This is a genomic window from Novipirellula herctigrandis, from assembly GCA_007859835.1.
Classification (GTDB): domain Bacteria; phylum Planctomycetota; class Planctomycetia; order Pirellulales; family Pirellulaceae; genus Novipirellula_A; species Novipirellula_A herctigrandis.
In genome coordinates this window covers 4,326,184-4,383,854 of record SJPJ01000001.1, presented here as the reverse complement: position 1 = coordinate 4,383,854, position 57,671 = coordinate 4,326,184, and the positions used below count along the sequence as shown (strand labels likewise).

Annotated in this window: 40 protein-coding genes (1 of these 40 running past the window's edge); 21 read left to right on the top strand and 19 right to left on the bottom strand. The window is 52.6% G+C overall.

The window, feature by feature from the left end; all coding sequences use genetic code 11:
* Positions 1-95: 95 nt before the first annotated feature.
* Entirely contained in the window at positions 96-542 is a 447-nt protein-coding gene (locus tag CA13_RS16270) for a Fur family transcriptional regulator (RefSeq protein ID WP_419194445.1), read from the top strand.
* A 138-nt stretch (positions 543-680) separates the two neighbouring features.
* Here CA13_RS16270 and CA13_RS16265 read toward each other — a convergent pair whose 3' ends face one another.
* A complete protein-coding gene (locus tag CA13_RS16265; RefSeq protein WP_146398343.1) occupies positions 681-2,597 on the bottom strand; it encodes a tetratricopeptide repeat protein in 1,917 nt (638 codons plus the stop codon).
* A gap of 350 nt (positions 2,598-2,947) precedes the next feature.
* Between CA13_RS16265 and lepB the strand changes: the two genes are divergently transcribed.
* Together lepB and lptB are read left to right on the top strand one after the other, a co-directional pair.
* Positions 2,948-4,951, top strand: coding sequence for a signal peptidase I (lepB, locus tag CA13_RS16260; RefSeq protein ID WP_146398341.1), 2,004 nt, complete (start codon positions 2,948-2,950; stop codon positions 4,949-4,951).
* Positions 4,952-4,991: 40 nt separating this feature from the next.
* Positions 4,992-5,858 (top strand): LPS export ABC transporter ATP-binding protein, encoded by an 867-nt coding sequence (gene lptB, locus CA13_RS16255; RefSeq protein WP_146398339.1) that lies wholly within the window; start codon positions 4,992-4,994, stop codon positions 5,856-5,858.
* Positions 5,859-5,898: 40 nt separating this feature from the next.
* Here the strand turns inward: lptB and tsaB are convergent, their stop codons facing one another.
* Entirely contained in the window at positions 5,899-6,663 is a 765-nt protein-coding gene (tsaB, locus tag CA13_RS16250) for a tRNA (adenosine(37)-N6)-threonylcarbamoyltransferase complex dimerization subunit type 1 TsaB (protein ID WP_419194444.1), read from the bottom strand.
* Between the two features lie 208 nt (positions 6,664-6,871).
* Here tsaB and CA13_RS16245 point away from each other — a divergent pair, with 208 nt between their 5' ends.
* Both CA13_RS16245 and CA13_RS16240 read left to right on the top strand, forming a co-directional pair.
* A complete protein-coding gene (locus CA13_RS16245; protein ID WP_146398335.1) occupies positions 6,872-7,630 on the top strand; it encodes a metallophosphoesterase family protein in 759 nt (252 codons plus the stop codon).
* A 111-nt stretch (positions 7,631-7,741) separates the two neighbouring features.
* Positions 7,742-8,500: a metallophosphoesterase family protein gene (locus tag CA13_RS16240; RefSeq protein ID WP_146398333.1), complete on the top strand. Its 759-nt coding sequence runs from the start codon at positions 7,742-7,744 to the stop codon at positions 8,498-8,500.
* 91 nt (positions 8,501-8,591) lie between these two features.
* Here CA13_RS16240 and CA13_RS16235 read toward each other — a convergent pair whose 3' ends face one another.
* The 4 genes from CA13_RS16235 to CA13_RS16220 all read right to left on the bottom strand — a co-directional run bounded on the left by CA13_RS16235 (position 8,592) and on the right by CA13_RS16220 (position 15,139).
* Positions 8,592-11,354 carry a DNA translocase FtsK gene (locus tag CA13_RS16235; protein WP_146398331.1) on the bottom strand — a complete coding sequence of 921 codons (2,763 nt, stop codon included), beginning with the start codon at positions 11,352-11,354 and terminating at the stop codon, positions 8,592-8,594.
* 161 nt (positions 11,355-11,515) lie between these two features.
* Positions 11,516-12,292, bottom strand: a complete 777-nt coding sequence (locus CA13_RS16230) for an SDR family NAD(P)-dependent oxidoreductase (protein WP_146398329.1) — start codon at positions 12,290-12,292, stop codon at positions 11,516-11,518.
* Between the two features lie 238 nt (positions 12,293-12,530).
* Complete coding sequence (gene hflX / locus CA13_RS16225) at positions 12,531-13,853, bottom strand: GTPase HflX (protein ID WP_146398327.1); 1,323 nt, start codon at positions 13,851-13,853, stop codon at positions 12,531-12,533.
* Between the two features lie 287 nt (positions 13,854-14,140).
* Positions 14,141-15,139, bottom strand: a complete 999-nt coding sequence (locus tag CA13_RS16220; RefSeq protein ID WP_146398325.1) for an AAA family ATPase — start codon at positions 15,137-15,139, stop codon at positions 14,141-14,143.
* Positions 15,140-15,468: 329 nt separating this feature from the next.
* Here CA13_RS16220 and CA13_RS16215 point away from each other — a divergent pair, with 329 nt between their 5' ends.
* From CA13_RS16215 to CA13_RS16195, 5 genes are all read left to right on the top strand, one after another.
* On the top strand, positions 15,469-16,482 hold the full coding sequence (locus CA13_RS16215; RefSeq protein WP_146403711.1) for a nucleoside hydrolase: 1,014 nt from the start codon (positions 15,469-15,471) through the stop codon (positions 16,480-16,482).
* Positions 16,483-16,505: 23 nt separating this feature from the next.
* A complete protein-coding gene (locus CA13_RS16210) occupies positions 16,506-17,654 on the top strand; it encodes a hypothetical protein (protein ID WP_146398323.1) in 1,149 nt (382 codons plus the stop codon).
* 576 nt (positions 17,655-18,230) lie between these two features.
* Positions 18,231-19,397, top strand: coding sequence for a poly-gamma-glutamate synthase PgsB (pgsB, locus tag CA13_RS16205; RefSeq protein ID WP_419194443.1), 1,167 nt, complete (start codon positions 18,231-18,233; stop codon positions 19,395-19,397).
* 14 nt (positions 19,398-19,411) lie between these two features.
* A complete protein-coding gene (locus CA13_RS16200; protein WP_146398321.1) occupies positions 19,412-19,690 on the top strand; it encodes a hypothetical protein in 279 nt (92 codons plus the stop codon).
* A gap of 242 nt (positions 19,691-19,932) precedes the next feature.
* Positions 19,933-20,712: a DUF1559 family PulG-like putative transporter gene (locus CA13_RS16195; RefSeq protein WP_146398319.1), complete on the top strand. Its 780-nt coding sequence runs from the start codon at positions 19,933-19,935 to the stop codon at positions 20,710-20,712.
* A 20-nt stretch (positions 20,713-20,732) separates the two neighbouring features.
* On the opposite strand, the gene CA13_RS16190 is transcribed toward CA13_RS16195, so the two are convergent.
* Together CA13_RS16190 and CA13_RS16185 are read right to left on the bottom strand one after the other, a co-directional pair.
* Positions 20,733-22,049: a coproporphyrinogen-III oxidase family protein gene (locus tag CA13_RS16190; protein WP_146398317.1), complete on the bottom strand. Its 1,317-nt coding sequence runs from the start codon at positions 22,047-22,049 to the stop codon at positions 20,733-20,735.
* A 78-nt stretch (positions 22,050-22,127) separates the two neighbouring features.
* Positions 22,128-23,252, bottom strand: coding sequence for an outer membrane protein assembly factor BamB family protein (locus CA13_RS16185; protein ID WP_146398315.1), 1,125 nt, complete (start codon positions 23,250-23,252; stop codon positions 22,128-22,130).
* A 306-nt stretch (positions 23,253-23,558) separates the two neighbouring features.
* Between CA13_RS16185 and aroD the strand changes: the two genes are divergently transcribed.
* The gene (aroD, locus tag CA13_RS16180) at positions 23,559-25,049 is read left to right on the top strand and encodes a type I 3-dehydroquinate dehydratase (protein ID WP_146398313.1); all 1,491 of its coding nucleotides are present in this window, start codon (positions 23,559-23,561) and stop codon (positions 25,047-25,049) included.
* Positions 25,050-25,202: 153 nt separating this feature from the next.
* Here aroD and CA13_RS35275 read toward each other — a convergent pair whose 3' ends face one another.
* Positions 25,203-25,367 carry a hypothetical protein gene (locus CA13_RS35275; RefSeq protein ID WP_419195184.1) on the bottom strand — a complete coding sequence of 55 codons (165 nt, stop codon included), beginning with the start codon at positions 25,365-25,367 and terminating at the stop codon, positions 25,203-25,205.
* Between CA13_RS35275 and CA13_RS35270 the strand changes: the two genes are divergently transcribed.
* A complete protein-coding gene (locus CA13_RS35270; RefSeq protein WP_419195117.1) occupies positions 25,320-25,559 on the top strand; it encodes a GNAT family N-acetyltransferase in 240 nt (79 codons plus the stop codon). The two genes, CA13_RS35275 and CA13_RS35270, sit on opposite strands and share 48 nt — an antisense overlap.
* Here the strand turns inward: CA13_RS35270 and CA13_RS16170 are convergent.
* Complete coding sequence (locus CA13_RS16170) at positions 25,456-26,754, bottom strand: prepilin peptidase (protein ID WP_146398311.1); 1,299 nt, start codon at positions 26,752-26,754, stop codon at positions 25,456-25,458. The two genes, CA13_RS35270 and CA13_RS16170, sit on opposite strands and share 104 nt — an antisense overlap.
* A gap of 264 nt (positions 26,755-27,018) precedes the next feature.
* On the opposite strand from CA13_RS16170, the gene CA13_RS16165 reads away from it, so the two are divergent.
* Both CA13_RS16165 and CA13_RS16160 read left to right on the top strand, forming a co-directional pair.
* Positions 27,019-30,519 carry a mechanosensitive ion channel domain-containing protein gene (locus CA13_RS16165; protein ID WP_419194442.1) on the top strand — a complete coding sequence of 1,167 codons (3,501 nt, stop codon included), beginning with the start codon at positions 27,019-27,021 and terminating at the stop codon, positions 30,517-30,519.
* A gap of 7 nt (positions 30,520-30,526) precedes the next feature.
* Positions 30,527-32,011: a cryptochrome/DNA photolyase family protein gene (locus CA13_RS16160; protein ID WP_419194441.1), complete on the top strand. Its 1,485-nt coding sequence runs from the start codon at positions 30,527-30,529 to the stop codon at positions 32,009-32,011.
* On the opposite strand, the gene CA13_RS16155 is transcribed toward CA13_RS16160, so the two are convergent.
* The 6 genes from CA13_RS16155 to CA13_RS16135 form a co-directional block, all read right to left on the bottom strand.
* Positions 32,008-32,673 (bottom strand): PEP-CTERM sorting domain-containing protein, encoded by a 666-nt coding sequence (locus tag CA13_RS16155; RefSeq protein ID WP_146398307.1) that lies wholly within the window; start codon positions 32,671-32,673, stop codon positions 32,008-32,010. The genes CA13_RS16160 and CA13_RS16155 overlap by 4 nt on opposite strands.
* Positions 32,674-32,694: 21 nt before the next feature.
* A complete protein-coding gene (locus tag CA13_RS16150; RefSeq protein WP_146398305.1) occupies positions 32,695-38,973 on the bottom strand; it encodes a lamin tail domain-containing protein in 6,279 nt (2,092 codons plus the stop codon).
* 524 nt (positions 38,974-39,497) lie between these two features.
* On the bottom strand, positions 39,498-40,016 hold the full coding sequence (locus CA13_RS16145; protein ID WP_146398303.1) for a 3-hydroxyacyl-ACP dehydratase FabZ family protein: 519 nt from the start codon (positions 40,014-40,016) through the stop codon (positions 39,498-39,500).
* 18 nt (positions 40,017-40,034) lie between these two features.
* Positions 40,035-40,133 (bottom strand): 50S ribosomal protein bL37, encoded by a 99-nt coding sequence (locus CA13_RS35265; RefSeq protein WP_390621450.1) that lies wholly within the window; start codon positions 40,131-40,133, stop codon positions 40,035-40,037.
* 170 nt (positions 40,134-40,303) lie between these two features.
* Positions 40,304-41,614 (bottom strand): hypothetical protein, encoded by a 1,311-nt coding sequence (locus CA13_RS16140; protein ID WP_419194440.1) that lies wholly within the window; start codon positions 41,612-41,614, stop codon positions 40,304-40,306.
* Positions 41,615-41,987: 373 nt separating this feature from the next.
* A complete protein-coding gene (locus tag CA13_RS16135; protein ID WP_146393859.1) occupies positions 41,988-43,454 on the bottom strand; it encodes an ISNCY family transposase in 1,467 nt (488 codons plus the stop codon).
* Positions 43,455-43,603: 149 nt separating this feature from the next.
* Between CA13_RS16135 and CA13_RS16130 the strand changes: the two genes are divergently transcribed.
* The 3 genes from CA13_RS16130 (at position 43,604) to CA13_RS16125 (ending at position 45,721) form a co-directional block, all read left to right on the top strand.
* A complete protein-coding gene (locus tag CA13_RS16130) occupies positions 43,604-44,812 on the top strand; it encodes a sulfatase-like hydrolase/transferase (RefSeq protein ID WP_419194439.1) in 1,209 nt (402 codons plus the stop codon).
* 3 nt (positions 44,813-44,815) lie between these two features.
* Entirely contained in the window at positions 44,816-45,058 is a 243-nt protein-coding gene (locus CA13_RS35260; protein WP_419194438.1) for a hypothetical protein, read from the top strand.
* Positions 45,059-45,187: 129 nt separating this feature from the next.
* A complete protein-coding gene (locus CA13_RS16125) occupies positions 45,188-45,721 on the top strand; it encodes a gamma carbonic anhydrase family protein (RefSeq protein ID WP_146398301.1) in 534 nt (177 codons plus the stop codon).
* Here the strand turns inward: CA13_RS16125 and CA13_RS16120 are convergent.
* On the bottom strand, positions 45,700-47,862 hold the full coding sequence (locus CA13_RS16120; protein ID WP_419194437.1) for a preprotein translocase subunit SecA: 2,163 nt from the start codon (positions 47,860-47,862) through the stop codon (positions 45,700-45,702). The genes CA13_RS16125 and CA13_RS16120 overlap by 22 nt on opposite strands.
* Positions 47,863-48,084: 222 nt before the next feature.
* Here CA13_RS16120 and CA13_RS16115 point away from each other — a divergent pair, with 222 nt between their 5' ends.
* Positions 48,085-49,542 (top strand): BBP7 family outer membrane beta-barrel protein, encoded by a 1,458-nt coding sequence (locus CA13_RS16115; protein ID WP_146398299.1) that lies wholly within the window; start codon positions 48,085-48,087, stop codon positions 49,540-49,542.
* Between the two features lie 217 nt (positions 49,543-49,759).
* Positions 49,760-50,671, top strand: coding sequence for an aldo/keto reductase (locus CA13_RS16110; protein ID WP_146398296.1), 912 nt, complete (start codon positions 49,760-49,762; stop codon positions 50,669-50,671).
* Positions 50,672-50,677: 6 nt separating this feature from the next.
* On the opposite strand, the gene CA13_RS16105 is transcribed toward CA13_RS16110, so the two are convergent.
* Positions 50,678-51,772 (bottom strand): Mrp/NBP35 family ATP-binding protein, encoded by a 1,095-nt coding sequence (locus CA13_RS16105; protein ID WP_146398294.1) that lies wholly within the window; start codon positions 51,770-51,772, stop codon positions 50,678-50,680.
* A gap of 34 nt (positions 51,773-51,806) precedes the next feature.
* Positions 51,807-53,066, bottom strand: a complete 1,260-nt coding sequence (gene pepT / locus CA13_RS16100; RefSeq protein WP_146398292.1) for a peptidase T — start codon at positions 53,064-53,066, stop codon at positions 51,807-51,809.
* 148 nt (positions 53,067-53,214) lie between these two features.
* On the opposite strand from pepT, the gene CA13_RS16095 reads away from it, so the two are divergent.
* Both CA13_RS16095 and CA13_RS16090 read left to right on the top strand, forming a co-directional pair.
* The gene (locus CA13_RS16095; protein ID WP_146398290.1) at positions 53,215-54,063 is read left to right on the top strand and encodes a 3'-5' exonuclease; all 849 of its coding nucleotides are present in this window, start codon (positions 53,215-53,217) and stop codon (positions 54,061-54,063) included.
* 153 nt (positions 54,064-54,216) lie between these two features.
* A protein-coding gene (locus CA13_RS16090) for a secretin N-terminal domain-containing protein (protein ID WP_146398288.1) crosses the window boundary here: on the top strand, positions 54,217-57,671 show its 5' portion. The gene runs 313 nt beyond the window's last position; 3,455 of the gene's 3,768 nt are visible here — the first part of the coding sequence; the start codon lies at positions 54,217-54,219; its stop codon lies beyond the right edge, outside the window.

The window sequence follows — 57,671 nt, the reverse complement described above, 5'->3', positions numbered from 1 at the left end:
CAAGTATCCAAAACCAAGGAACTGAATGCACTTGCAATAAATGTGCATCTGCGTAGGATGAAAGCAATCCGTTCTCTCATCTACCCCTCCCAAACATGAACGATCGCGCAAATACGATGCTTTCGACCTTTCCGGAGATTCAACAAGCAATCCGCGATGCGGGACTGCGTGCCACTCCTGCGCGGACCGCAGCATTGAGGATATTGCGTGAATCCTCGTCCCCGTTGACTCACGCTGACGTCGCCCAATCGCTATCGAAAATGGGCGTCGACAAAGCGACTGCGTTTCGCAACCTGAATGACTTGACCGATGCGGGACTGCTACGCCGCACTGAACTTGGTGACCATGTTTGGCGGTTCGAAGCGATCGACCCTGATTCGCAAGACGAAACAAACCACCCTCATTTTCTTTGTGTGGATTGTGGTTCGGTAACCTGCTTGGCAGACGTGCAATTAACTGCCAATAGCCGCCGAAAAAGCGATTCGGTTGGCGAGGTGACGGAAATCCTACTTCGCGGACACTGCAACCAGTGTCGCGAATAAACGCGGCTTATCGCCAATGCGTTATCGGCGTCCTAAAGACCAAGCCCGCATTCAGATTTGGCCCCCATTCAGATTTGGCGATCGAGTAATGCGCGATGCACCAGACACTCAGAAGCAAGGCACTCATTGCGAACCGCTTTAGGGTTGTGGCTCGGCATTTTTCTTTTCGAAAAGGTCAAGTTGGCGGAGCATCTGCGGCGAGTGAGGCATCAGCCGAACCGCTTTCAATTGTGTACTCAGAGCGTTTGGGTAATCGCCTACGGCATAGTGGCACCTCGCCAGCGTATCAAGGAGTTCGGGATCATTCGGAATCAGTTCCAGCGACCGTTGGCTGTAACGCAGCGCCCGCTCGTAGTCGCCTTTGGTGTTGCCGACCAACCAGGCGTAACTATTCAAAGCCCCTGCTAACGCCGAATCGCTGCGAATAATGCGGCCCGGGCGATTCATTAACGTTTCGATGTTGTCAATTGTTTGCTGGGCATTTCGCACGCTTTGCTCGAGTTGAGTTTCGACCATCTTCACCCACTCATCATCGTTCGGATCCAAATGGTACATGGCGATCAAGATATCAATGTTGTCGGGATAGAGCCGAAACGCTTTTTGAATGAGTGGCTTCGCTTCGGCAATTTCGCCTGCGTCGACCTTCGCTAAGGCAGCATGCCACTGGATATCGCTTCGCATACTGTCGTAGGTGAATCGACCGGTATTCAGTTCACTTTTGAATTGGTCGTCGTTTTCGAGTCGCTCAAGCAATGGCGACAAGACATCGACAACCTCTTGATGACGCTGCAACTCGGCTAGCATTCTCGCCAGCAATTCACGAGTTCTTGGCGATGGGGGCATGACGATGTCAAGGTTGTCAATGATCAAGCGGTATTCGCTTTCAGCCCAATCAAACAAGCCTCGCGATTGAAGTTCCTGGGCAATTTCACGATGGGCCTGAGCGGTTTCAGCCAACTCATTGGGAGACATCGCTTCGCGTTCTTTTTCGGAGGATGGGAGTGGGCGGATCGCAAGTGACTTATTGGCCAATTGATTCGCCTGGTCATCGCTGCCGCTGGCCCGATGTGCTTCGGCAGCGGAGTAGAGCAGCATCGGCTGCCCCTCAAAAATCGAAGCGTGCCGTTTTTGAAGTTCCAAGACAATGGAATACAATCCGGTCTTGATCGCCCAGCCACATGCTTCGCTTAAATCACGCGTGGTAGGTTGCACGAGGTCTAAGTTTTCGGAGACCAACTGAAAAGCATCGTCGGCTTGATGTTGCAGCCAAGCATAGTTAGCACAAACACGGACCAATTCGAGGACCGAGGCTCCAGATACGGATAGAACCGATCCAGTGTCGACTTGGCGCCGTTGCTCGTTAACCAGTTTTCGCCATCGCGAGGCATCGTAGGAATGGCTGACAAGGTCATCAGCGTAGGCCGCAAGCCAAGCCACAGGTGCACGCCCCCCCTCACCGAGGCCGCGTTGAATTTCTTCGGCGTTCTGGCGTCGCACAGCATCGTCGTCGCTGGTCGCTTGCCGCATCAGCGATAACGCGGCAACACGATTGAGTGCCAATGAGGGTTCGAATCGAGTCAACCGAACAAGCGCCGCCAACCCAGCTCGCTCAGGCAAATCGGCCAGGATCGAAATCCGACTGCGCCGTTCATCTTCACTTTGTGCGCCATACTCATACAAGACTTCGCGAACTTCTTCGATGTCCGTTTCTTTGGACCAACTGACCGATAAACTGCTGACCAAATGACGCGCGGTCATCGCGATTTCGCTGTCATCGTGATACAGAGCCAAATGCAATTCGTCAAATGCTTCGAGCCCCAGCCTCTGAAGCGACTCACGAGCACGCATGCGCGTCGCATAGCTTTCGCTGCCTAGTCGTTCGATAAGCTGAGAAACCCGCGTTTGCTGATCCGAGACTTCTTTAAGGGGCTCGCTATCAGCATTGCTTTCTTCTCCGAATCCGAAGGACGAGGAAATCGCGATCAAAATCGCGCCGACCAGCGGGGCAACCCATGCAGAAAACCAAGATTGTGAGCAATTTGGACGAAAGGACATGGACATGCATTACGGGAACAGCACAGTGAAAATGCTCGATGAAAACGCTCAGCGAACCGTCAAGACACTCGACAATATTCTAAAGGATGATCGGATTCCGTGCAGTCCGAGTCGAGAGCCGATTTGCTTCCAATTCCTCACTTTGGCGTCTCTGCTTCCAAATTGCCACCTTTCGCTCCGCGAAATCACCGCTGTGGACGCTCTTTTGTGGAGTCGGAGACCTGCTAGAGTGAACGAATGAAATCGAAGTTCCGTAAACCTAGTAAAGTCGCTAGGATGCTTGTTTGAATACCGCCTCTGTTTGCCCCAAACTCCCTCAATCCTCGATTCGCGTTCCCGAAATCCCCCCTATGAGCCGAAAAAACACTACTGAATCCAGCTCGGCAACAGATGCGAAGGACGCCAAGGGGCACCGCAGCCCCGCTCAGGTTCGTGCCGAAACCTTCCGCACGGCCGCGCAACGCGAAACGGTCGAGGCGTTTGTCGTCGCCTTTATATTGGCGCTATTGTTCCGTGCCTTTTTGGCCGAAGCATTCGTGATTCCAACGGGTTCGATGGCCCCAACTTTGATGGGCGCCCATAAAGACATGTTCTGTGACCGTTGTGGAGCCCCGTTCCAAGTCGGTGCCAGTTTAGAACGGCGCGGCCCAGTCACCGAAAATGCCGTGGTTGCCGGGATTTGCCCAAACTGTCGCCACATCAACCCGATGGATCTAGCGAATATTGCGGACCACGGCACCTTCAACGGTGACCGGATTTTAGTCAGCAAGTTTGCCTACACGATTTCGGAACCAAAGCGATGGGACGTGATCGTTTTCAAGTTCCCTGGCAACCCAAAACAAAACTACATCAAACGGCTTGTCGGACTGCCCGGCGAAACATTGACGCTCCATCACGGTGATGCCTTTACACGGCCGACCGGATCAAACGATCCAGACAAAATCTTGCACAAGCCCGCCGAAAAAATCTTGTCGATGCGTCACTTGGTGCATGACACCGATTACCAATCGGAGGTGCTAGTCAAATCAAAGTACCCTAGCCGGTGGCAACCTTGGAGCGAAAACGCGACCAGCGTTCCGCAAGATTCGTGGCAAGTCAACCAATCGACCGATTCGATGACAGCAACGCTTGGGAGCGATGCAGCGGATCGCGTGAATTGGCTTCGGTACTATCACCGATGGCCCAATGAACAACAATGGGAACGTGCGGACAAAGGCTTATCACTCGCCGATGTTGATCCCTACTCAAGCCGATTGATTACCGATTTTTATTCGTACGACTCTTACATTCATGTCCCAGCAGACGTCTTGTATGACGAGAAACCGTCGGCGATCCAACGACGTTCGCTGAGTCGTCCTTGGTCGATGCTGACGAGCTACTCACAGGGCGTTTTGTCGAATTCATTTCAATCGGGAGTCGGCCCGGAGCAATTCAAGCAGCGTGCCATGTTTGGAAACCAAGGATTGTCGCGTGACGGCATCCATTGGGTCGGTGACCTGATCTTTGAAGCGGAAGTCGAAACGTCGACTGACAGCAAAGAACTGCTACTGGAGATCGTGGAAGCGGGCATTCGGCATCAATGTCAAATTGATTTAACAAGCGGAACCGCAGCGTTGACGATTTTGGACGACAAACCTTTGCCGTTCGACAGTGAAACCGAACGGCTGAATTTGCACCCCACCGCCCAAACGATCGTCAAAGCGGGTTCACGGGTCTCGGTGCGAATGAGCAACTGTGATGACCAGATATTGCTTTGGGTCAATGACGAGTTAGTCGCATTCGATGCACCGACGACGTTTGACGCTCGAAAATTCCGATCGGACGACGAGGCCTACCCTCGGTACATCGCTGCGGTGCACCCGATGGACGCTTCACCTTTGGGAATTGGTGTGCGAGGCGGCGACAGCACCATCCATCATTTGCGAGTTGATCGCGACAAATATTACATCGCAACCGCTGACAGTAGCGAAGGAATGTCTGACTATGACATGCGCCAAGTTTGGCAAGCTGCTGGTGGTGCGGTTACGGATTTTGACATCCAAGACATGATGGGCCAACCCGAAACGTGGGCTGAGTCACCAGTTTGGAAAGCGAGACGCGAGGTCACGTTTGAATTGGAAGAAGACCAATTTTTCCCGATGGGTGACAATAGCCCGGAGAGTCTCGACGCTCGATGTTGGGCGGGAACGAAGGTCCGCTTTGGCATGCCCGAAGATGCCGACAAGTGGTCGGACGCTTCGTATGTGCCCCGAGATCTGCTTGTCGGAAAGGCGCTGCTGGTGTTTTGGCCTCACTCGTGGAACTCGCCGGTTCCCTTTACCCCAAATTTTCGCCGAATGAAACTGATCCGCTAGTCACGCATGTAAAAATCGGCAAAACAAAAGAGTACGAAGCATGGATGCGATCACCGAAACGCAAACGATCCTACAAGCGATCGATCTACAAAAAACCTACGGGCGCCGGCGTGTTGTCGATGGCGTGAATTTGCACGTCAATGAGGCGGAAATCGTTGGTTTGCTGGGCCCCAATGGAGCTGGCAAATCGACCTGTTTTCGGATGATTTGTGGAATGATCCAACCGGACCGCGGGCGTGTGTACGTGGAAGGACAAGACGTCACTGATTGGCCGATGTTCCGCCGAGCTCGGGATGGTCATATGGGATACTTGCCACAAGAACCGAGCGTATTCAAGAAGTTGACTGTCGAACAAAATATCTCGGCCCTATTGGAACTTCTCGGCATGGGGCGCAAGGAAAGGAAGGTGCGAACCGAGCAATTGCTTGAAGAGTTCAACATTACCCACATTCGCAAGAGCAAGGCCGCGGGGTTGAGTGGCGGTGAACGAAGGCGACTCGAAATTGCTCGTTGCCTCGTTTCTAATCCGCGGATCGTGATGCTCGACGAACCCTTCGCGGGAATCGACCCGATCACCGTTCAATCGATTCAGGGTGTAATCAAGCAACTCCGCGATAGTGGAATCAGTGTCCTCATTACCGATCACGCCGCTCGTGAAATTCTCGGTACAGTGGATCGGTGCTATGTGATCTATCAGGGCCAAGTGCTGATCGATGGCAGTCCCGAGGAAGTGAAAGAACATCCCAAGGTGCGTGAGGAGTACCTCGGCGATTTGGACGGCGCGGCGCAATCATCTTCACAGCGCACCGAAACATCAACTCGAAGCAGCGGAGTCGTTCCGAGACCTCATTTCCATCCGTCTGATGGATCCCGACGAAAATCCGTTCGCCGCGTGACAGATGTCTAATTAGCCAAAGTGCCGTCGTTGCAGTCGACATGCACAATGATTATTGCTTTGCTGCTTTTTCTTCGGCGGCACTGCCCCGAAGGTAACGTGGGATCAATGCAAACGGGTCACTCCATTGGCCAAGGGTCGCCGCGCGAAACCCCAACAAGCCAACTCCGACTGCATCGGCTTGCGACCGACTTGCCATCGTTACCGATGACTTACTAAACGGCTTCGCATCGCCAGCAAACAAAAGCGCCTCACCTTCGCATTGCCCAAGCTGATCATCCCAATGGTCCATGTCGACCATCGCAATGCCATCGGGATGACTGGACCAACTCTGCGACAATTTTTCCAATGGAGTCAACAATTCCATCCGACGGAGTTGGCCGGAAAATATCTGACTGCGGTATGCATCAAGTGCCACCAACACGGCGTCAGGCGTCTCGATGCTACACGGTTGCTCCGCAAAAACCGTTGCCCCCACCGCAGCGACCGAGTCAACCGCCACTAGAGGGGCCTCAATTGCATAGCTGAGCATTTTTGCAGTCGTGATGCCGATTCTCAGCCCTGTGAAGGAGCCTGGACCATCGGCGACGGAAATAAATCCAATTGAATCCGAAAGAGCACGGGCAATCGAAATCGCTCGTTGGAGTGCCGGCCCAATATCTGCTGCAGCACGCCGATTGAGCCCCAAGGTCTCTTGGTGGATGACTTGTTCGGCACTCAATACGGCGATCGAACCGGTACGTCCGGTCGTCTCGATCGCGATTTGAGTGACATTAGCGAGGGGGAAAGTACTCGCGATTGGGTTTAGGTCTGACATGGCTCTGCTTCTTTTAGCTAAAATAAGGAGCGGAGCAAAGCCACCAGACAAAGCTAAGCTGCCTTTTCCCGCTATGAGCTTGAAATAATGGCTTATCTGTTTGCGGTGGGATTGCCGTGAAAAATTGGTTCCCCTTACAATCCGGTTGCACGCATCTTCCATAAACACTTCGACCCACCATTGACACTTTGACCCACGGGACATTTCAGTGAAACGCGCGTTGATTAGCGACATTCACGGAAATTACGACGCGCTCACTGCAGTGCTGGCGGATATTCGTACCGTAAATGTGGATGACATTTACTGCCTCGGCGACATCATTGGCTATGGGCCGAATCCATGCGAATGTCTCGACTCGGTAATGAAGGAAGCCAAACTTACGATTTTAGGCAACCATGACCAAGCGGCTCTGTTCGATCCGGAAGGATTCAACCCGATGGCCCTGCAAGCGATCTATTGGACGCGGGACCAACTTGATAATGGCCCAGGCTCTCCGGACCAAGTGAATGCACGTTGGGACTTCCTAGGTGAATTGCCGCGCCAGATTGACGAAGGCGAATACCGTTTTGTTCATGGTTCACCACGAGATCCGACGAACGAATACGTCTTTCCCGAGTATGTGTTTGACACCCGAAAAATGGAGATTTTGTTCGGCAAGATCGAGCATGTTTGCTTCATGGGGCATACCCATTTGCCGGGCGTCTTTACGACAGAGTGTGAATTCATTTCCCCCGATGAATGTGATCACGTTTACCAACTCTCTCGCGAGAAAGTGATGATCAATGTCGGCAGCGTGGGCCAACCGCGTGATGAGGATCGCCGGTCCTGCTATGCGATTTTAGATACCGAAGCAAAGACGGTGACGTTTCGTCGTGTTGACTATAACATTGATTCGGTTGCCAATAAGATCTATGCGGTCCCTGATTTAGCCGATGCGTTGGGCGACCGACTCAAACATGGGCGATAAAGAAGCCGGATTGCCGCTTGGTGGTCCGAATTCTTTTTGTTTGAGAGCCCGTATTTCCGAACGCCCGTATTTCCGAACGCCCGTATTTCCGAACGCCCAGAGCAAACCGACGTGACGCGAACTGCGATTCTTAGTGACATTCACGGCAACCTTGCCGCCCTCCGGTCGGTGCTAGACGATGTTGCGACTCAAAAGGTCGACCGAGTCGTCTGTCTCGGCGACGTGGTCGGCTACGGCCCACAGCCGTGTGCCTGTTTGGACCAAGCGATGAAATTCGATTTCTGCGTGTTGGGCAATCACGACAGCAGTGCGTTATTCGACCCCGAAGGCTTCAATGTCGCGGCGGAGCAGGCGATTTTTTGGACAAGAACGCAGCTGGAAAGTGGTGCCGATGGGCCCGAAGCGAGTCGCCAGCGAATGGAATACTTGTGCAAATTGCCACGCACTGTCCGTGAAGGAAGTGTTCTGTTTGTCCACGGATCACCGCGCAGTCCCACCAATGAGTATGTCTTCCCAGAAGACACTCAGAACGGCAAGAAAATGGAAAAGCTGTTTTCCATGATTCCCCATTTATGCTTCCAAGGCCACACACATGTGCCGGGGGTGTTCACACCTGAACTAAGATTCATCCGCCCTGTGGATTTAGCAGGCGGCTACGGCGTTTCAAATCCATCATTGAAGTTGATGGTTAATGTTGGCAGTGTCGGCCAACCGCGTGACGGCGACCCACGAAGTTGCTACGTCATTTTTGACCAAGAGATGATCGAGTTCCGGCGGGTCGAATACGACATCGAAGAGACAGTCCGTGAGATTGAAGCAGAACCGGAACTTGACAATTTCCTAGGTTACCGACTCCGCGATGGACGATAGCAGCAGGAACACCTGCAATAGTCTGCTCTGAATAAACAACCAAAGCAGCGAATCATTGGCAACGTAAAGGCTGAACCGCAGCCTATCCACGTCACTCAAGCTCATATTCTTCGTATTCCTCGTCCGCTTCTTCGTATCCACCCTCTTTGTCATCTTCTGCGGACTCCTCGGAACCCTCTGGTTCAAAGCCCTGCATCTTTTGCCATTGGTCCATCGTCATGATCACCTCGCGCGACTTGGACCCATTATATTCGCCGACAATCCCATCTTCGGCCATGAAGTCAATCAAGCGGGCTGCTCGTCCGTAACCGATTCCTAGGCATCGCTGTAACATCGATAGTGAACCGCGTCCTTCACGAATCACCACTTCTATCGCACTTTCATAAAGTTCATCACGGTTCTTGATTTCCCCGACCTTTGATCCATCGCCTTCACCTTCTACATCGACTTTCAAACTCATCAACTCATTGACGAAATTCTGCTCTCCCATACCGCAATGATCGACGACGGCATCGATCTCATCATCCGACAAGTACGTTCCCTGACCACGAATTAACGTACTTGTTCCGGGCCATAGGAACAGCATATCTCCGTTACCAAGCAATTTGTCGGCGCCGTTTTCATCAAGAACCACGCGGCTGTCTGTCTTACTCGCTACTTGGAAGCTCAAGCGTGCCGGCAAGTTACTTTTGATCAAACCGGTGATCACGTCGACCGTTGGTTTTTGAGTCGCAAGGATCAAATGGATTCCGACCGCACGACTTTTTTGGGCCAATCGAATAATATGCGTTTCAACCTCTTTACCAGCGGTCATCATCAAGTCTGCCATTTCGTCCGCGACGATGACAATGAACGGCAATTTGTCAGGCACTGCTTCAGCATCATCACCCTCTTCGATCTCCAATCGACGCAGCACCTCTTCGCGTCCTAGATCGTTGTAGCTGTTGATATGCCGAACACCGGCCTTCGCCAATAGCGAATAGCGTTCCTCCATCTTGTCGACAGCCCATGCCAATATCGCTTCGGCCTTCTTCATATCGGTGATCACCGGATGCATCAAATGCGGTAATCTTCCGTACCCACTCAACTCGACCATTTTGGGGTCGATCATCAGCATCCGGACTTCATCAGGTCGGCACATCATCAAAATCGAAGTGATGATCGCATTCAAACAAACCGACTTACCGGTACCGGTACGACCGGCGATCAACAGGTGAGGCATCTTCTCGAGCCCGACCACCATCGGATTGCCCGAAACGTCCTTGCCAAGAAACACGGGGATCTTTGCTTTCGATTTGCTCATGTCCGATTCTTCGATCACGTCACGCAGTCGGACCACTTGTCGGATCTCATTTGGCACCTCGATACCGACCGTGTTCTTGCCTGGAATCGGGGCTACGATTCGAACGCTTGGAACACGCAGCGCGATAGCCAAGTCATCCGCCAATGCACTGATTTTGTTCAGACGAAGCCCTGCTTCCAGTTCAATCTCATACTGGGCGATCACCGGTCCAAGGGTGATGTTTGACACGCGAACGTTACACCCAAAGCTGCAAATTGTTTTCTGTAACAAATCTGCTTTTCGCTCCGCCTCGGCTTCAAGTTCACCGTAGTCGAATCCATCACTACTTTCCAAGAGCGTGAGACTTGGCAACCGATAATCCATGACACTCGCATCACTCTTATCACGCACGGCGTTATCGAGCTCTTCTCGCAAATTAATCTTGCGAGGTGAATTGATTTTCGGTCTTTGAATTTCGTGACTCTCGTCTCCACGCAGCGAAACGGTTTCTTCGTCGATTTCAATATCGCGTAGCAAAGGCTCTTCGACTTCTTCCTCTTCTTCCCATTCTTCTTCGCCTTCCTCTTCGATTTCTTTTTCGGTTTCGGTTTTGCCGGTGTCGGCTTTGCCGGTGACTGCCGCAGCAAGCTTATTGGCCGCTGCCATACCTGCAGCAGCTAATCCTGTGGAAGCAACTTCACCGACATCCTCCGTCTCGCTTTCTTCCGCCGGTGGTTCTGGTTTGCGGCGCGGACGTTGGACGCGAAACTTCGGTTTTCGGTCGTTCCAAAACTCGCTCGGTGTTTCGCCGGCCGCTGGCGTCTCCGATGAAGTTTCTGTTTCCGTGGTCGCGTCGCCATCGATCCGAATGGGTTCTTCTAAGTCCGTAAATGGTTGCCGACGGCGACGCACCGATATCGGGATTGCCTTGGCCGCTCGCTGCATCCCATTGCGTGAAGCTGTGGCACCGCGACGCATGATCGCGCGACCTGCGTACACCAAAGCGTAATCCGTTGTTAGCAGCAAACCGACAGCCAAAACGGTCATCGAAAGAATCCAAGCACCCGCCGGCGCAAAATGTTCTAACAAGAACGTCGAGCCCATCGCTCCTAAGTAACCGCCATTGCCAACCACGGGCATGCCCTCAATCTCCGCCGGTAATAGACCCGCTGCGGTTGCAGCCCCAAGGATCACGATCGTCCCGCCAAGTGATCGCAGTACGGGGGCATTAAGCTTGCCACGATGCAACAGAGCCGTCGCAACCCCGCCCACCGCCGCAATTAGCAATGCACTTGATAACCCTAAGGCATCGAACAATGCTGATGAAATCAAGGCGCCCCAATAGCCGCACGCATTGGTCACGGTCGAGTTGGCCGGATAGACCGAATTGTTCGGTGAGTAAATTTCGCTGACAGGCCAAATCGGCTCTTCGATCGGGTCGGCGGGACTACGCGTGACGATCGAAATGACGGCGATCAATGTCATTGCGACGAGAACGATCGCGACCACATCACGAACTAAGTTCGCCTCGCGAGCGTTATCACCAGATGGGGCAGCAGCAGTACTCGACATTGGACGCGCAAAACGGATGCAGAAAAACGGATAATTGGCTATCCACTCGTATCGACACCCCAATGCGTCGCCATCCAACTTCCGCAATCTCGACCCTCGCAATCGCTACAACCGGACCGATGGTGCCGGTCCTAGCGATGATTAGACCGTTTCAACGGCCCCTACCGGCGCGACAAAATCGCATTCATGATCGGTGGCGAAACGCGATCACCATAAACCAGTGCCTTTCCGGCAAGGCTGCAAATCACCTCGCTACGACGCGCTTCAATCGATGCAAGCGTCGTCCGGGCTACCCGTATCGGTGGCCAACTACCGATGCTTTTCGAATCATTCCCCGCATCGGTCTCGATCAACTTTTCAAAAAACTCGCTTCGCGTGGTGCTTGGGCTCACCAATGTCACTTGAATTCCATCACCGGCCAGTTCTGCTCGCAACGAATCGCTCCATCCATGTAGCGCAAACTTGCTCGCACAATACTCGCTCTTATCCGGAACTGCACGATGCCCCAACACGCTGCTAATGTTGCAAATCACCGCTGCCCGACCAAGGCGAAGCGAAGGGATCATCACACGAGTCAATTCCGCGGGTGCAAAGAAGTTGACTTCCATAACACGTCGAAGTCGATCAGGCGAAGCGTTCGCAAACGGACCAATCGCGCCGATCCCTGCATTGTTCACAAGTAAATCGACACGAGATTCATTGACTCCGTTGGCAACCTCGACGATTTGGTTGCGGACGACTTGATCGGTAATGTCACCCGTAACTGGAATAAAGTGTCCAATGCTCTCTCGCGATTCCAGTTCCGTCAGCCGATCCGCACGTCGCGCCACCCCCACCACGGTCGCACCGCGGTCGATAAGCAATTCGCACAAACAGCGTCCGATACCGCTACTTGCACCGGTGACAACCGTGACAGCCCCATTCGCTTTCCAACGCATTTTCATTGCTCGCTTTGACCTGAAAGTTCCTGCCATCCACCTGTCGCGGGCGCCTTGAAGAAACCTTCTACTTCGGCGAGAGCAGGCGGCGGACGATTCTCGTTCAATGCGTCCACATTATCACAGCATGGGAACATGAAATGGACCACTTCGTCCTATGGGACCACGCGGTTCGGATGACATCCCGCTCACGCCAATCGGTGACGCATAATCCGCTCGATCGTTCGCCCCAAATAGCTTATGCCACTTCGCTTGGCAAACCATCGTTAGCATGATGCGATCCCGGTGTTGGTCGAATAGCAGCGGCGTCACGACGGATGGGGCCCATCGCGCCGGCAGGAATCCGGGCGTGAATCGTCACCATTTGCTCGCCATATTGACGCGACAAGACTTCTGCTTTCGATTCCAAATAGGCTAACAACTTTCCATCGCCAGGAAGAACATCGACTTCGATATCATAGAACTCGCGACCGAGAGCCTCACCCACCGCTTCCTCTAGCGACACAAATCCTTTTTTGCTTTTCGCACTCACAGGAACCGCATTCGGGTAACGATCCAAAACCCGGTTCAACACCGAAGGATTGTCGATCGCATCGATTTTATTCAGAACCAGCAGCGTGTCTTTTTCTTCAATTCCTAACTCTTGAAGCACTTTGTAGACCGCACTAATTTGATCGAATACCGTCGGACTACTTGCGTCGGCAACATGCAGCAACAAATCGGCCTGACGAGTTTCTTCAAGCGTCGACTTAAAACTTGCGACCAGCGTGTGAGGCAGGTCACGAATAAAACCAACCGTGTCACTTAATAAGACCATACCCCAGTTTGGGATTTGCCACCGCCGCGTCCGTGTGTCGAGAGTCGCAAAGAGTTTATCTTTTGCCAGCACCTTCGCGTCGGTCAACGCATTCATCAACGTGCTCTTGCCGGCATTGGTATAGCCGACGATCGAAACCGTGGGAGCTTCCTTACGCGCGGCCACTTGTTGTTCACGACGACGCTCGACTTTTGCAAGTTCTTGCTTTAAATCAAAAATTCGCTTTTGCGCCAAACGACGGTCAACTTCCAATTGCTTCTCCCCAGGCCCACGCATACCCACTCCCATCGCTTGACGCGACAAGTGAGTCCACATGCGTTTAAGTCGCGGAAGCGAATATTCAAGCTGTGCCAATTCGATCGCCAAGCGGGCTTCGTGAGTACGGGCACCTGCCGCAAAAATATCCAGAATCAACTCCGTTCGGTCCAACACTTTGGCATTGACCGCTTTCTCAAGATTTCGCACTTGGCCAGGCGACAAGTCGTTGTCAAAAATAACCACATCGGCATCGTAACGCTCGACTATCAAGCGAAGCTCTTCCACTTTTCCTTTCCCGAGAAAAGTGGACGTTTCGGGACGAGACCGCCGTTGAATCAGTTCGTCGCAAACTTCGATTCCCGCGGTAATCGCCAATCCGTGTAATTCCTCGAGCGGGTCGGCCTCGACGGTTTGGTCGGGAAGAATCAGCCGAGCCAAGATGCTTCGCTCGGGCGAATCATCTCGAAGTTGGTGTTGATCTCGCACGATTAAAAGAGCTGCCTCCGAATAAAGTGAACGGGTTTATACACGTTCATTATAGTCATTCGTTGACAAAATCGAAGGGCCACTTATTAGGCACTCGAAGCAAGTCCGTTGTCCCATTTAGGTGCCATAGGCCCATCCCAACCCGATCTTTCGCAAGAATATCGCCGAAATGCTTCGCAAAAGCGTGGGGTTAGGTTCTAGCACTGTGTGAACGGCGGATTAGGCCGGACGATGGATTTTTTTTGGGCTATCGCATCCACAAAAGCGAATTGCTTACAAGTCATTCTTTAGGGCACCGGAATCGCGTCTAAGATCATGCTAACAACATCTTCGGAAGTTTTTTCTTCCGCCTCCGCTTCGTAAGTGACCATCACTCGGTGCCGAAGCACGTCCATCGCGATCGCTTTAACATCTTGCGGCAAAACGAATGCACGTTGATTCAAAAAAGCGTTCGCTTTGGCTGCCAATGTCAAATCAATCGTCGCTCTTGGTGACGCTCCAAATTGAATCCAAGGCCCAATTGACAATCCATAGGCCTCGCATTTTCGCGATGCCATGACAAGATCGACGATGTACTCTGCGATTTGTTGATCCACAAACACCGCATCAACCAATTCGCGAGCGGCAATGATTTCATCGGTCGTCGTGACCGATTGAATATCCACCGATGGCCGACTTCGTGACATCCGGCTGAGAATGACCAATTCTTCATCGCGTGTCGGATAATCGACTACGACCTTCATCATGAACCGGTCCATTTGCGCTTCCGGCAACGGATACGTCCCTTCTTGTTCAATCGGGTTCTGCGTCGCCATGACCAAAAACGGATCAGGCAACCGGAAGGTTTCGCCACCGATCGTGACTTGGCGTTCCTGCATCGCTTCGAGCAGTGCACTTTGCACCTTTGCCGGGGCACGATTGATTTCGTCGGCCAGAATCAAGTTGGCAAAGATCGGACCTTTTTGAACCACAAATGCCTGTTGCTGCGGTCGATAAACTTGCGTACCGATCAAATCGGCTGGCAATAAATCGGGCGTGAACTGCAATCGTTGAAAATCGGCATCGATCGCTTTGGCGAGCGTTGCAACCGCCGTCGTTTTTGCCAACCCCGGGACCCCCTCGATGAGCAAATGCCGTCCCGTCAATAGACCGATGAGCAGTCGGTGAACCAACACATCCTGGCCAACCAGCGTTTTAGCAATTTCATGGACCAATCGCTGCATCGGCTCACTATGGGCCGCGATCTGAGCTGTCAAATCAGGATTTGGCAAATTTGGTTCATTCATGGATGGAGGTTTCTGAATTGAAAGGAGAACGTCGGTCACAATATCGATTATCTTGTGTAATGAGGAGCTTCTCTTCAAGCCAACTACATCCGTTATCGCGGAAGTTGATGTTATCAGCACCCGATTCTAGCGACCAACGGGGAGCGGGCGAACGCAATCCGAGCGGTAGCTCGCTTCGCCTGCGGTCGTACCGCACTACGATCACAATCAAGCAATCGTTCTTCTCCTTTCTCCGAAAACCAACCCAGCCATCAACGACAACCATGAACCTCACGCTCGCGATCAAACCCAGCCTCCTACGACGACTTTCCGTTGCCTTTTTTCTTGGCATGGCTTTCTTTCTTGGCACGCTCGAGAACGGCTTGCCTGTGTCCGGAGCGGACTTGGCACCGGTCAAGTTGATCTTTGACACTGACATTGGCAACGATGTCGATGATGTGCTCGCTCTTGGAATGATCCATGCTCTACAAACGCGAGGCGAATGCGAATTGCTTTGTGTCACCATCACAAAAGACAACGATCAAGCGGCCCCCTTTACCGATGCCGTCAACACATTTTATGGACGCGGCAATATCCCCATCGGCGTCTGCCGCAGCGGCGTGACACCTGATGCGGGAAGATTCATCCCACTCGCATCGATCAAAGACGATGACCAATACCGATACCCTCACGACTTGGTTTCCGGCAAAGACGCGTCCGATGCGGTAACCGTCCTACGGCAAACGCTCGCAGCGGCTTCCGACAACTCGATCGTGATTGCCCAAGTCGGCTTTTCCACTAACCTCGCAAACTTGCTTAGATCCGAACCCGATTCGATCAGTGACCTTGGTGGAATTGAATTAGTCAAACAGAAAGTCAAGTTGCTTTCGATGATGGCCGGTGCATTCCAACAGATCACGCGTGCGTCGGGCCCACCCTATGACCACAAAGAATATAACGTGATCAAAGATATCGCTGCCGCCCAGCGGATAGCCACCCAGTGGCCCACACCGGTCCTTTGGAGCGGATTCGAGATTGGACTTGCACTTCCCTATCCACACCAAAGTATCGAGAGAGACTTTCGGTATGTTGATCACCATCTGTTGTCAGAAGCCTATATCGCCTACAACCCGCCGCCGCACGATCGACCGACGTGGGATTTGACCAGTGTACTGCAAGTGATTCGCCCCACCCGCGGCTATTTCGACTTATCACTCAAAGGGACCGTGACCGTTGCCGACGACGGACTGACAACGTTTGTTCAAAATGGAAACGGCAAGCACCAAATATTAAAAATCAGCGAAGAGCAAAAAGCCCGCACAACCGAAGCGTTGATGCTGTTATCGAGCCAACCACCAAAGTAGTCTTTTCAAATTAAAATCTCACGATGCTCGAAGAACCGTCTACCGATGCGAATCCTTACTCGCCTCCCCATCAGGTCGAAAAAGAGCCTTCGGAATCGCAACCTTCCCAATCGGAGCTTTTGATTTCCGGTTCAGCGACACCCACGGAAATCGCTCGTGTTCTCAACAAACCGATTCAAGGGACGATTATCATCATCGGCGGTTCGATTGTGGTAAGCAGCATCCTATTAGCCGTCCTTTTTTCGTATCCCTATACGCTTGGCGATCTATTGGTTTGGTCCTTGGGTGCTGGGGTCGCTATAGGGGTGACGTACGCGGTCTTTGCCGATTCCTCCGGATCGATCCGTGCCAAGCGAATCCTCAAACGTGCACCTTGGTTATGTGATCCAGTGCGAGGTTCCTGCAAGGGCAACGCAATGCATATAGAATACCCCACGATCGGCCTGTGGACAACGTTGGTTTCCGGACGCAGTGAAATATGGACGTGCGGTTATTCCGACAATATTTGGGGAAATCCAATTGTGTTGACAGACAACCAATTCGAAGCCCCGCTGTGGTGGCAACGCGTTACGTATTCGCGCCGAAGCCAGTTACGGGTCGATGCACCAACCATTCCCGACGGGGCATTTAATGTGACGGCATGTCGCCTCGGTTCATGGACACAGTCCATCCTTTCAGGCAATTCGCGGCATTGGACCACGATCGCAAAAATGGTGTCTGGCGGCATAGCACTGGGAATTGGTGGATGGATGCTTTATTTCGCTTGGGATCTGTATCGATCGATCACATGGACTCCGTATTGGACCAATTATTACAACCGCGTTGCTCCGTGGTACTGGATCTTCGGTTGCCTGTTGACTTTTGCGGGAATCATCCTTGCCGGACCACCAATCATGGGAATGTGGTTAAACCGAGCGGCAGCCAAGTTTCGCGGTGGTATCGTTGACCAAGCATCGATGATTATGACCGATGCGTTTCTGTTTCTCCGGCATGACAATGCAGCGATACGTTGCCAATGGTCACATATTAAGGATGTCAATATCAATCGACATGGATTGGGATTTCGTTTCCAAAACAACCATCGCTTCTTGGTTCCTCGCATCGCGTTCGCCAACGAAAGCGAATTCCAAACGGCCTGCGTCCGTGCTAAGGCTTCCGTTAAATCCGCTTAGCCGACTTCGCAAAAGTGACTATCCAAGTCAACCAACGTCTCTAATCTTGCCAGCGTGATCCCAAGTAGCTGTTTTCGGCTATCCCACGGGGTTTGATTTTCTGACGGCGATCTTTTTTTGCCCCTAATTGCAGTACGTGCGTTTGATCGTAAGAGCGAATTTCGTCCCCTCATGGCTTGCTGCTGGTCAATGAGCCCCAGCGCTCTGTGATAGCGAATCGTCTTTCGTCTGCGGTGCAGGAGCCACCACCGTCCGCCGTTGTCTCTTGGAAAAACCGCGTAGGATCCGTCCTTATGCGGCGCGGTCATGTTGCAGTGCTCACAACCGGATTTGCCGGCCTGTTGTGGCAGCCCGTCCGGCAACGCCGCCACGCTGGAAAGACGGACGTAATTTTTTCTCCCGAATCGTGATTTTTGGCCTGCGCCACTAGCAGAGATTTATTCCCTCATCATCATTCGCACCGCTGTTGAAAACGCCAATTCGCTTCGATTGATTGCGGCTTGGCAGCAAGGGTCCGGATACTTCATCTCGGACAATTTCTGTTCACAATTTTAGTACTGGAGTTAACCATCAAGGATGGATAGCTCGCTTGCTTTGCTCAGCACCACCGGCTCGCTTGTCGGCCTCGGATTGCTCGAATCGTATTTTCACCGCCGGCAACTTGCTGCGATTGCAACGCGGATTCATGTTAATGGAACACGTGGTAAGTCCTCAGTCACTCGATTGATTGCCGCAGGCCTACGTGCATCGGGAACTCATACTTGTGCAAAGACCACTGGAACGCTGGCAAGAATGATCTTGCCTGACGGGGCGGAGTACCCGGTATTTCGCCCAGCCCGCGCGAACGTGATCGAACAAATTCGGATCGTTCGAGCTGCAGCCGTGATGGAATCCAAAGCACTGGTGATCGAGTGCATGACGCTGATTCCCTACTTGCAATGGCTGTGCGAGTTTAAGTGGGTTGACGCCACCCACAGCGTGATCACCGACGCTAGGGAAGACCATTTGGACGTGATGGGGCCTTGGGAAAAGGATGTTGTATGGACGTTGCTAGGAATGGTTCCCAAGGACGGCAAACTCTATACCGCCGAACAACGTCACTTGGACGCGTTTCGAAAAGTCTGCGATGACCGCAAGACCGAGTTAATTACGGTGGGTGACGAGGAAGTCAAAGGAATTCCACCTTTGGAAATGGCACAATTTTCTTATATCGAGCATGAAGAGAACGTTGCGTTTGCACTGCGAATCTTGAGCGATCTTGGCGTGGATCGATCGACCGCGCTTCAAGGGATGTGGTCAGCCAATCCCGACCCAGGAATCATGACCGTTGCAGAGCTTAACTTCTTTGGCCGTGAAATCACCTTTGTCAACGGATTTGCTGCGAACGACCCAGAGTCGACGGAGAGAATCTGGAACATGGCATGCGACCGTTTTCCGGATGTGACTAAGCGAGTGATGATCTTCAATTGTCGATTTGATCGACCAGACCGTTCGAAACAATTGGCCGAATGTTGTGCAAAACTAACGTCGACCAACCCCAACATGGCTGCGGTCGTGGTGGACATGCTTAAAGCAGCAGGCGTAGGGAAAGGTGACTTGGTCGCGGTTGGCTACAGCGGTTCGTTTCCAGGAATGAACGTCTCCGTTTTAGCTGCGTTAAACACAATTGGTGCCAGGCCAATTATCTTGGCAAACGAGCCTACAAACCGGTACTCAATCGATCGGCGTCCCGTCGTTTTTTAGAAATCGACTCCATCATGACTCGATTCATGCGCCAAGATATTCCCGTGATCCACTTGGTTGAAATGGATCAAATCGCTGTAAAGTACGGCATGCATCTCAAACCGCAACAACAATTGGCGGTGGGCGAAGGTGGCGTTTTCAAGCAAACGCGTCGGAGCCGACTATGGATGCTAATCGTTCTATTCTCGATCCGCGGGTCGTTGCGAGTATTCTTACTGACGGACTTTGGGCATCGCTTTATGAAGGGGGCCGGTCCACGCAAAGGAAGCGGGCAACCGGAACCGATGGTTTAGGTACAAAAGGTGGAATGGGCTGCCAAATTTTGCTTCTGTAACCCGCTGTGCACTGACCAATGATCGGTGCACTGCACAATGATCGGTGCGCTGCACAATGATCGGTGCGCTGCACAATGGTCTTGCGCAGGGATTCCGAAAACAATCACTGAAACGTGCTCGAAGCACTATTGGTCCACAGGATCCGATACAATTGGGATGTACCCATCATCCGCCGCATCCCCAATTCCTCGAGGCCAATCATGTCGAACGTCCCCCCGGCCAGTGATCCTTTTTCAGTTCCACCGTCCCCTCAGGTTCAACCCCGGTCTTCTAGCTCCGCAACCATTTGGATCATTCTTGGCGTTGTCGGAGTGATGATGTTATTTTGCGGCGGAATTCTCGTCGCACTTTTGCTGCCGGCGATCGGTGCCGCACGCCAAGCCGCACAACGAATGCAACGCTCGAACAATGCAAAGCAAGTCGCTTTGGCGATTCACAATTATCACTCTGCGTACAAGCAATTACCGTTTACGACCAACACCAACATGGCAGGCGAAGAAACAATCGGTTGGCGAATCGCTGTCTCGCCTTTCACCGAAGGTCAACGTCAATGGGAAATGATTGACTCGACCCAACCTTGGGACAGCCCAACGAACCTAGCCATTTCCACCGACCCGCCGATGGCCTTTCAGGCAATGAAGGGAAACCCAGGTGAAACAGGAGTTTTCGCCATTGTTTCCGAGGAATCCATGTTCCCACCGACGGCCGACACCAAAGTCCGATTCCGCGACGTGCTCGATGGATTGTCCAACACAGTGATGATGATTGAACTCCCCAATCGCACCGCGGTGTGGTCCTCAACACAAGACATGACACCGGACGAAGCATTTGCGGCGATCAGCGAGCTCGATGGTGCTGAAGCCGGTCACCTCATCATGGCGGATGGTTCCGTACGAGCGGTAACCAATTCGCTCGACCGTACCACATTCGACGCCTTGGTGACGCGTGAGGGCAGTGAAACGATAGGGCCAAATTTCTAGGATCCGTATCTGACCGCGACTTACGTATAGCGAACACCTTGATGTTCCGGCTCAAAGAAGACAGGCAACATCCCGTCGGCTCGAAGCAATCCTTCGCGGGTCAGCCGAATCGTGTTGCCGTCGATCTCCACTAGGCCCTCGTCGACGTAGGCGTCCCACGGCCCGCGCCAATGGTCGAGAATATTGACGCCGAATTTGTTTTGGAAGTAGTCCACTTCAAGATGGCCTCGCTTCAGTAACAGGATCATTTCGCGGACCAATCGTTGATGATCCGTTGGGACGAACCCTCGCCCGAGCGGCAAGTTGCCCGATTCGACCGTCGATAGATATTGCTCTAACTCCGCCACATTCTGATAGTGCACGCCGCTTGCATGACCAAAGCTGGCAATTCCCGTCGCCAACAAATCGGCTCCTTGCCACAGGTTATCACGGTACGAAAAATTCACTTTGTTCGGATCTTTGACGACCGTGTAGGCGCTGCTGACACGGTAGCCGGCGGCAAGGAATTCGTTGAACGCATAGTCAACCCAGGCTCGTTTAGTATCCCAATCCGCAACGGGACTTTCCACTTGATTGCCGAGGATATCTTTGCTGTAAACGGTGTTAAAGGGCAATTCCATCTGATAAATCGTGACACTCTCAGGTGACAGTTCAAGCGTCCGCCGGACGTTCTCTTTCCAATTGTCCCATGTCTCGCCGACCATCCCGGAAATCAAGTCGATATTAACGTTCGGGAAATTGGCTTCGGTAATCCAATCCCATGCGGCGAAGACTTGCTTACTTAAGTGAGCCCGTCCGTTTTCTTCGAGGATCTTATCGGAAAAGTTTTCAATGCCCAAACTGATGCGTGTCACGCCCAAAACGTCTCGAAGTGATTTGACTTTCGTTTCGCTCAGCGTGCCTGGTTCGCATTCAAACGTGACCTCTTCGGCTCCGTCCCATGAAATGTGCTCGCGCAACCGATCGGCAAGTTTCGTGAGTTGCTTGGGGGACAAGAAGCTTGGTGTACCGCCGCCAAAATAAACAAACCGAAATGGTCGATCGCCCATGACAGCCAATTTGCTAACCATTGAAATCTCGCTGCAAAGTGCGTCGACATATCGCTGGACTTCGGCGGCATTCACATCCGTGAACACTTTGAAGTAACAGAACTTGCAGCGTTTTCGGCAAAACGGGATGTGTAAATAGAGGCCAAGCGGTGTCTCTTGCTTTGGCGGGCTGTCGAGCGCCTCGTGAACCGCAGGCAATTGATCCTTGTTCCACTGGCTGTAGGGCGGGTAGTTTGAAATGAAGTAACTACCGACGTTGGTTTTCTTATCGCTTGCAGCCGAGGACATAGGAGTCATCTGGGGATGAAGGGAAAGGAGTGAGAAGCCACCGAGGCGGTGGTGGAGGCAGAACACCAGCAACTTGTATTATTTGCTAAAGCAACGCACTACCCCATTATCATCGGCGGCAAACAATTGACCACCGGCGATAGCGGGCGAACTGACAAAGGAGCCGCGAATTTCGTAGACCCAACGCTCGGTTCCCTCGTCCAAAGACAGACGAATCAAACGTCCATCGGTCGCGGCAATCCAAACGTCATCCTTCGAGATAACTGGCGAAGCGTCCGCACGCCGTTTCATAACATACCGCCACTTGGACTTTCCTGTCTTTAGCGAAATCGCTTCGACCTGTTTATTCTGGCTACTGACGACCACCGTATCGCCACTGATCGCTGCACTACTGCGGTATTCTTGTGGTCGATTCGGGTCAACAAAACGCCATAACTCTTTTCCCGTTTTCCAATCAAGCGACAGCACCGCTCCATCCATGATTGGCAAAATCGCGACGTCACCATCGACTGCGGGCGTGCTGCCAGTCGGCCCACCAAGCGGAATCGGCTCGCTTGCCGCTTCTCCGGTCTCGAGGTCAACCATGTGTAAACGTCCATCACAACCTCCAAGAAACGTGCGATCACCTGCGATCGTTGGACTACAGCGAACTTGATCGTCGGTTTGATAAGTCCACTCGATCGCTCCATCATCGCCCTTGAAGCAGTAGAGTTTTCCATCTTGGCTGGCCACCAGGACGTTTTCTTTAAAGAAAGCTGCCGAGCCATTGATCTCGCCTTCAGTCGCTTTTTGCCACGTGACTTGGCCCGTTTCGGCCACGATCGAATAAAGGTTTCCTTCGATATCACCGATCACTAAGTGGTCACCACGAACCGCAGCGGCAGCGACAAAACCGGTATCAAAGTTGTGACTCCAGATTTCCTTACCCGTTTTGCGGTCGATCGCGTAGAGTTTTCCCATCACATCGGCAACAAAAACCCGATTCCCAGCCACGATTGGAGTCGCTTCAATCGCTTCGTCGGCTTGAAATTCCCATACCACCGAAGGTTGATCCGGAACGCGTGATTTTGTCGCACCCGTTGATTCGGGGGTCCCACGTGCAAGGGCCCAATCGTCACTCTCCGCAGCGGAGACAGATGGCGTAACCACCCCGAAAATCCCGAGAAAAAACAGCGTCACAAAAGTGCAAAGGCGGTTCAGCATCAGAAAAAAGTCGCAAAAGTGGCAGATTGATACCGTCGAAAACGTGATACAGCAACCAGGGCGAACAAGTCGTCGAACTGGACTATCATTAGACTACCTGGCTGACTCATCGAAAATGCCGGCCTATTTGGCAGAAAACTTGCCAGGAAAACAGGTGTCCATCGACTTGAGCGATGGTCTTTGAAGCAAGAGCATCTAGGATAAGCCTAGTAGTCAGCGTCGGTTTTTCAAGCGATTATAGGGCGGGTGCCGCACGGGCTGCCCCATTATAAGCCTAATTCCTCTTTCGGTTTTTGATTCTTTTTCATGATTTGTGTTAGCCTCGGTCGCGCCCGCCACAAACGGATGATCGCCGAACATCAATACCTTGTCGACCAAGGCGCCGAACTTGTCGAATTGCGACTCGACTTCATCGGTCGGGCTGTCAATTTGAGGCGGCTGATCGAAAACCGTCCTGGTCCCGTCGTCGTGACATGCCGTCGTCGCGAAGATGGCGGTCGGTGGATGAAGAGCGAACAAGAGCGATTGATGCTGCTGCGAAGCGCCATCGCCGCTGGGGTCGAATATGTCGATATCGAAGCGGATGTCGCCTCCCAAATCCCCCGCTACGGAACCACCAAACGGGTGATCAGCTATCACAAGTTTTCCGACACACCCGAGGAAATCGAAGAGATCGCCGCCGCGATGGCAGAAGAGGATGCCGACATCGTCAAGCTTGCAACGATGGCCACAACCTTTTCGGACAATATCCGGATGCTCAACATGGTCAAGAACGCCAAGCAGCCGACGATCGGAATCTGTATGGGCGAGATTGGCATGATCACGCGAATTCTAGGCGAACGCGTCGGTTCGCCCTTCACCTATGCCACCTACAGTGTTGATAAAAAACTCGCGCCGGGCCAATTAAATTGGAAGGAAATGACCGAGCTTTATCGGTACAAGCAGATCAACAAAGATACCGAATTGTTCGGAGTGATCGCCGATCCGGTTGCAAACAACTATAGCCCAATGATTTTCAATACGGCCTTCTACGACCAGGAGCTCAATGCTCGGTTCTTGCCGTTTCGCGTACCGCATGATGACCTTCACAAATTCATGCAAAGCATTCGCGAATTACAAATTAGTGGCGTTAGCATCGCTAGCCCGCACAAAGAGCCTGCGCTTGAATATTGCACCCAAGCCGAATCGAGCGCCAGCGGGATCGGGGCGGTCAATACGATGATTTCGCAGGGCAAGGACAACCTCGGTTACAATACCGATTACCGCGCCTCGATGGATTGCATCTCCGAAGTACTCAATCTAAAAAAAGATGTTGAAAAACCGATGCAAGGCGTTTCGGTGTTAGTGCTCGGGTCCGGCAGTATTGCCAAGGCAATCGCTTGGGGACTTCGCCAACGAGGCGCGGATGTGACTCTTGCGGCTCGCACCCTAGACAAAACGCAGGTCCTTGCAGCTGAGATTGGCTGTCGCGTCGTTGAATGGAGCCAACGCCACGAAGTCAAAATCAATTTGCTTGTCAACGCCACACCGGTGGGCATGCATCCCGATGTCGACAGCTCTCCGTATGACGCGGCAAAGATGAATCAATTCTTGGTCGTGTTTGACACCGTGTTCCACCCCGAATCAACGTTGTTGGTCAAGTACGCGAAACAAAATGGGTGCCGTCTAATCACGGGCGTCGACATGTTCGTTCGCCAAGCGGCCTATCAATACAAATTGTTCACTGGACGCGATGCGCCGATTCCGGTGATTCGTAAAAAGATCAAGGACGCAACGAGTTCCGTTCGCTGGAATTAATCTAAACAAGAGCAGGGCCCCATTGTGACGACGGATCAATCGCAATCCCATCTACCGTTGCCGGAAAACGTGGCGATCCGGCAAGCACTTCCAAGTGACGCGGAGGCAATCCACGCGCTGCTACGACCCTACGTCGCTCAGCGATCTCTCCTGTCACGAACGGAAGCGGAAATCATCGAATTGACGCGGCACGGTTTCATGGCCGTCCGAACGGTCAAAAATCAAAATGGTCAAGACAGAGAACAATGCATTGGCTTTGCCGCGATCGAAATGTATAGCACCAAGATAGCCGAACTCCTCAGTCTGGCCGTTCATCATGAATACCGCAACGCCGGCGTTGGCAAGTCACTAGTGGATCATTGTGTTCAGCGAGCACATGACCTAGGAATCATGGAAATTATGGCGATCAGCTCGTCGGAGGATTTCTTCCAAAGTTGTGGTTTTGGTTTTTCGCTTCCAGATCAGAAGAAAGCCTTCTTTCGTCAGCTTCGCCCCCGTCACCCAGAGTAGGCCCGTCACCCAGAGTAGGCCCGTCATCCAAAGTGGGCCCGTCATCCAAAGTGGCCCCGTCATCCAAAGTGGCCCCGTCATCCAAAGTGGCCCCGTCATCCAGAGTGGCCCCGTCATCCAGAGTAGGCCCGTCCGTCAAAGTGGGCCCATCAAGCGAGTCCTTTCTTTTCCGTCGTTGTTCCTCCTCCTGCGACCGGAACGGCTCCCGCAACCACATTGGGCTCACCAAAACGATCGCCGATGCGATCAAGACCACCGCTGGGGTGCTATCGGTACTTGGCCAAAACCAAGCTTCTTGGAGCCATCGCCAAAATACGATATGGAGCGACATCGTGATTGGAATCGCAATGGCAAAACGCCCCAGCGCATCGACTGAACTTGGAAGCACACGTCTTAGCAGTACCGCAACAACGGACGCCACAATCAACACGCCTGCTATCGACTGCCAACCAACCACGATCGATGGCACCGCAATGATCGCAATCAAATCCATCAACCGAGCGGTGGACTTGCCCAGAGGATCCAATTTGGGATCCGCTTCGCGGCATAGCCCCCGTGTCAAACAACGTGCGAAGAATGCGGCACTGACCAATCCCGTGATCAACCGCATCGAGGCATCCAAATAGCGTCCGCTAGGCTGCCAAATCGCCTCCAGTCGCATTGGCCAAGGGACTACCATAACGGCGGGGAAAATCAACATGCCGCCGATTAAAATCAAGAATGCAGTGACTTTCAATTTGGCTGGTAGCGTATGGCCGTCAAAGCGGATCAACCCAAACGCCCATGACAGCGAAATTGCTAAAATGTGGTACAGCAGCGTTAATAGAACCGTCGCATCCGTCAGTGCCGATAAGGGGACGCTGTGCCACGGGACTGTCTGAAAAGGCAATGCAAACCGATAGACTTCGCCGATGCCAACCATCGTCAATGATGCCCCTACAACCGCCTCAACGATTGGATAGCGGGGCGAAATCGGCAAGCGACATGTTCGACAACGTCCACGCAAAGCCAACCAACCAAAAACGGGAAAGTTGTCGCGGGCTTTCAACTGCGTATGACAACGCGGACAATACGATCGGCCATTCACGCTTTCACCACGAGGCATTCGCCAAGCGACCACATTCAAAAAGCTACCAATGGACGAACCGACCCAAAATAGCCACAAAAAAATCGTTACGTCGATCAGCCGGGTCATATAAAAATCAGCCGGCGAAAGCACCCGCGTGCCACTGGCTTGAAAAGCCGAAGTGCCAAAAATGAAGGCAATGCACGCTAGCAAGATAACCGCAAACAGAATGGTGGAGAATCGGATCGGTCTTCGCTTTCGGCCCAAGTTCTTTTGCCCGTTTACAGATTGGGGATAGTTCGGTAATCAGATTGTCGTACACTGACGCCCATCATGACAGCCCCAGTATATCCTGACGTTCGGTCGAGCCAAAAGTCTCATAGGAAGTGTATTTTGCATCGTCGTTTTGCGGCAGCCCTATTGGCAATCACGTTCGTTCTTCCTTCACTACCTGCAAGGGGTCAGACGACCGAACCGCTAACACTGAATGATCCCCGCGAATTGTCGGATGAGATCACATCTCATCCGCCTGTCGATACGGTCGAAGTTGATAGCGAACCCAAAGTAGCACTTGAAGTGCCCGCCGTTCCGAACGGTCCGACGAAGGCCGATATCGAAACGCGAATCCAGCAAATTGTTGCTTCGGTCGATCTCGATGAAACGCTCAAAACGCAAGCAACCGATCTCCTAAAAAAGACTCTCACTCGTTTGGATGAAACGGCCCATGCGACCCAGCGCATCGAACAACTTGAGCGTCAATCGGAAACTGCGCCGGAACGGATCAAAAGCGAGCAACTGAAGCTCGAAAAGCTCGCCGAAAAAACGTCCGAAGACAGCACCGACTATTCCAAGCTAACGCTCGATGAATTGCGTAATCGTCATCGCCAAGCGTTTGCCGATTTAGCAACTCTCGACCAGAATCTCCGAGCGCTCAATGAACAAGTCGAACGGTGGACCAAACGGCTTGCCGAATTGCCGGCCCTTTCCGCGACCGACCGGACCGCTTTAGCCGAAGCTGAAAAGCAATTGGCGGAAATTCCGGTAGCACAGACCAAAGATTCGGTCACGGCGGCCCGGAAATCACTGCTTCAAGCACGCGTCAACCAATTGCAGCAGGGATTGGAACTCTATGAAACCGAGAACCGTGTGGCCGAGGACGCTCAGCGGTTGTTGTCGATGCAGCGTGACACGACCGGACGTGAACGATTGCTTAAACAGAAGCAAGTCGAAGCAATGCAAACGGCTTTGGCCGAAGCAGAAAAAACAGCGGCGAAAATGCAGGCCGAACAAGCCCGAATTGCCGCGGCACTGATGGACGAACCGATCAAGGGCCAAGCCGAACAAAACTCGCAACTCGCCGAACGGAAAACTCAATTACTTGAACTGCTAGAAACAGACCGTATCCAAATCGTCAAACTTCGAGAGGACTACACGGGCAAGGAAGCGTTGTTCACCGAAACGCGAAAACAGGCCGAACAGGCACAATTTTCGAAACAAATTGGCCTGGTACTTCGGACGCAAAAAAACGAGCTTCCAAACGCTTCAAAATATCACCAAAACGCCATCGAGCGACGCGTCCTGGTGAGTGAATTGACGGTCGAAATTTTGGAGTGGGAAAAGCAACGTCAACGACTCTTGGACCTCGATACCGCCGTCACTGAAACGTTGGCGAATTCCCCCGAAACAGTGCCTGAGTTAGATCGTGAACAAGTTGAAAGCCAACTGCGTGAAATATTCAACGACCGATTGAGCTTGTACCGAGAATTGACCGACATCGCTCGGAAACGATTGAACCGGTTGATGAACCTCGAATCCGAAGAACAACGACTGGCCCAATTGATCGACGCTCATGCGGAATTCGTATCCGAGCATGTTTTGTGGGTTCCAAGCACCACGCCGATGACGTACGAGTTGGTTGCGGACGCGGCTGAAGCGACCATTGACATAATTAAGCCATCGTCGATTCGCCCCGTCTTGGTGATTCTTTTTAAAGACATCCTCGAAAGGCCGTTTCCAACTTTGGCTGTGTCGATTCTGTTTGGTTGGCTGATTTTTTCTCGAGGTCGTATCAAGCGAGAGCTAAGTCATTTGGGCGAAGAAGCGTCGCGTCCCAACGCGACTCGTTTCGCCCCCACGGCGAACGTTGTGATGCTAACCGCGTTGATCGCTACACCCGCTGCGCTCATCTTCTTTTGGAACGGATGGCGTCTAACTTGCGCGTCACCACTAGGAACGGATTTCAATTTTCTCGGAAAATCAATCTTAGCCGGAGGATTGTTTCTCTATGCAACTAACTATATTCGCCATGTTTTCCGCTCCGATGGCTTAGCACAAAATCACTTCGCTTGGGATTTGGCTGCTTCGCACGTATTGAGGCGTGGCCTAATTTGGGGGGCGCGAATCGTTGTTCCCTGTGCAATTGTGGTGATGTACACCGAACTCATTGCTGACGAATGGAAAATCGCGTCGCTCGGCCGCTTTGCATTTGCCATCGCCATGATCGCTTCGACCATCATTTTGTGGACTTGGGTCGGTCCCCGAAGCGCAACCATGACTCGCATCGGTGCGAACTCCGAATCGTGGCTCGCGCGGACAGGCGTGACACTCGTCCCGTTGATAGCAGTTTTCCCAATCTTGCTGCTCATCGGTTCGGTCGCCGGATATCACTATGCCGCAGTGCAATTGTCGTGGCGATTTGCTGTGTCAACCGGTATCGTGGCGATCTTGATTTTCAGCCGCGCACTACTACTTCGTTGGCTGTTGACTACCTATCGGCGCGTCGCAATCGCTCGAGCAAAAGAACGCCGCGCTGCGATCGCGATTGCCAAGGAATCGACCGCTGAAATGCCATCTGATGCAGCCGAGATGATCGAAAGTGCGGGGCATGTCCAATTATCGGACCTCAATCGCCAAGCTCAAAGCTTCCTACGACTCGTTCCCATCGTGCTCGGTGCGTTCGGATTGTATTTAACGTGGAACGAATTCGTCCCTGCTTTCGGGGTCATCAATCGATACGAGCTTTGGCCCAATTTGCTGCAATCCCCCAATCCCGATATTGGGCCGACCTACGTGACACTCGGCGACCTTATTTCCGCGATGATCGCAGGCGTTTTGACAGTGGTTGCAACACGGAATGTTCCCGGGCTTCTGGACATCACATTGCTGCAACGATTACCACTCGACGCGGGTGCGAGGTATGCCGCCAGCGCGCTGACGCGTTATACAATGATCATCATCGGCGCCGTAGCCACGTTTCACTTTCTCGGTGTCAGTTGGGGAAGTGTTCAATGGCTCGTCGCGGCGATGAGCGTCGGTTTGGGATTCGGCTTGCAGGAAATTTTCGCCAACTTCGTCTCCGGAATCATCTTGCTTTTTGAGCGTCCGGCAAGAGTTGGCGATACAGTGACGATCGGCGACATAACGGGGACGGTCACTCGAATTCGTACTCGTGCGACGACGATTCTCGATTGGGACAACAAGGAATTAATTGTGCCAAACAAGGAATTCGTTACTGGCAATTTGGTGAATTGGACGTTAAGCAATTCAAGCTTGCGACTGGTAACGACGATCGGTGTGGCCTATGGAAGTGACACGCGTTTGACAACCAAACTACTATACGAAGTCGCCGGAAAAAACCCGCTGGTGATGGCTGACCCCGAACCGGTGGTAGTGTTTTCGAAATTCTCCGATAGCACACTCGATTTTGAATTGCGCGTATTCACCAATGGCATGACAAATTTTCGTCGCCTTCGACATGATTTGCATATTGCGATTGATGATGTATTCCGCCAACACAAAATTGAAATTGCATTCCCTCAACGGGATTTGCATGTGCGATCCATCGAAGGAATCGACATGCTGAAGTTACAAAATGATTCTTTCGCGGTGAGCTGAACGCATTATGCCGATCCCTCGAATCCGACACTCGCATGCGAATGACCATGCAACCCGAGAACAGGGAGATTACGTCCTTTACTGGATGATCGCATTTCGACGACCGCGGTATAACTTTGCCTTAGAGCATGCTGTCGACCGTGCAAAGCAATTTGGCAAGCCTCTGCTAATTTTTGAACCGCTGCGAGTCCGCTACCGGTGGGCCAGCGATCGGATGCATCAGTTTGTTATTGAAGGAATGCGAGACAACGCGGAAGCATTTCTCAATAAACCAGTAACCTATTTCCCGTACGTCGAGCCAACACCGGGTGCAGGATCGATGCTATTGCACGCGCTCGCCAAAAAGGCCTGCACCGTGGTAACGGACGAATACCCATGTTTCTTTTTGCCGCACATGATCAAGGCGGTCAAAGATCGTATTCCCTCGCGATTAGAACTCGTCGATAGCAACGGGGTGATGCCGCTCAGGCAACCGGAGCGGACGTTTACCGTTGCTCATAGCTACCGACGATGGATGCAGAAAAACGTTCTTGACGTGCTCTTAGAGATGCCAAAGCGAGACCCGTTGCTGCGAATCAAACTGCCAAAACTTGACCGTTTGCCGGCATCGATCACCAAACGTTGGCCTATGGCGAATCTGGATTCGCTACTTCAAACTGACGGATTGAAATCAATCCCAATCGACCATACTGTCCCGCCAAGCGATTCAATCCACGGGGGCGTGAAGGACGCCGACAAGCGATTGAACCGCTTTATCAAGAGCAATTTGGCTCGCTACAACGACGACCGCAACCATCCCAACGAGCAGGCGACAACAGGACTGAGCCCACATCTCCACTTTGGTCACATTTCCGCACATGAAATGGTTGTTCGTGTTTTAGATCACGAGCAATGGACGCCCGACAAAGCGTCGCCGGCCAACGGCAAGAACCACGGGTTTTGGAACACAAGTGCCCCTGGCGAAGCGTTCTTGGATCAAGTGCTCACTTGGCGTGAGATCGGATTCAATCGAACCTTTCGTGAGCCCGATACCTATGACAAGTTCGAAAACTTACCACCGTGGGCGCATGAGTCGCTGACAAAACATCAATCGGATCCGCGAGGCGAATTGTATACACTCGAGGAATTCGAAAACGCAAACACAGCGGACCCGATTTGGAATGCCGCACAACGCGAAATCGTGCGCACCGGTGTGATGCACAATTACATGCGAATGTTATGGGGCAAAAAGATACTGCATTGGTCCAAGTCGCCTGCCGAAGCGCTGCGGATCATGATCGAACTGAATAATAAGTACGGGCTCGATGGCCGCGACCCCAATTCTTACAACGGCATCTTTTGGGTGCTGGGACGGTTCGACCGGGCCTGGGGCCCCGAACGCCCGATCTTTGGTAAAGTGCGTTACATGACCAGCGATAGCGCAAAGCGAAAGCTCCGCATGGACGATTACCTGAAACGATTCGCTGCACAACCGAATGGCGAGCTTTTCTAAATGATTGAATTTCGTTTGCGGCGGCGAATGAAGCCTACCAATCCGACTGAACTTATCGCTAACGCACCGAGGCTTCCCGGTTCGGGAACTGCGCTCACGTTTAACTGCAGCGAAGGTGTCGCGACATTAAGAAAGTCAAAACCGGCTCCATTGTCGCTAAGGATAAGTGCGTCCGCCACAATCAGATCGTGACTTCCAATCTCGAGTGCACTTGTGTCGAGGACGATCGAAAACCAAGGTGTAAAGGACGCTGGCAGTGGTTGTTGGAAAACACCTGGAGCCGACTCACTGAACTCTTGATTGATGTCGAATCCAGGCACATCAAATATTTCTTCGCTGAACGGGTACACGGTGATCGGCGATCCAATGGGTGCTTCCAAAATACCGTTACCGAAATAGGTGGCATTGTCTAGCCCGGTTGTGTAGCCCGTGACCATATCATACTGCGGAAGATCGAACACCACGGAAATACTAGCAACCGTTTCGCTGGCATCACTTCGGATAAAGAAGTCCACCACCTGATTGGGGCCTTGGAAGACGGTCGCACTGGTAGATCCGTCGCCTTGTACGGCAACGAGGACATCCCCCATGACGGTACGCGAATTTCCAAATGCAGTAAAAGCGGTGAAGCACACCCCCAGAATCGCTACTTTGATTTTCATAATAGTACTCCTGTGTCCCTACTATAATTCCCGAGAAGCCAAACGCGACTCAAGATCAGATCGAAGTTCACTGAAAAATTCATCCACGGCCTCAAGCGACCGATCGGTGTTCGAGCGTCGAAAGTCAATCAGCCGGCGACGAATCTCAGTAATTGCTGCACGAGCCTCCATTCGGTCGGTTCGGGCATACTGGGACACCAAACGGCGGAGCGAAGAATAGCCTCGGTAGATCGATCGGACGTAGACGCGAACGGTCAATTGGGGACGCGGTGACGGCGGGGCAATTGGATCCGCTTCGCTGGCCGGTAGAACAACCGCGGATGTGGCGACCGAGGGGACCGATTGGGCGTTCGCTACCACTGACGAACTCTGCACGCCCGCGACTTGAACCGGAGCAGCAATCATGATCAATCCCGTTCCGCTGACTTGGTTGCCGCGCACATAAAGCGTGTCTGCTGCATTAACGTTTCCGCTGCGATCAATGTCGAAATTATTAGCAATATCGACCGAACGCGGCCGAGTCGATTGATTCGCCCGAACGAAAAGGGTATCCCCCGCATTGACCACCGCACGATTGCGGGAAACAAACCCATCCACATCGCCGACTTGGTTACCAAAATAGAAGACATCATCACTTGCCACTTGTGCATTCCCAGAGGCGAGTACGGTGGTCTGCAGCCACTGGTTGCGGATTGCGCCATTCGCCCATGTAATAATCACTCGCGACGAACCATCGACGCCACCACTCGGCACAACGGAAATCGAATCGGGAGCTGGAGCATCACTCCAACTCGACACGTCCGAGGCGTTACCAACTTTAAACTGAAAATCAGATAGTGATAGTTCTGTCGCAGTCAAACCCGCGATGTCGATCACGATCCGGTTGAGGCCACGTAGGTAGCTGGTATAGTTGGCAAACGTGGCAGTTTGACCGGGACGAAGTGCAACGATGTCCGGCGCAATGTCTTCGGAGCTAAAGTTTCCTGCGGTCGCATTTGCGTAGGCAATGCCCCGCGTCATTACCGTCGACACATTCGCAACCGCGACGATGGTTTCGGCGATTGACGAAATGGCGGGCGTGCCATTGTCGGTGACACGGACAGCAACCCGTTTATTGCCGCCGGTTGCAAAGTTAGTTATGGGTGTTTGGCCCGTCGCATCGACACTAAAAGTCGAACCGTCATAGCTAAAGTCCCATTCGAAAGTATGGGTTTGGCCCGCGTCCACATCGGTCATTGACGCCGATAATTCAACCGGCATCCCACGAGAAGTTGAATAGGGGCCACCCGCGTTCGCGAGAGGAGCTTCGTTGACGTCTTGGACTGTGATTACGAATTCATGGTCCAACGTCGCTCCTTGGCTATCGGTGACGCGGATGGTGACCGAACGTGTGCTACTCGACTCGAAATTGAGCCCTGTGGATCCGACTCGCAGTTCATCGTTGACGAAGCTAAACATCGCCGAATCGCCACCTGGGAGCAAGCTCATCATCGTTGTCTCGAAGTCGTCGGGATCGTCCGCAGACAGAACCGCGACCAAATCGCCGGGCGAGTTTTCAGAGACCAAGCCGCTCCCTGGCAGTACAACATCGGGTGCATCATTTTCCTCAACGCCGGGCGTGCCGCCATCGACAAAACTGGGCCGCCAATTGGTTCCTAGATTGTAATCACCCGCGGTGCGAATGATCGTCAATGACGGACCTTCGCCGTCGGCCGCGGAATGCCAATCGCCTCCCTTGTCATCATACGTAAACGATTGTATTGTCGAACCATCGGCTGCGGTGACTTCGATCGCTTCACCGCCATTGCTCAATGCAGTCCCGTTAAAAAATTCGCCCGCGATCGGAAGATCAGTTCCATAGCGAGCTTGCATGGCTGCCGTATCTTGGACAATCAGCGCTGTCGCTCCGGACTCAAGCCACTGAATCGGTGAACCATCGAACGAGAAGGTGACTCCTGAGGTAAGCGTGACACCGGCGAGTGAGATCGTTTCGCCACTGATGTTTCTTAGCTCGACAAATTCGGTGTTTCCATCGCCATCGACTGGATTGAAATGCAGTTCGGTGACACGAAGATTTTCCGATGAAGCCGGTGTTAACTCAGGAACAAAGTCAGCTCTTTCAATCGCCGACCAAGTACCATCAATATCGCGAAAACGCGCAGCGACTTGGATCGGCTTTGTAATGGCAATCGACGGAGCGATTTGCTGAGTGATAACTAGGTTGGCGTCAAAGGCAAGATCGCTACTGTTCTCAACAAATTGATGAACTTCGACGGCAAGCGTGTTTCCGCCATCTTGCAACAGGGCCGGATTGATTTGAAATTCGAAGAACGCATCTTCGTTGGCTCCACCAACGACAACGAGAGCCTTGGTTTGAGAGGTAATTGTTCCGGTCGGTAAATTGGAACGCACCGCTTCAACGCCATTGATATAGACGGCCGCTCCGTCGTCACGTTTCAGTCGCAACGTCGCATTGGTGACCATTCCGTTTGACATGTCGACACTGAATGTATTCCGAAAATAGCTTGTAATGTATTTGTTGTTTGAATCGGGGCCGTAGGAAACCTCGGTGGCTTCGTCGCCATCACCGTAACCCAACTTTGCCGCCCCGGCGGCCCACCCTGAATCATCAAAACCAACGTTTTTCCACGCAGTCCCGGCATCAACCCCCGTGTCTAGGTATCGCCACACTGCTTGCTCTGGAACAACCGTCGAGGTGGTACTCGAAACGCTGTAGCTGAGTGCGTCAGGATGAAGTTCGCCACCGAACATGCGAGGGTCTGACCCGTCGAGCATGTAATAAACGACTCCATCGGACGAAGAAAAATCGAGCTGGCTACCCTGAACCACATCGCCGCCATGTTGCGCAGTACCATTGACCAGGAATTGTGGCGCATCGACATTGGGAAATAATGGTGCAGGCACGACGACGTTGTATTCGCCATTGGCGTCTTTGAGAACCAAGTTTGTGTTTCGGAACTGGTCCAACACAATGGCGTTTCTCTGTGGCAAATAGTTGTTAACCAGGCCCGCAATTGCATTGTCAAAGTCATTGATGCCAAGCGGGGCGTCGGGACGTTGAGCATCTCCCCAACGGACCGATTCCGCCAAAATAGCAGGATGGATGATTGCGGCTTCGGCGGTGACTTTGTCAATCATCGCTTGGGTGCTTAGAGTGCCATCGTTGAAGAACGCTTGTTGAACCTTATCAGCGAACTGAATCCGATATTCTTCGTTGGCCATCAATTGTTGATGCAGCCATTGTGGATTGAAGAAATCGACACCACCTTCATAGTTAGGTGAATTCCATGGTCCATTGCGGTTTTGGTTCACGTTTCGCATCGTGTGTTCGCCGTCATGCTGGAAGAACCTAAATCCTTCGCGTCCGGTGCGATCACGGATTGCAAAATAGTTATTGGGTTGGTCGTTGCCGAGAAAATTGGAAATCGGGGCATCGAGATTGCCGCCACGAAGCGTTTCAATCATGTAGGCAATGACATTATCGGTATCCAACAAAACGTCGTACGCCGGATTGTCCGTTCCATCAAGGTTCTTGCCTTGCGCTTTTAAGTAAGCCGCATTGTCAACGAAAGCAGGCGTCACTCCATCCGCAGCACGAGCGTTGGATTGTTCCCACAAAGCTTCGTAGGCGTCGAAGTTACCGTCGGTTGCAATGTTTCGGTAATCGCCTCGTTCGGGCTTGATCACGTCGTAGTCGGCAACATTACCGCCAAAATACGAAACCGCGTAATTCGCATCCGCTCGTTCTTGGGTTTGGTATAGCCCCCAATATTGACCGTTCAGATAGAGATGCATCCAACTACTGCGAGTGTATGGTTGCCCTAAATCGCGTTGGTTGTAGCGCGCCAACACCTCGGCAATGAAGTTATTGCTTGCGTTCCCCCCGGAGCTCCAAGAATAGTTCTGGGCCGTTCGTAAATCGATTTTTTCAAACTCGGTGGCAGCGTCGGTACCGTGAACGGGATAGTTCAACGTTGAATCGCCATAGGACCCGCGAAAGAACAATTTTAGTGCGTGCTTTGGGTTGAAGTCGCGACGGCTATAGCCGCCACGAATCCGTAGTCCCGCGTTGACTTGAAATCCCGCGGTGCCGTCAGGATTAATTAGCTCGACGGCTGCGGGTCGTTCCCAATCACGCCCATCTTGAAGTGCGTTGGAATAGATTCCGATCTCAGCATCAAACAAATTGTCCAAATCGGTTGAAATCGACCACGTTGGTAATGCAAGCAGTGCATCTTTTACCGCCTGAGCTCCTTCGGCAGTAATGACGTCGGGATCCATTCCATAATCGACATCGTTTGTATTCCAAGTACTCGGCCATCCTGCTGGGGGCAAGCCATCATTGGATTGGGTCAAAACATCATCAAGAAACAAATAGGTTCGCGTGACGCTTGGCAATGAAACGTAGTCCGTTGCATAGGCATTGGCCCGTAAATTGGTGGTCGACGAAACGTTGATCGGACCTGTGTAGACGGTGCCGTTGGTCACCGTTGGTTCGCTGCCGTCGGTCGTATAGCGGATCGTCGCCGCGGGCGAAGCAGTGGGAAGCGAGATCGTCACCGTTTGAGCTTGGGTATAAAAACCGGCGGGGACATCCATTGTGACTCGATCAAGTACGCCCAACACCGCATCCGTATTCGCGGCCCCCGGCGTTGGCGTCGCAAAGTAACTCGGTTGACTTTCAAGTAGCTTCGATCCAGTGAGTTCCGGGAGGACCAGGAAACTGGCGTCACTGGCGAAATCATTCAGTCCGTGGATCGCGAGCACATTTGTTCCATCGACTAACAATCCAATGGCAGCTGCATCAAGTACAATTTCATCTGCGGTTCGGACTGACGGAATCGGTCGAGAATTGGTTGCGGCGGTATCAAAACCTAATACCGCAGGAGCGTTTTGGCGGGCGACTTCGACTCCGTTCAAATAGGCCACAAAGCCGTCATCATAACGCATCTTCAAAACGAGCGACTCGACTGGCATTGCGACGTCGTACGTGAAGGGAACACGTACGTAGGCCGACGAATTTACGCCATTCATTTCACTTGAAATGTCGGTGTTGACTACGTCGCTTTCACCAACGACGTAGGGTAAGAATGCCCCCAACCCACCAGACGCCGTATCGCCGACGAGAGAAAACGAACTATTAAAAGAAGTATGATTCCCTGCTGCGGCGAATAATTCGGCGCTCGACCCTCCGACACCTTCGAACGTAACCAAGTTCAACTCATAGATTCCGGCTTGCAAGTTAAAGGTTGCAAGCGTATCCGCAGCACCACGCGAACCGGTGTATTGGGACGAGAAAACATCCGCGCCGCGTGTTAACGTCAAACGAAAACCATCGTCGCTGTTAACGCCGAACGACCAATCGCCATCCGCTGGGATCGCAATCGACGCAGTGGCCTCGATCACAAACTCGTTAATATCGTCTCCAGCCGATTGGGTAGGAAAAGGAGAGTCAGAGCCGAAATTGCCGTTGCGATCCGTGCCATGGAAATTAATCACATCATAGCGATCCTCGGTAACGAAGGACTGAAAGGCTTCGTCGCCAAGCACCAAATTCGCCTCTGTAAGATTATTGATGTGGCCATCAAATCCCGTCGCCGTTTTCGCTTTCACATAACGAACGTTGAACCCCGGTTGGTCAACACCATAGCCGACACCAACGGTACCGCTTGTCCAACCGCTATCGTCAAATCCATTCGACATCCACCCGCTTCCATCGTTTGCACTGGAGGGCACCAATACCGTCGCAGCAGAACCTTGTTCAACGAAATTCTGTACGTCGAACTCGATTCCGTAGGACACATTCGTCGCTTGCTCAGGGAACGAGGGATCGAACTGGCTAGCGATTTCTCCACCAGGCTTTACAAGTGCAAGGTACTCTCCATCACTTGAAAGCTTGAAGCCAGTACTCAGTTCTTCGCCCGCAATCGAGCGGTCGATACCGGAAGCAAATACGACTAAGTAATCATTCGGCTCAATCGTTACGGAAGGGAACGTCCATTTGTCGAGTTCGCCAGCGTCATCAGTCAACGTCCAGCCGTTGAGGTCAACAGGCGAAGATGAAGGATTATAGATTTCAAGCCAATCGCTTGACTCGCCATTTACATCTCTGAGGCCGCCTGAGTTGGACGCAACGAATTCACTGATGATCGGATTTGCCGCCAGCACAACACGGGCTTCGAGCTGTTCAGCAAGTAACCGCCGATGACGACGTGAGTAGCGAGACTTGCGACGACAAGAGGAGACGTGGCGAGAATCGCCGAACAAGAGACGTTTCAAAATTAAGTCCGCAAAGGCCGAAAGGAAATATTGATACACCACGTAAAAAAGTCGTGTTGAACGGGGCAGCCATCTCAGGGCCACCTGAGTTGCCCCAAGGGGCCCCAGGACAACACTACAACCAGCACGATGGTTGCATGTTAGACGCAGTTCCCGAGTAACGCAATCTTTACCTCTCGGCTACCACGTGAAGGGGGTGTCGAAGCGGCCCAAGCGGCAACTTTTGTGAATAGAAATATCGCCAGTTCAGACTCTGTGGAGGGGGGCTCCCACGAGTTGCGGTCGGCAGATTTTAGCCAGGATTAGAACAGAGAAACCGACAAGTCGAAGTGAGCCGAGATTTCGAGATCGATTGCGCTGTCCATCGGATCGAGCGGGAAGTCGCCTTCGATTGGAACACCCGCATCCGCTGACTCCGTGCGTTCGGGAATCCGCGCGTTCGGGAATCCGCGCGTTCGGGAATCCGCGCGTTCGGATAAGGGAGCTCGCTGCGACTCCGAGGGGGGGCAACCGCCAAAGAGAAACTATTTCTTCGCGAGATGTTCTTTGACCGCTTCGATTGGAATCGGGATACCTCGCAGGACGCCGTCGACCACCAATTTTCCATCGACAGCGCCTTGGAAATTGGCCACAATCATCCGGCCACGGCGAAGCTTCTTAAGCTCGATCATCAGAATCAAGGTATCGCCAGGTTTCACGATGCCACGAAAGCGAACTTCATCGAGTCCGCCAAAACCGACCATCTCGGTCCCAAGCAAATCGTGGCGTTGGGCAAAATAGCTAGCCAATTGGGCGACCGCTTCGAGTTGAATCACACCCGGCATGATTGGCATTCCAGGCATATGGCCTCGAACCCAAAAATCGTCCTCGGTGATGTCTTTATAGCCCGCGCATGCCAAACGACCGACATCCTCGCTGAGAATCGCGGTCACTTGGGCCATTTCATAACGCTGGGGAATTAGCTTCTGAATTGCTTCGGTATCCGCAATCGGATTATCAAAGTCCAGAATGTCTAAATCGAAGATAAATTCGCTTTTCGCCACTGTTTTCAGCTACAAAAATTAGGTCTTGATCTTTTTACGCTTTGCTTTTCGGGCTTTCGCACTCGCAGGGCGCTGTCCGTGGTTCGCTTTTTTCAATTTATGTTGTGGTTTAGCCATGAATCAATTGTGATAGATAGAGGGGATGTCAGCTCGGACTTGGATTCACGATAATCCCCAAAGGGGCCATCGCCCGAGCGAGGGGAAGAAAATAGCATATTTTGGCACGAGGTGGTAGCCGTTTCCAAACGATTCCGGGGACAGTCTTGAAAAGGGCCAGCCCCGCATTCCTATCGCCAAACCGACCGTTCTCGGCCCAATCGGTCCGCCTGGCCCTGTAATTGGTCGAGCCGAATAGAGCTCGTCGCTGCGTTAATCGCCGGGTCCATGGCAGGGCTAACTGCTGTGTCATGGTTGGCATTTCTGCCTTCGGCAGCGGGTGCGACCGCAGCTTTTCGCGACATTGATTGCTCTGGCTGGGGTTGCGCAGCGGAATAGAATGTGTTGCGAACCGACGGCGGCATCAACCGGTCCGACGCCATCTTGGAGGGTTTCACAGCGGTCGCCGCTTGCGATGGTTGGTCGAGCCCGGCGGTTCCCATTTTTCGCCTCATGTACCAACCACCCGATTGAGAGCCTGGCTGGATGCTCGCGAGTGCCGTTGCGGGAGCGATGCTGTTGCCAAGTGCTTTACCAGCGGGCCCAGATGTTCGAGTGGAAGCGGCTGAATTGCTGGGGGGATCGTTCGCCGGGATCTGCAAATCTGCCAGGGCAACCGGCTGGTTGTTTGCTGTGGAATTGGCTGCCGCCAACGCAATGTCACCGTTCGGGTTGTCCCTATTGATTTTCGCAAATTGAGCCGATGGGCCACTACCGGCGGCCACCCACGATAGCCAAAAATCTTGGAGCTCGGCGAGCGACTCGTATCCGTAGTGCTTTCGCACATTCCCGGTCCAAGATGGATGCTGCATATAGTCGTGCAAGAAAGCGATAAAGGTTTGCGGGCCCTGTTGATCGATTAGAAAACGACATACGGAATAACCTTGGGCATACATTGGCAGCACGTCATTTGGATACTCCGTCAACAAAAAGAGCTTATTCATGGGGATGCCGCGACGCGTGCGGAGGAATTCACGCAATTTATGCTCGTGCTTTTGCCGCTCCGAATCATGTTCGACGGTTGTACAAATCCCCTCGTCCGCCCAACGGGGCAGCGGCCGACCGAAATGAGTCGCCAAGATCGTGTGAGTCACTTCGTGCGGCAGAACGCTATCGAGAATTCGCTCGGGAGTTCCGACGACTTCCATTTGAAAATCACGTACCGGCGAGCGGTTGTAGGTCGTCACCCCCTGAGCAGCCAATTGCGGGCCTGCGACAACACGCACAGGGCAGGGAGTCGGCCATGATGGCAATGGCTGGCCGGTCCAATAGACTGCCAAATCGTTTCGATATCGCTCCGCCGCTTCACCCACTTGGCGAGCCAATTGAGCGTTGGGCGCTTGGATGATGAAGTTTCGAGTTCGAAAATTGGCCCCCTGGCTAGGGACGGCGACTAGGGCTGTCAAAACGCACGCTATCAAGGCGCCGATTTGGCGACGCACAATTATTCCGGCTTCCATGCCGCGGCACTCCCGCTCGTTTTCGTAGTTTCACAACGAATGATGACTGGCGGCGCGAAACATCCCGCTTCGGCCGACACCCTCGAAGGGGCAGTCTAGGCGAAGAACGGCTTGGAGAGAAAGACGAATAATTTCGGATGCTTCTTGCCTTCTTGCGCGCAATTTGTTCCCTAGCTAGTATCCGTCCGGAAATTGCTCGAGTGGCTGATTTTAGCGGATTTCACGTCCGCTGAGTACTTCGAAGATTTAGCTCTGGGGCGGTTTTAGTGGCGAACAACGCTCGTTTTCTACGCCGTTTTCGCCTGGCGCGCAGACCGATAGCCTTCCGTTGCTCCGATTCCAAAGGAGTATTTGCCTACGCCGCTTGGCGATCACTCTGTGCCGAGGCGCTAATGGCATGATGCTTGGCAAGTAACAACTTGCCAAGCGTATGTAGGTTGCGACCAAGTACCGCCAAACCAAAGTAGCGCTCAAAGCCGATCTCACTACGATCACGACAACGTTTCAGCCCGTTGCCTCGCTGTAAAGCACCGATCGCTGATTCCACACCGCTGTGACGTAGACGTGTTTGATGAAACTTCACGCTTCCGTTTTTCAATCGTTCGGCGTACTGATCGGGAGCACGTGGTAAAACACAAACGTCATCAACGATCTCTTGCAATGCCGTCTCATTTTCATCGCTGTGAAAGCCTCGGTCAAACGACGCCGTTTCGATCTGACCCGAATGTTTTCGCTGAGCAATTCGTGTCTGCTCAACGACAACATCTTGGTCTTTGCTGGTGCGGTCCATCAAATGATAGTGACTGATGAATCCTGCGGCGTCTTCGTAGACCAAGACCAAGCGTCCATACTGATTCGGTTGCCCAGCTTTACCGCGACGGTACAACTGCGTGTGAGTTTCAAAAAGACTGAACAGCTTCTCGCTATTGGGAACTCTTTCGCCAAGGAGCACGCGACGACGAGCGGTGTCGCAGACCTGCCGAGTTAGTTGGATCCATCGCTCGATTGCCGCGATTTTGGAGACAATCGCCGTCGAGAACAACTCCGATTTCGCCGTTTTTACCAACTCGTCGGCTCGCGTGAGCAACTGCTCGGTTCGGACAAGCAGATCCATGTAGAGCGATTGCAATGCGTCTTTCTTGACCTGACTCTTGCTCGCGGCGATGCGTCCCATGTTCTGTTTGAGCTTCTTGATCTTCCTCGTCAAGTGATCGGACTGACGCCAGCCATCAATCTCAAGCATGCCAGCCAAGTCAGCGCAGAGCGGAACAAACTTGCGTACCCCATCGAAGATCAAACTACTTTCGGTCGGATGATGAATGTTGGTTTCGACAACGAACGAATCGGCACGAACCGAAGCGGCAGCCTCAGGTGCAATCTCCTGTCCGGAGGTGACGATGACTTGATTAAGCTTCTCGATCGTTGCAGGCTTGAGTTTGCACAACGTGTCGCGAATGCGTCTGAAGGTGAATTCGTCGGCGTCCTGCCAATCGCCAATTCCCATGATGCCTCTGAGCGAGCGATGGTTCTCGACTTGGTCTTGGAGTTTGTCGTAATCGAAGTTGCACCCCAACCGAACAGCCGCCAAAACAACGACGTGCCAGTCATCCATGCCGGGCCTGCCGATATCTCGACGAGAGTCTTCGTTGAGATCGGCTGCGACTAACTTGACAGCTTTGTGACGAAGCTTGTTGTTGGTATAAAGGAACTGCAGACCCGCGAGGATCGGAACGATTTCGTCGCGGCATTCCAAGTTGAGTTGTACTTGTGCGACAGGGCTGCAATCGAAGCGATGCTGAGATTGATAGTGCTTTCGGACCACGTTCACTCCTCGAAGATTTGCGTTTGAAATTGCTTTTAGTCAACAATTCCAACGCCCGAACCTGCTTGCGGGTTCGATCTTCGGGGAGCTTTTTCTCAAAAAACATCGCAGTTTATGCGGCCATTCAATTTTTGGACGGACACTAGCTATTGTTAAAGCGTGATTTGTTTGATTCGCTTGAGATTCGTTTTCTGGCGGCTATAGTTGTCCGCAACCACTTTGGGCTTCCAATCTTGCTTTCCCAAAAGGATTTCGCTGCCCTGAAAAACACATTGCTTGTCTTCTTTGTTCTCTGTTTTTCAAGTCTTGCTTATGCCGATCTACAGCGACCCAACATTGTTTTGATTATCTCGGACGACCAAGCATGGGGTGACTATTCATTTATGGGGCATGAGGCGATACAAACCCCTCACCTCGACCGACTTGCTCGCGAAAGCCTGACTTTCACTCGCGGCTACGTCCCCACAAGTCTTTGCCATCCTTCGTTGTCCAGCATCATCTCGGGGCTGTATCCGCATCAACATGGAATCGTTGGCAATGATCCGCCTTGGGACGGAATGAAATCCGGCAAGCCAAAGCCAAATCGCAGAATACCGCCCTATTTGGATACCCGCAAAACGTACCTCAACCACCTTGACGCCGTGACGGCGTTGCCCAATTACCTGTCCAAGCTTGGTTATCGATCGATGCAAACCGGGAAGTGGTGGGAAGGCAACTTCCAGCGAGGTGGTTTTTCCGATGGGATGACGATTGGCGATTTCACCAAAGATGGTCGACACGGCGATGCAGGTTTGAAGATCGGTCGTGACACAATGGAACCGATTGAAGACTTTTTGGATTCTTGCACCAAGGATCATTCACCGTATTTGCTTTGGTATGCGCCGCTGCTGCCTCATGAACCCCACAACCCACCGCAACGATTGCTGGATAAATACAAGAACAAGACCGACTCTTTACCGATGGCAAAGTACTGGGCGATGTGCGAGTGGTTTGACGAAACATGCGGTGACTTTGTGCAATCGATCGGCGACCGGGGCGACGCGGAAAACACCATCATTGTTTACATCACCGACATTGGATGGATCAACAATCGTAACAAGAGCGGCTATGCACCCCGTAGCAAACCAAGCCCGAACGAAGGAGGGGGTCGGACACCGATGATGATCAAATGGCCGAAAAGAATGTCGCCGAAATTCGACCAATCTACCCTGGTTTCTTCTATCGATATTGTGCCGACATTGTTAGCGACTGTTGGTGTGAACCCCGACCCTAATCTACCGAGGATTAACTTGCTTGATGAGAAGGCAACCCAATCGCGACATCGAATCTATGGCGAGATATTGGATCATGACATTTAATCGATGGATGATCCGATCGCGAGTCTAAGATACCGATGGGTCATTAATAATCATTACAAACTGATCGAACCCTCGGCACGCATGGTGGGTGAGCATCCACAGTTGTACAACTTGAAAAACGACCCTAATGAGGAGACGGATTTAGCAATGCTCAAACCCGATCTCGTCGACGAACTTGCAGACCATTTGCGGGCAGACCCCTTCTGGAAAAATGCAGCAATCCCACACCCCGTGGGTTCCAACTAAACGCGATGTACCAACCAAGTTCCGAATGGACTTGCGGGTATCACATATCGACAAGTGGGTTGGGTTGCGTATAGTTAGGATTGGAGGCACGCACTAGCTTACGCTACTCTTTTCATTGAAGTGAAGGTCATGGGTATCATCAAATCGGTAAGGGGTTTCACGCCTCAATTTGGGAACAATTGTTTTATTGCTGAAACTGGCGTCGTGGTTGGCGACGTCGTGATGGGGGATGACTGTTCAGTTTGGTTCGGGGCGATTGTTCGCGGCGATGTCAATTCGATTCGCATCGGTAACAAAGTCAACATTCAAGACGGTTCGGTACTTCACACCTTGTACCAGAAGTCCGTTGTTGAAATTGATGACAATGTCTCCATTGGCCACAATGTTTGTGTTCACGGTGCCAAGATTGAAAAGAATTGCTTAATTGGAATCGGTTCGGTCGTGCTCGACCATGTCCATGTAGGAGAAGGTTCGATCATTGGTGCGGGGTCGGTTGTGCTGCAAGGTACGAAGATTGAACCTGGTAGCCTTTACGCTGGCACTCCCGCCAAACGGATCAAGGATGTGGATCCGGAACAGGCGAAAGAAATGATCGAAAAAATTGCCAACAACTACGTGTTTTATTCGAGTTGGTACAAGGATCAATCCGGCGTATCCAAGTAAGGGTCTTGCCCGATTTCGCGTTGCATTTTCTTGCGTTCTTTTTCGTGGTGCATCAGCACCATACGGTCGCGGAAATGTTTGCGTTCGACTTTGCGTTGGGCCTTGCGAAAGAGATTTGCTTGCTTGTCGGCTGATCCCTTTAGGACTTCGCCTTTTGTTTTCAACTTTTCGGCTTTGTCTGGGCCCAATCCGCTTTTGAGGATATCGTCATCGAGCGACAAGTATTGGCGATAGGATCCACGGTCACCTTGTCGACCGCAACGTCCGATCAATTGGCGGTCGATTCGCGCCGCATCATGTAGTTCGGTGCAAATGACGTGCATCCCACCGAGACTTTCGATTTCATCGTCAAGTTTAATGTCGGTACCGCGGCCGGCCATGTTGGTGGCGACGGTCACTTTTCCGCGTCCTCCCGCGGCTGAGACGATTTCGGCTTCTTTGGCAACATTGTTTGCATTGAGCACTTCGTGTTCAATGTTCCGCTCGGTCAACATTTGGGAAAGAATAACACTCTTGTCGATGGAACGGGTTCCGATCAAAACGGGCCGGCCTTCGGCGTTGACATTTTGCACTTCATCCGCGACCGCTTCATACTTCGCCAAAATCGTTCCAAAAACTCGGTCGGAAAGCCGTTCTCGCTTGGGGGGGCGATTGGTTGGTACTCGGATTACGGGGGTGCGATAGATTCGCTTCAGTTCGCTGGCGCTCGTGGCTGCCGTACCGGTCATACCCGCCAAATGCGGATATCGAAGAAATAGATCTTGGACGGTGATACGAGCCGCTTGGCCGGTGGGAACGCTGATCTCGATCTTCTCTTTGGCTTCGATCGCTTGGTGGATCCCATCGCGCCATTTACGTCCTTCGGCCAAGCGTCCGGTAAACTCGTCAACGATCACGATCTCGTCAACGCCCTTGTCACCAGGTCGGACAACGTATTGTCGATCAAGCAAGAACTCGAGGTACACTTTTACCGACCGCTCAATGTATTCGTACAAATCGACCAATCCCATCGTGCGAACCAAATCGCTCTTTGGCAACGCCCGAACCTTTTGACGTCCGCGAGATGTCAATTCGTATTGTTTGGTTTCGTCGTCAATTTCGAAGTGCTCATCTTCTTCAAATTCCGGCGCATGCTCGGATGCCCATTGGTACGTTTCGACAATTTGATCGCGTACTGTATCTTCAATGCTGCCGATGATTAGTGGCGTACGAGCTTCATCGATGAGAATACTGTCGGCTTCGTCAACCAAGCAGAAGTGCATCCCACGCATGACTACTTCGTCACCACCACCCGAAAATCCTCCGCCACCATCGCCGAGCATTTCGGTCTGCAACCGATTTTGGGCTCTGAGGAGCAATCGGTCTCGTAAGAAATCAAAGCCAAACTCTTTGGCCGTTCCGTAGGTGACAGCGCAGCTATATGATTTTCGCCGATCTTTTTGTTCGTCCGGAGTTTGGATGATGCCAACATCCACTCCCAATGATTCGTACAGTGGTCGCATCCATTCGGCGTCACGTTTGGCCAAGTAGTCGTTGACGGTGGCCAAGTGGGCCCCTTTGCCGACCAACGCATGCAGATACAACGGCAAGGTTGCCGTCAAGGTTTTTCCTTCCCCTGTTTGCATCTCGGCAATGCAACCTTCGAACAGGGCAATGCCACCAATCATTTGCACATCGTAATGACGCATCGCCAACGTGCGGCGACCCGCTTCACGAACCAGTGCGTAGCCTTCTGGAAGCAAGGCGGAAAGCTTCTCACCCGCCATTGCTCGATAACGAAGTGCCAAGGACCGTTTTCGAAGTGTCGTATCGTCTTCGGTTTTGAGCAACGCTTCAAGATTGTTGATTTGAGTCAGCTTTCGTCGCCAACGAATCATCCGCGGACTGACCCCTTTGCGTGAAAAAGGCGAAAGGGCTTTATGAGTTCCCCCAATATGCCGTTCGCTCGTACCAGGGGTCGCCGGTGAGAGCGATGGCGAAGCGACATCGGGAATTTCCGCATCGATCAACTCACCATGCATCGGTTCCTTCTCATTGCCTGGGGGAAGGATAGGGTCCGCTGCGGGCGGTGGTTCCGATGGAGCATCCGACTGGGTTTCTCCGGTGGCCATATAGGTTTCTTTGCGTTTTTTTTCGGTCATAGAAATGCTTGCACGACAGGTTCACGCGCTCAAATCGCGTGAAACATTCATTCTAGCGTTTAATCCAGCGATGTTAGTGAAACTTTGCACGCTTTCTGCCTCAAGATAGGCAGGCTAGGAAGACTATTCCCAGGGTTCCGGCGGTTCTGCATCTACCGATGAATTCAGTCGATTCAGTTATACCAGTCAATCCTGTGTTCCCGGACTGTACGAGTACTAACAATGAAAATGAATTTACGAGGCCTGGCCCTATCAGCGTTGTTGCTGTCTGCCTCAAACATGAGCTACGCTCAACAGGGTGCCACATCGACCGTTGGCGATCTTCCTGGATACGACGAAGACGCTTATTTCGCGGACGAGGCAACTTTCCAAGAACAGGTGAGCGCGGTTTCGAAGGTGTCGCATTCCGACAGCTCCGATTCCAGCCAGGCCTACGCACAATCCTATGTGGGTGAGTCCGTTGCGGCGACGGGGGCTTCTCCGTCGTACACTCCGGTTGCTGCGAGCCAATTACAACCCGTTGGCTTCCTTGACGGACAGCTTCTACGCGGTCGCAGCAGCAGCAGTTGTGATGGTGCTTGCGATGGCGGCTGCGATAGCTGCGGCGGGGGCAGCAGTTTGTTAGGCTTGGGCAAAATGTTCAGCTGTGGCAGTGACACTTGGGCCGTTTCCGAGTTCCTGATGTGGTTCGCACCCGATCGTGACATGCCAGCATTGGTAACGATGGGTCCTGCGGGTGTCATTCCGTTTGAATCCGTTTCGCAAACGGTATTTGGTGATGACATCAACGGTGACATGTCCGTTGGTTTCCGAGGCGACTACGGAAAATACGTTTCCAAGAACATTGGTATTGGTGGACGTTTCTGGATGATGACAGAAAACGAAGACTCCTACTATGCTTCGGGCAACGGTACCGGGCCTTCGATCGGTCGTCCTTTCTTTAATACAGACATTCCTTCAGAGGATGTCATATTGGTCAATGGACCTAATGTGCTGGGAGCTGTTTTCTCGGGTGAAGTTCAAGGCGAAAGCACATTGAACATGCTCGGTGCAGAAGCCTACGCACGAATCAACCTTGGTTGCAGCAGTACACACAAGCTTGAATTGATCGGTGGTTACTCGCACTTCAACATCGACGACGAATTGTGGATGTCTAGTACTTCCGTCCAAACAACGGGTGTCGGCGCTGGAACGATTACAAGATTCCGCGACGATTTCGAAATGGAAAACCGCTTCGATGGTGGCCAAATTGGCTTTGAAATGAGTGCAAAACGTGGTCGCTGGACCGCTCGCTCGCTGACCAAAGTACACTTGGGTAACATGAACCAACACGCCAACATTCGTGGCACGACGACACGTGGCCCTGCCGGTTCGCTGGTTAGTGGTGTTGGTGGAGCATTGCCTTTCGATGGCTATGTAGATGAAGAACGCGACGTGTTCGCCTTCATCCCCGAAGCGAATTTCAAGCTTGGCTACCAATTCCGCAACAACGTGGCATTGAGCGTCGGCTACTCGTTCTTGTACTTCGACAACGTGGCACAAGTGGGCGACGTGATCAATCCGCTACTCGACGGACCATCGCTAGCCGATCCAGTCCAATTCGGTGGCCAGCCATTCAAGTTTGACGATTCGAGTCTCTGGGTTCAAGGAATTGACTTGGGCGTTGTCATCACTCTCTAAGAAAACGAGAGCGATGATTCAGTACAAAGCCTGATATCACTGTTGGCCCAGCGGCTCCGGCAAAAAGACTTTGGTCCGGAACACCGCGTCGGAGTCCGCTAGAAGAGTCAATACGCAAAGGGCGTGAAGAATTTTTTCTTCACGCCTTTTTTTCGTCTTTTTCGTTGATCGAAACGCTCGCCTTGATCCGGTGACGAGCCTGGGTCACAATCAAGCGATGAACCAAAACAAACCTATCGCCCTTGGGCTTTGGCCAATCGCAGGCGTTACGACAATTGGCGTCACTCGTGACGACGCTTTGGCCACGATCCAAGCGGCCATCGACAACGGCATTACTACGTTTGACACAGCATTCAGCTATGGCTATGACGGAGAAAGCGACAGGATTCTTGGCGAGTTTTTACGTAAACATCGCGAGCGGTTTTACGTGATTGGCAAAGTCGGCCAGCGGTGGACCGCGTCGCACGAGCGTGCCATTGATGGCTCCGAGAAACAATTGACCGCCGATGCCGAGGAGTCACTGAAACGGCTTGGAATCGATCAATTCGACCTTTTAATGTTGCATATGGTTGATCCCAACATCGACATCGAAACGTCCGCTGCCACGATTGCAACGCTACAACGCCGTGGTCTATGCCGAGACACCGGTGTTTGCAACATTACTGCGGACCAACGCCGAGCGTTTGCCAATTCTGCGGCTTGCAATGCCATTCAAACGCCACTGAATCTATTGCAGCGCGAAGCACTCAATGAATTGGTTCCTGAATGTATTGTTGATGACTGTAATGTCTACGTTTATTGGACATTGATGAAAGGATTGCTAGCCGGGAAAATTACTCGCGACCACCAATTTGCCGAAGGTGACAGTCGTCCGAAGTATCCCATCTTTCAAGGTGAAGCGAGACGTCGGACGCATGACATACTTGACGCACTGCAACCGATCGCCGATGCGAGCGGTATGACGATCGCCCAACTTTCGATCAGCTGGGCAGTCTCGCAGCCAGGCATTACCGCAGCTTTGGTTGGAGCACGACGACCCGACCAAATTCTTGAAACCTGCAATGCTGGGCGACGGTCCAAGGAAATTGTCGATCAGATCGACGCGGTTGTTCAGCAGCACGGCGGGTAGCGGCGATTACAACGTCGGCAGCGTCGGCTTCGGTGGGTTCTGTGCTGCTTTGGCAGTAATCGTTCGAACAAGGGCTTTTGCAACCGATTCAAGCGGCGCTTGTGCAGTCGCATTTTCGGCGATCATTTGTGCCAATTGGCCTTCGTCGCCTGCGGTTCGAAGATCGATGTTGATTGGCAAATCGCCTAAGAATGGAACCTTCAACTCTTCTGCCTTCTCTCTGGCTCCACCTCGACCAAAGATGTCATAGGTCTTATGGCATCCGGGACATTGGAACCCGCTCATATTTTCCACCATGCCAAGAATCGGGATGTTCACTTTTCGGAACATGCTGATTGCCTTGATCGCATCAAGGAGTGCCACTTCCTGCGGCGTGCAAACGACCACGCTGCCGGCAAGCGGCAACGCCTGAGAGAGCGTCAGTACGACATCACCGGTGCCAGGTGGCAAGTCAATCACCAAGTAATCGAGTTCACCCCAATTGGTTTCGCCGAGAAATTGGTTGATCGATCCATGCAGCATCGGGCCACGCCAAATCACCGCCTGATCGGGCTCGACCAAGAATCCCATCGACATCACAGGCATCGGTGGTAGCGAACTTGGCTCGGTCAGCATGATCGGCTCGATCTTCTTTTCGGCGCTGACCGACGGGCGACCTGACAGTCCAAGTAAATGCGGAATGCTCGGCCCGTAGACATCGGCGTCCATCAAACCGACTTTCGATCCCAGTTGCCGAAGCGTTAGTGCAATCGAGGCAGCCACGGTGCTCTTTCCCACTCCTCCTTTGCCGCTACCGACCGCGATCACGCTTTTGACTCGCAAGCCAACCTGGCCCAGGCGAGCAGGTGGCCGTGGATGATCGACAAATTTGACTTCGACTTTCGTCCCCGGAATCACTGCGACGATTTTGGATTCAATGGCGTCAGCGACTTCGTCAGCAATGGGCCGTGAGTGGGACGTGATTCCAAGCGTGATGGTCGCGGAATTGCCCTCAACGACGATATCTTTGATTTGTCCCATCGACTCGAGTGTCCGACCAGTTTCAGGGTCGGGATGAGAAGCGATGGCCGCGTGGATGGATTCGGACGTTAGTTCTGACATTCTATTTACTCGCTAGCGCGTTGGTTCCTATTGATTAGCTTCGCTGCTCATTCCACAGCGACAACAATTCCACTAGATGCTCGGTCGCCTGGGCCATTTCGTCAAGGCACGCAAATTCAGTCACGCTATGAATATTGTGTTGACCACTCGAAAGATTAGGGGTTGGCAAACCTTTTTCGGTCAATTGGCTTCCATCGGTGCCACCACGGACAATTTCTTTGGAGCACTTTCGTCCAAGATTTTGGAACGCTTGTTCCGCAAAATCGACCGCTTGAGGAAGCTTTTCGAGCCCTTCGCGGAGATTGCGGTATTGGCGTCGCACGTCCACCGACACTTTTACGCCTTGCGTCTTTTCGGCGGCCGCGTTGGCGGTTTTTCGAACCAAGTCAGCGTAGTCGGCGAGTTCTTTCGAATCAAATGACCGTAAAATCAATTCCACCGTCACGTCGCCCACACCACCATGAATTGAATGGGGATGAATGAAGCCTTGGCGTTCGGAAGTTGATTCCGGTGATAAATGCATGCGAGGAAGCCCGGCTATAAAGTCGGCAGCAGCTCGCATTGCATTAACCATCACCCCTTTGGCGATCGCGGGGTGAATATTGTATCCAGTGAAATGCACCGTCGCCGCGTCCGCCGAGAAGGTTTCCACATCGACGATGCCCGCTCCACCGCCATCGATCGTGTAGGCAACCATGGCGTCCACTTTTGCCAAATCGATTTTGTCCGTCCCGCGTCCAATTTCCTCGTCACACGTGAACAGCACACGCACCTCACCGTGCTGTAAATGGGGGTTCTCAATGAGTGTTTGTGCGAGTTCCATGATGATCGCGACGCCAGCCTTGTCATCGCCGCCAAGCAGAGTTCGACCGTCGGTGGTGATGAGCGTTTTGCCAACAAGCGACTCAAGTGCGGGGCAACCCGCGAGTGTGATTGCGTTTCCCGCCGGCAGTGAAATGTCGCCCCCTTGGTAGGCTTGGATCACTTGAGGCGATACCGAGTCACTGGGAGCTTCCGGCGACGTATCGACATGAGCGACTAACGCTACCGTAGGACTGCCGCCACCATTGGTTGCCGGAACCGTGCCCCACACCAAAGCGTTTTCGTCGATATGCGCGTCCGTGATGCTCATCGCTGCCAATTCATCCGCTAGCAGTTCAGCCAGCGTGCGTTGTTTATCACTGCTAGGATAACCGTCGCTGCTAGGGTCCGCTGCGGTGTCGATGCGGACGTAACGTAGGAAACGCTCTAGTAACCGTTTGCGATTGATGGTGACATGACTTTGTGGATTCATGGTGCGATGGTAGTGATAGGAGTGGACGGATGATGCGATAGCACCGATTGTTTGCTATCCTAGCGGTCTACAGCCGGACAGCCTACCTCGCGTCGAACTTCGCGATTTCAATACGATCCGGCCAAGATCCAAATTGAAAAGGATTCCGATGGCCGAGAAAGTTTCTCATTTAATCTTCGACGTGGAAAGCATTGCGGACGGTGAACTCATTTCGGCTGTTCGCTACGGCGGTCAAGGGTTGACTGCCGAACAGGCCATCGCGACCTACCAGGATGAACTGGTCGAGCAGAACGGAACGACGTTTATTCCTTACACGTTTCAGATCCCGATCTCGGTCGTGATTGCCAAAATTGCACCGGATCTGCGACTGATTGATATCGTCTCTCTTGACGAACCTGAATTTCGGCCGCACGTGATTACCAAGCATTTTTGGCGCGGCTGGGAATTGTACGGCAGACCACAGTGGGTGACATTCAATGGTCGCTCGTTCGATTTGCCGATCATGGAATTGGCTGCATTCCGGTACGGCATCTCGATCGGAGCGTGGTTCAAGTCCGACGGTTATCGTTCGCCGCGAAATCGGTTCAGTACCGACGCTCACTTGGACTTGCAGGAATTGATCACCAATTTTGGAGCCGCACGATGCAATGGAGGCCTGAACTTGATTTCCAAGTTGATCAGCAAACCAGGGAAAATGGATACCACAGGCGACCAAGTCCAACAGCAAGCCGACGAAGGGAAATACATGGCGATCAGTGACTATTGTCGTTGCGATGTTCTCGACACCTATTTCGTTTTTCTTCGTGCGATGGTGATGATGGGGAAAACGACGCTAGACAAAGAAATCCAATTGGTCCGTTCGGCAAAGCAATGGATCGAAGAACGTGCCGATGCCAGCGAGGCCTACGGCGCCTATCTAAACGCGTGGACCGCGTGGAAAAATCCATGGGAAGAAGCAAAAGAGGCGGAAGCGACCGGCAAGAAGGATGAGGCGTAACGTCACGAACCTATTGCTAGTAAAACCACGTGGGGTGCCACATTCTTACCTTGACACTTGCTTTTCCGTTTTCCTAGCATTCAAACGAAAGAACACGAAAACGACGAAGTTCCCACCGCGAGACCTCCCTTTCAAAGAAAGCCGGAAGCAAGGATGCATCAGGTTCGGCAGCATTATCGATTCCTATTCCCCATCATGCTAAGCATCTTGCTAGGCGTCGAATGGGGCAGCGCACAATCGCCCAAAGCCCCGACGACCGCGCCCAAAGTCCCGACGACCGCGCCCAAAGTCCCGACGATCGTTTCGTACGCAATGCGACACAAGACGCCGGCGGAAATCGAGACGGCATTCTCTCCGTTGGTCGAAAGTGCCCCAAATGTTCATATGCAGTCAGACAACGAAAACGGCCGACTGGTGCTCGAAGGCCCGCCTTGGGCGCACCAATTGTTGGCTCAAGTGCTTCAGCGGCTCGATCAAGCACCTACGGTAGATACCGTGCCCGCGAATGTGGCGAATTCCGATGCGGCGACATCCAACTCGCCCTCCTCAAGCACCGTTCGATTACTGCCTCCGAAGGCGCAGCCCGGTTCACCCGTTCGGCTTCCCGATACGCAGCAAATCGAAAAGTCACCTGTTCCCGCCAATGTGGAAAGTGTTCGCCGCATACTTCCCCTTCCCACAGGCCAATCCAAAGCGATTCGCGATCATGTGTTGCGGCTCTTTGGTGAACGGCTTCAGGTCAGCAATGGGCAAACCGCTCAAGGCTCCAATGGAATAATTCCCGGCCAATTTTCGATGACGACCTCATCGGGAATCTTGCGAATCGGATTTGATCTTGACCGAGAAGATGTCTTACTCGACGGCCCCGCCAACGTCGTGGACCAATTTGGACGCCTGCTAACGGCGATTGTCCAGCGGTTCCAACGTCAATCGACGGCGCTAACGAACCAACCTCAACAGCGAGTGCTGATGCTTCGCCGTGAAGTTCAGCCCGGTGTGAAACAACTGATCGATTCGTCACAAAACAATCGCTCGCCATCACAAGTTCCCGACACCGATGGCGCGGCATTAGGTGACCAGCGTTCGAGGATGCTATTCCGCTTAACAGGGATCCAACAAGCGAGCACCCAAGCGGCCCAAGATCTACCACCACCAACGAGCAATCCGCAGAGTGATACCAATCGTTCGGAACCTGCCGCGCCACGCCCAATACCTCCTTCCCTGCCGCAACTCGAAGGCGTGGAAGTGGAAACGTTGCCCGATTTGGATGCGATCATTTTGCGTGGGCGCGACCAAGACTTAGATCAACTATCCGAGATCATCCGCGAATTGGAATTGCTCAGCCGGCAAACACAACCTGCGATCGAAGTGATCTATCTTCAGCATACCCATTCGCAGGGCATTTCCGATTTGATCGAACAAACGCAAGAGAGTTTGCTTGGAACACGGCAAGGTCGCGCGATCGTGACACCACTCGGTAAACCGAACGCGTTGTTACTGCTCGGTTGGGGTGACGCGGTCGCGGCGCTCAAGGAACTCATCGCGAAATTGGACCAACCGGTTCCTCCAGAGAGTCAATTCAACCTATTTCGACTCAAATATGCTTCGGCAGCAGCGCTTCAAAGAACCATCAATAGCTTCTTCGCTCGCCGCCAAGGCGACCTAGCACCACAAGTCATGTCGACGATCGATATTCGCACGAATTCATTGATCGTCCATGCGGCTCCTCGCGACATGATCGAGGTAGCTCGCTTGGTCGAGCGGCTTGATACGATCGACGGAGAGACCGTCCAACGAACGCGCGTATTCGAGATTCAAAATAGTCTCGCGGCCGACGTTGCTGAAACGCTTCGCAACACCATCGACGGTACAAATTCCGCGGCAACATCGACTGCGATGGAATTAATGCTTGATGACCGCGGCCAATCGATTATCTCGGGGATTCTGGAAAACATCCAAATCACCGTGGATGCGAGGAAGAACAACTTGATCATTTCAGCTCCGGCCGAAAATTTCGATGTGATCGAGGCCTTGATCGAAAAACTCGACTCGCCCGGCATGGTCGCCAAGATCAAAATTTTCCCGATCCAAAATGGCGATGCAGCAAGCTTGATACAAACGCTTCGCTCGCTACTGCCAAGTCGGGCCGGGGCGGACCCCGTCACGTCGGCTCAATTGTCAAGTTCACCGGGTGAATCGTCGTTGGCACCGCTAAGGTTCACCGTTGATATTCGCAGCAACAGTATCATTGCAACGGGTTCGGACGGTGATTTGCGAATTGTCGACGCCTTGCTTTTACGATTGGACGAAGCCGATGCAATGCAGCGTCAGAACACCGTTTATCAATTGAAAAATTCGCCGGCGGTGGATGTGGCTTTGGCCATTAACGAATTTTTGCGAAACACACGGCAAGTCGAGAACGCTTCACCGGCCGTGCTGAACCCGTACGCACAGCTTGAAAAGGAAGTCGTCGTCGTCCCCGAACCTGTATCGAACAAATTGATCGTCAGCGCAACGCCTCGCTATTTCAACGAAGTGCGAATGATGATCGAAAAGCTCGACGAACAACCGCCACAAGTGATGATCCAAGTATTGATCGCCGAAGTGTTGCTAAACAATACCGACGAATTCGGAGTGGAATTGGGGATCCAAGATTCGGTCTTGTTCGACCGTAGTTTGCTTGGTGACTTATTGACCGTGACCAGTACAACCAATGTGACTTCGCCTGGCGGCGCGGTGACATCAACGACGCAAGACAATGTGATCTCCGCGACGAATGAACCTGGTTTAAATTTCAATAGCACCGATCCACTTGGCAACAGTGGCTCAGCACAAGCGATAGCGAATGCAGCAAATATTGGTGGCCAAGGGATTTCCAATTTTGATCTTGGACGCGCTAATGCGGAACTGGGCTTTGGTGGTTTGGTTTTGTCGGCTAGCAGCGAAAACGTCAGTGTGCTACTGCGGGCTCTCGAAGAATCACGTCGCTTGGAAGTTCTTAGTCGGCCACAGGTTCTGACGCTCGACAACCAACCCGCGTTTATCCAGGTTGGGCAACGCGTGCCGCGAATCACCGGATCGACCATCAACCAAATTGGCCAGCAGAACACGATCACACTGGAGAACGTCGGTTTGATTCTTGGCGTCACTCCGCGAATCAGCCCCGAAGGCAACGTGACGATGGAAATTGATGCCGAGAAGTCAGAAGTAGGACCTGAATCCGAAGGCATTCCGGTATCCGCGACTGCCGATGGAACGGTCGTCCGTAGCCCGCGAGTGAACGTGGCCAGTGCCCAAGCGACAGTGAGTGCCGCGGATGGCGAGACGATTATCCTTGGTGGATTGATCTCGAACAATCGAAAACAGCATCATCGAAAAGTCCCATGGCTTGGTGACCTGCCGCTGATCAAACACTTGTTCCGCTACGATTCGGTTTCGAATCGTCGCGCTGAATTATTGATCATCCTGACGCCTCACATTGTTCGTTCGCCTGCGGACATGGAACGCCTCAAACAAACCGAGATGGCTCGAATGAGTTGGTGTGCATGCGACGTGTTTAACTTGCATGGCGAAATCGTCAGCGACCCGACAACCGAATCGTTGTTCTC

What these genes read in the sequence shown, in the direction of transcription:
- pepT (WP_146398292.1), bottom strand. Translation starts at nt 53,066, where the DNA reads ATGAATCCACAAAGTCATGTCACCATCAATCGCAAACGGTTACTAGAG.
- CA13_RS16105 (WP_146398294.1), bottom strand. Translation starts at nt 51,772, where the DNA reads ATGTCAGAACTAACGTCCGAATCCATCCACGCGGCCATCGCTTCTCAT.
- CA13_RS16210 (WP_146398323.1), top strand. Translation starts at nt 16,506, where the DNA reads ATGCTCGAAGAACCGTCTACCGATGCGAATCCTTACTCGCCTCCCCAT.
- CA13_RS16095 (WP_146398290.1), top strand. Translation starts at nt 53,215, where the DNA reads ATGGCCGAGAAAGTTTCTCATTTAATCTTCGACGTGGAAAGCATTGCG.
- CA13_RS16220 (WP_146398325.1), bottom strand. Translation starts at nt 15,139, where the DNA reads ATGAATGAACCAAATTTGCCAAATCCTGATTTGACAGCTCAGATCGCG.
- CA13_RS35260 (WP_419194438.1), top strand. Translation starts at nt 44,816, where the DNA reads ATGGATGATCCGATCGCGAGTCTAAGATACCGATGGGTCATTAATAAT.
- pgsB (WP_419194443.1), top strand. Translation starts at nt 18,231, where the DNA reads ATGGATAGCTCGCTTGCTTTGCTCAGCACCACCGGCTCGCTTGTCGGC.
- CA13_RS35265 (WP_390621450.1), bottom strand. Translation starts at nt 40,133, where the DNA reads ATGGCTAAACCACAACATAAATTGAAAAAAGCGAACCACGGACAGCGC.
- CA13_RS16115 (WP_146398299.1), top strand. Translation starts at nt 48,085, where the DNA reads ATGAAAATGAATTTACGAGGCCTGGCCCTATCAGCGTTGTTGCTGTCT.
- CA13_RS16190 (WP_146398317.1), bottom strand. Translation starts at nt 22,049, where the DNA reads ATGTCCTCGGCTGCAAGCGATAAGAAAACCAACGTCGGTAGTTACTTC.
- CA13_RS16230 (WP_146398329.1), bottom strand. Translation starts at nt 12,292, where the DNA reads ATGCGTTGGAAAGCGAATGGGGCTGTCACGGTTGTCACCGGTGCAAGT.
- tsaB (WP_419194444.1), bottom strand. Translation starts at nt 6,663, where the DNA reads ATGTCAGACCTAAACCCAATCGCGAGTACTTTCCCCCTCGCTAATGTC.
- CA13_RS16195 (WP_146398319.1), top strand. Translation starts at nt 19,933, where the DNA reads ATGTCGAACGTCCCCCCGGCCAGTGATCCTTTTTCAGTTCCACCGTCC.
- CA13_RS16265 (WP_146398343.1), bottom strand. Translation starts at nt 2,597, where the DNA reads ATGTCCTTTCGTCCAAATTGCTCACAATCTTGGTTTTCTGCATGGGTT.
- CA13_RS16120 (WP_419194437.1), bottom strand. Translation starts at nt 47,862, where the DNA reads ATGACCGAAAAAAAACGCAAAGAAACCTATATGGCCACCGGAGAAACC.
- CA13_RS16235 (WP_146398331.1), bottom strand. Translation starts at nt 11,354, where the DNA reads ATGTCGAGTACTGCTGCTGCCCCATCTGGTGATAACGCTCGCGAGGCG.
- CA13_RS16155 (WP_146398307.1), bottom strand. Translation starts at nt 32,673, where the DNA reads ATGAAAATCAAAGTAGCGATTCTGGGGGTGTGCTTCACCGCTTTTACT.
- lepB (WP_146398341.1), top strand. Translation starts at nt 2,948, where the DNA reads ATGAGCCGAAAAAACACTACTGAATCCAGCTCGGCAACAGATGCGAAG.
- CA13_RS16200 (WP_146398321.1), top strand. Translation starts at nt 19,412, where the DNA reads ATGACTCGATTCATGCGCCAAGATATTCCCGTGATCCACTTGGTTGAA.
- CA13_RS35270 (WP_419195117.1), top strand. Translation starts at nt 25,320, where the DNA reads ATGTATAGCACCAAGATAGCCGAACTCCTCAGTCTGGCCGTTCATCAT.
- CA13_RS16170 (WP_146398311.1), bottom strand. Translation starts at nt 26,754, where the DNA reads ATGACCCGGCTGATCGACGTAACGATTTTTTTGTGGCTATTTTGGGTC.
- lptB (WP_146398339.1), top strand. Translation starts at nt 4,992, where the DNA reads ATGGATGCGATCACCGAAACGCAAACGATCCTACAAGCGATCGATCTA.
- CA13_RS16215 (WP_146403711.1), top strand. Translation starts at nt 15,469, where the DNA reads ATGGCTTTCTTTCTTGGCACGCTCGAGAACGGCTTGCCTGTGTCCGGA.
- CA13_RS35275 (WP_419195184.1), bottom strand. Translation starts at nt 25,367, where the DNA reads ATGATGAACGGCCAGACTGAGGAGTTCGGCTATCTTGGTGCTATACAT.
- aroD (WP_146398313.1), top strand. Translation starts at nt 23,559, where the DNA reads ATGATTTGTGTTAGCCTCGGTCGCGCCCGCCACAAACGGATGATCGCC.
- CA13_RS16160 (WP_419194441.1), top strand. Translation starts at nt 30,527, where the DNA reads ATGCCGATCCCTCGAATCCGACACTCGCATGCGAATGACCATGCAACC.
- CA13_RS16110 (WP_146398296.1), top strand. Translation starts at nt 49,760, where the DNA reads ATGAACCAAAACAAACCTATCGCCCTTGGGCTTTGGCCAATCGCAGGC.
- CA13_RS16125 (WP_146398301.1), top strand. Translation starts at nt 45,188, where the DNA reads ATGGGTATCATCAAATCGGTAAGGGGTTTCACGCCTCAATTTGGGAAC.
- CA13_RS16185 (WP_146398315.1), bottom strand. Translation starts at nt 23,252, where the DNA reads ATGCTGAACCGCCTTTGCACTTTTGTGACGCTGTTTTTTCTCGGGATT.
- CA13_RS16270 (WP_419194445.1), top strand. Translation starts at nt 96, where the DNA reads ATGAACGATCGCGCAAATACGATGCTTTCGACCTTTCCGGAGATTCAA.